This is a genomic window from Aquirufa echingensis (genome assembly GCF_042714525.1).
Classification (GTDB): Bacteria; Bacteroidota; Bacteroidia; order Cytophagales; family Spirosomataceae; genus Aquirufa; species Aquirufa echingensis.
This window is the reverse complement of record NZ_JBBKYA010000003.1, coordinates 1-57671: the sequence shown is the minus strand read 5'-3', so window position 1 is coordinate 57671 and position 57671 is coordinate 1. Positions and strand designations below refer to the sequence as shown.

Below are 57671 nucleotides of genomic sequence, written 5' to 3'. Positions count from 1 at the left end.
TTGCAGAATAGTTCACACAGCAGAGCCGCAAGTAATGGTTCTTGTGGTTTTGTTTCAATCGGAAAGCCGGCGACTTTTAGTTGCTGGCTTTTTTGTTTGATGGACGTTAGACATTGGACGCTGGACTGTAGAGACGCGATACTTCGCGTCTATGAGTTAAGAGTTAAGAATTAAGAGCGAAGAGAAAGTAATAACTTTATTTAAGAGACGGGAATATTATTTATGCAAACAACTTCAAAGACATGATGATCCTAGCCTAATAAACATGATGCCTATGTTGCTAACACAAAAATTAGGAATATAGTTAAAAAAAGTTCGAGAAAACTTACATAAACTCCGGACTTCGGACTAATAACTAGTGACTGATGACTGACGACTAGTGACTAACGACTAACGACTGACGACTAGCAACTGATGACTAGCGACTGACGACTGACGACTAGCGACTGACGACTAACATCACTTCCCCCTTCACTTCACCAGAATCAGTCAATGATTTATAACGAACAGGTTGAATCGTATTGATCAACAATGGATCATAAGGAACAGAAACACGCACATAATTCTCTGAGAAACCTTCCATTTGGCCATTTTCGGATGACTCCTCAAACAACACTAGTCCCATATTTCCCAATTGACTTTCATAAAAGGCATGACGCTTTTTATCTGATAAAATATGAAGCATTTTAGAGCGTTCAGATTTTTGCATGCCGTCAACTTTCGGTTTAATGTCGACAGCATATGTATTTGCCCGTTCTGAATAAGGAAAGACGTGCAAATATGAAATTTCAAGTTCATTCAAAAATTGGTATGTCTCCAAAAACAACTCAGGCGTTTCACCTGGATGCCCAACAATAATATCTACGCCAATACAGGCATTTGGCATAACGGAACGAATCAAAGCAACCCGATCTTGGTATAATTCTCGTTGATATCTACGCTTCATCAATCGCAATACGGCATTTGAACAAGATTGCAGTGGAATATGAAAATGTGGAACAAAGCGTTTTGAAGTAGCCAAAAATGAAATCATTTCTGGCGTCAATAAATTGGGCTCTATACTCGAGATACGAAAACGCTCAATCGAAGATTTTTCCTCAATCGCCTGAACCAACTCGAAAAATGTTTCTACTCGCTTACCTTGTTGGATTCCAAAATCACCAATATTAACACCTGTTAATACAATTTCTTTCACTCCATTCGCTGCAATTTCCTCAATCAACCCTAATACTTTCTCTATTGAATCCGAACGAGATTGTCCGCGAGCTAATGGAATGGTACAATAGGAGCAAGGGTAATCGCAACCGTCTTGCACTTTTAAGAATGTTCGCGTTCGATCATTCACACTATATGAAGCATGATAATCTAAATCATATCGAATTTCGGAAGCAATTAATTTGGGTAAATCTTGAACAGTACGGTCGAGATAGGGGAGGATTAATTCAGGCAACTGAAATTTTTCATTTGCACCAAGCACTAAATCTACCCCGGGAATTGCCGCAATTTCTTCGGGCTTCAATTGCGCATAACAACCAATAATCACTACTGCTGCCGCCGGATTGATTTTTTTTGCTTCGCGAACTACTTTTTTACATTTCTTGTCGGCCTGCTCCGTAACACTACAAGTATTGATTACAAATAAATCAGGATTATCCTGAAATTCCGCGCGCACAAAACCCACAGGTTCTAAAGACCTAGCAATGGAGCTTGATTCCGCAAAATTCAATTTACAACCGAGTGTATAAAAGGCAACCTTTTTCATCTAACCAATTCAGGACACAAAATAAAACAAAAATGGCGGGAAAACCCGCCATTTTCAATCATAAAGTATATAAATGCAAGATTAAAACAACTTAAATTTTCGCAGTTTTCACCGTTTTGATAATGCGAGCTGCTACTTTGTATGGATCGGCAGCTGAATTCGGACGACGATCTTCTAACCAACCTTTCCATCCTTTTTCTACTACCGCAATAGGAATACGGATTGATGCACCACGATCTGATACTCCATAAGAGAAATCATGAATCGAAGCAGTTTCATGCTTTCCAGTTAAACGCATGTGGTTGTCTGCTCCATAAACCTCAATGTGCTCTTTAACAAATGGAGCAAATGAATTACAAATAGCATCGTAAGTCTCTTTTTTACCCGCTGTACGCAAAGCTGTATTCGAGAAGTTTGCATGCATTCCTGAACCATTCCAATCCAACTCTCCTAAAGGCTTACAGTGCCAGTTGATTGCAACACCGTATTTCTCACCTAAACGCTCCAATAAATAACGACCCAACCAGATTTCATCACCTGCTTGTTTTGCTCCTTTAGCAAACATTTGGAATTCCCACTGACCTGCAGCTACTTCTGCATTAATACCTTCAATATTCAAACCTGCGTCAATACACAAGTCCATATGCTCTTCAATAATTTCACGACCATAAGCATTTTTTGCACCTACTGAACAGTAGTAAGGTCCTTGAGGCTCAGGATACCCATTTGCAGGGAAACCCAATGGCTTATTTGTTTCTGGATCCCAAAGGAAATATTCTTGCTCAAAACCGAACCAGAAATCATTATCATCATCTTCAATTGTTGCGCGACCGTTTGTAACGTGTGGCGTACCATCTGCGTTCAAAACTTCGCACATTACTAAATAACCATCACGGCGTGCTGGATCTGGACAAACGTAAACGGGCTTCAACAAACAATCAGAAGAACCACCTTCAGCTTGCAATGTAGATGAACCATCGAAAGACCACATATCTAAGTCTTCTAATTTTCCACTGAAATTGTTCTCGATTTTTGTCTTAGAACGTAAACTCTGTGTTGGCTTATTGCCATCCAACCAAATGTACTCCAATTTTGATTTAGCCATGATTTTATACTTAAAATGATAATAAAAATACTTTTATGCGAAAACTTGATACAAATTTAAACGAGATTTAATGAAAAACAACAGAAAATTTCACAAAACACAATAATTCAAACGACTATTTGCAAAATCTGCAAAAAATCAAATTTATACCACACCAAATACAATTTGCAAACAGCTCAAATTAGCTATGGAAAAGTCAGACATTTTGGTTAGTTTTAAACTTCAATACATCAAGATTAATTATGGCTATAACTCGATTTAAAGCACTTGAATTAGCTCAAATGCGCGCAGGAACTCCTGTTAAACTACCTACCGAAAAAGTTAGTGATTACTATGGAAGTATGACCTTCAGTGATGAAGTCATGCGTTCGTTATTATCCCCAGAGGCATACTTAAAGATTAATACTGCGATCCAAACGGGTTCAAAAATAGATCGAGACGCGGCAGATGAAGTAGCAGCTGCTATGAAATCATGGGCTATCTCAAAAGGTGCAACACACTATACGCACTGGTTTCAACCCTTAACTGGAACAACCGCAGAAAAACATGATTCATTTTTTGACATTGATTTAAGCAATGGAAAAGCTGTTGAGAAATTTAAAGGATCAGCATTAGTCCAACAAGAACCTGATGCATCATCATTCCCAAATGGTGGTATTCGCTCCACTTTCGAGGCACGTGGATATACCGGTTGGGACCCATCTTCTCCAGCATTTATTATGGAGAATGCTGCTGGTACAGCTACACTTTGTATTCCATCGGTATTTGTTTCATATACAGGAGAAGCACTTGATTACAAAACACCTTTATTGAAATCCATTGAATTAATTGACAAAGCTGCTACAGCTGTGGTCAAAGAATTCTTTAATCGTGACGTAAGTAAAGTTATCCCTACATTGGGAGCAGAGCAAGAATATTTCTTAGTTGACGAAGCATTATTCAACGCCCGCCCAGATTTAGTGATGTCGGGAAGAACAGTATTTGGTCATGCACCAGCTAAAGGCCAACAATTAGAAGATCATTATTTTGGGTCTATTCCAAATCGAGCGAATGCTTTCATGGTAGATTTTGAAATTGAAGCCTTGAAATTGGGTATGCCTGTTCGTACGCGACACAATGAGGTAGCACCTGCTCAATTTGAGGTGGCGCCAACATTTGAAGAGGCCAACTTAGCATGTGATCACAACGCGCTTTTGATGGACTTAATGAATAAGGTAGCATCGAAACATAAGCTTAAAGTATTATTCCACGAAAAACCTTTCGCTGGCATCAATGGATCAGGTAAGCACAATAACTGGGCTTTAGCGACGGATACAGGAGTTAATCTATTAGGACCCTCATCGAAACCGAAAGAAAATTTACGTTTCTTAACGTTCTTTGTAAATACATTGAAAGCTGTCCATGATCGTGCTGATTTATTACGTGCATCAATTGCATCTGCAGGCAATGAACACCGTTTAGGTGCTAATGAAGCTCCACCAGCGATTGTTTCAGCATTCTTAGGATCGACGATGAGCCAGGTGTTGGACGATTTAGAAAATATGAGTGATATCGATGATATCACATTAGAAAAAGGAGATAACGTATACCTTAAACTAGGTATCAATAAAATACCTTCTTTAATTTTAGATAACACAGACCGCAATAGAACGTCTCCATTTGCTTTTACGGGAAATAAATTCGAATTCCGTGCCGTAGGATCATCTGCGAATTCAGCTGCTCCGATGACCGTTTTGAATACGATTGTGGCAGATCAATTAATCAAATTCCGTAAGGAAGTTGAGGTAATCCTTGAAAAAGGAGTGAAGAAGGAATTAGCGATTATGGAGGTTCTGAAGCAATATGTGAAGGAATCGAAGAAAATACGCTTTGAGGGTAATGGATATTCAGATGAATGGGTCGTTGAGGCTGAAAAAAGAGGTTTGTCTAATTTAAAAACAACTCCAGAAGCTTTGGCAGTATATGCTCGACCAGAATCAATCGAATTATTTACAAAACACGGAATCTATTCAAAAGAAGAGATGCACGCGCGTCACGAAATTGAATTAGAAAACTATGTGAAGAAAATTCAAATCGAATCACGTGTCATTGGAGATATGGCGATCAATCACATTGTTTCTACATCATTGAAATACCAAACACAATTGGTTGAAAACGTAAAAGGTCAAAAAGAAATCGGTATTGATCCGCATTATTTTGCCCCTACGGTGGAAATGATTAAGAAAATCTCGGAATACACGTCAAGCATCGTTCGTTTACAAAGCGAAATGACTGAAGCACGTAAGGAAGCTAATAATGTAGAAGAATTAGAAGAAAGAGCGACACTTTATGGCACCAAGGTTAAGGGCTATTTCGAAGAGATTCGCTACGCTGTAGATAAACTTGAATTAATCGTAGACGACGATGAATGGCCTCTACCAAAATACCGCGAATTACTTTTAATCAAATAATCCTACATGACAACGAACGCAAACCCTGGCTTTTCAAAGGAGGAAATCCAACAACTAAAAGACCAGTGCAAACAGGCTAACAAGCCATTTATCGTTATTGAGGATGACGATTTACCAACAGGAAATGAGAAAGAAATGGTCCACATACAGTTTGTGGGCCAATTCAATAAGCAAGAAGTAATTTACGATGCAATCCTTTGCACCTTGCAGCTACATTACGCGAGTGCAATTTATGAGGCTGCTGAACAAGAAGCGATTCACCATTTCCCATTGTATGTCCCTATAGAAAATAGAGATGAAACATACGTTGAAAATGAATCATTAGACGAAGAGGTTGAAGTAATGATTCTTGAAATCATCGACGAGCTTGAAGAAAATGATGAAATCAAAGTAAATGAATACATTGAAATCGATGAGGATTTCGAATATGGTATCGGTTTAGAAGTAGCACTTTATGTTCCTTCCTTAGAAGATGATGTTATCGAAAAATTCATTTCAGATTTCAATAGCGGAACACTCTCATTAGATCCGTCTCGTTTTTCGTTTCGTTCTGAAGATCCTGAGTAATACATGAGTAAATATGTTTTTTTTGCGCCAAACCCGACTAGCATAGGTTTCTTAAATGAAGAAGAATCCTTTCATGCTTTTCGGGTTTTGCGTTTAAGAAATGGTGATGCTATTCGTATTTTAGATGGAGTAGGAGGACTCTATGAAGCAGTTATTGATTCAATCGATTCAAAAAAAACAAGCTTTGTAAAACTCCAATTAATCGAAAAACAAGATAAACCAGCCTATCAGATTCATTTGTATGTTGCTCCTACCAAGCAAATGGAACGCATGGAATGGATGGTTGAGAAATGTTGTGAATTTGGCATTCATACAATCGGTTTTTTCGTTTCCAAAAACTCTGAGCGAAAAGAAATGAAATTGAATCGCTTAGAGAAAATTGCCATCGCTGCATTAAAACAATCGAAAAACCTGTTTTTACCTAAAATTCAGACTTTAGCACCTTTAAAACAAGTCATGGATTCGATTCAAATAGGCTCTAAAGACCAAGCATTGTTTGCTCATATTAGTGATCCTCCTTTTCCTACTTTAGGCAAACAAATCGAGTTAAATAAGTCCTATCATTTATTTATCGGCCCTGAGGGAGATTTTTCGGGCGAAGAAACAAACATGTTCTTTGGCAAGAATTATATCCCATTTAGTCTAGGAAAGGCTATCCTCCGTACAGAAACGGCTTGTATTGCTACGACACACGCCATTCACCTAGCTCACGAGTAAATAGGAAAGTGACTAAAATCAGAAAAGTATTCGATTGAATTGTGCAATGTGGAGATTTTCATGTGTAAATTTGTGGCTTGAAACTTTAATTAAAATTTATGCAATTAGTACTTCCCGCATTTGTTATTCACTGGTACGTATCTTTATTTAGTCAGACATTCTTTTTACATCGATATTCAGCTCACAAAATGTTTTTGATGAGTAAGTTTTGGGAGAAATTCTTCTATTTCTTAACCTATTTATCTCAAGGTTCATCGTTCTTAAGTCCACGTGCTTATGCGATTTTACACCGCATGCACCATGCATTTTCAGATACTCCGAAAGATCCGCATTCACCCATGTTTTCAAGCAATGTTTTCACGATGATGTGGAAAACAAAGGACATTTATAATGCAGTTTTAAATCGTAAGCAAAAAGTAGAAGAGCGCTTTGAGCATGAATACCCCGTTTCTAAAACCATTGAACGCATCGGTGATTCTTGGATTTCGCGCATTGGTTGGGGTGTCGCTTATGCTTCATTATACATTGTTGCATTTATCTATTTTGATATGCATTGGGCATTTTTCTTTTTATTACCTGTTCATTTCTTAATGGGACCTGTACATGGAGCGATTGTCAATTGGTCAGGCCACAAATACGGTTATCAAAATTATGACAACCACGATCACTCAAGAAATTCATTAGTATTTGATGTGGTAATGATGGGTGAGTTGTTCCAAAACAACCACCATAAATTACCTAATCGCGTAAATTTTGCGACTAAATGGTTCGAATTTGACCCTACGTATCCACTAATCAAATTATTGACTTGGTTACGAATCATTCGTCCAAACGTAAAAGATCCCAATGCTAAATTCTAGCATCAAAAAAAAGGCTATCGAAATGATAGCCTTTTTTCATTTATAGAGCTAAGTCGATCTGAAAGCGTTCCAAATAATCAGACACACGCTTGATAAATCCTCCACCTAGAGATCCATCGACAACTCGGTGGTCATAGGAATGCGAGATAAACATCTTTTGACGAATCGCAATTTGATCCTCGCCATTTGGCCCAGTAATGACCGCAGGTTTCTTTTCAATTACGCCGAATGCCATAATTGCAACTTGTGGCTGAACGATAATCGGTGTACCCATCAAATTCCCAAAACCACCGATATTCGAGATCGTGTAGGTTCCACCTTCTAAATCGGCTGGTGTTAATTTATTTTTCCGTGCGCGATTTGATAAATCATTTACCTTTTTCGTCAATTCAACTAATGACAGCTCGTCGACATTATGAATGACAGGCACAATTAAATTACCATTGGGTAAAGCAACTGCCATACCTATATTAATTTGCTTATGCTGCACGATGTAATTCCCCTCCACAGAAATATTAATCCCAGGAAAATCCTTAATCGCCTGCGCAGTGGCCATAAATAAGAGCGGTGTATAAGTAATGGGCTCTTTATATTTCTCCAAAAACTTCGCCTTATTTTGCTCACGCCATTGTACCAAAGCGGTAATATCAGCTTCTAAAAAAGATGTAACATGGGGAGAAATACGTTTTGAATCCGACATACGTTCAGAAATCATCTTCCGCATGCGATCCATTTCAATTACCTCGTCACCAGGCAAACGCAATCCTGGACCCTGACTCAAGGTTCCCGAGGCAACCATACGTTTAGAATTACGTACAGCAATGTAATTCAAGACGTCTTTCTTGGTCACTCGACCATCCATACCTGAACCACGAATTTCACTTAATTCCCGTTGAGACACTTTCTCTTGTTGGCATATCTGCTTAATCAACGGCGAAACCCACGGATTAGACTTATCAGTGCTCGTATCAATGTTTTGACCTAAACTTAAGTCGGTCAATGCCGCCAACTCAGGTTCGGGGTGAAAAACATCGGATGCTTCAAATGACTTTTTCTCAACAGGCACATCATCGTTGGCATCAATGATGCAGATGGCTTTTCCAATAGTAGCCACTTGACCTACAGGAATGAGAATCTGTTTCAAATATCCTGCCACTGGCGATGGAACTTCTGTATCGATTTTATCAGTCGCAACCTCTAGAATAAATTCATCTGCTTCCACATAATCACCTGGTTGTTTTAACCAGTTTAAAACGGTCGCTTCCATGATACTTTCACCCATTTTGGGCATCGTGATTTCTGTGATTGCCATATTATTCTGCCAAATCGTTTAATAAATATCTTCGCAGCAAATTAATTGCTGTTAAAGAACTCAAATGTATGTTTTGAATACGTGTTCCACCTTGCGTTAATTTGCGAGCAATAACACCGTTCGGATGTGCTAATGCGATCCAAATAGTTCCAACAGGCTTTTCGTCCGTTCCGCCATCAGGTCCTGCAATCCCCGAAGTGGCTAGCGCATAGGTCGTACCTAAATTCTTCCGCGCGCCTGCAGCCATAGCCATCACACAAGTATCACTTACGGCTCCTTCGGTATCTAAAATATCTTGAGAAACACCTAATTGTTTCACCTTTACTTCATTCGCATAACTAATAATACCCCCTTGAAAATAAGCGGAACTTCCCGCATGCTGGGTAAATTGATGCGCTAAATACCCTCCGGTACAACTCTCGGCAACCGCCAATGTTGCTTGTTGGTCTACGAGCAACTGACCCACCACACTTGCCAATTCATCTTTTTCTCTTCCAAAAATATAGCCTTTGATCAATGGCATAACCTTTTCAAACTCGGCCTCAATATCGGCATGTAATTGAACTTTATCTTGCCCAAAGCCGGTTAGGCGAAGTTTTACTATACCCAAAGAGGGCAAATAAGCTAATTTCAAATGGGAGGGTAATTGTAATTCCCAGTCCTGAATTAAATCAGATAAATAGGATTCACCGATCCCAACTACTTTTCTGATTTGATGAACAATGACAGGGAGTTTAAAATGCGTGGTAATTCGTGGCAAAACCTCCGTTTCCATGATGGCTTTCATTTCGAAAGGAACTCCTGGCATAGAAACCCATATTGTATCTTGTTCGTTGAACCACATCGCTGGCGCAGTTCCTTGTTTATTTGGAATAAAGGTGCATTTCGTGGGTAAAAGCGCCTGATCACGATTTATATCACTTAATTCACGCCCTCTTTTGGCAAAGAAATCCGTCACATCTTGTAAGGCCTCAGGATGATAGGCGAGGGGGCAATTGAAAAAATCAGCTAAGATTTTTTTCGTTAAATCATCTTTGGTAGGCCCAAGCCCACCCGTTATGAATACGATATCAGCGCGCTTTTGCGCTTCATGTAGAATTTGAACAATCTCATCTCGCTGGTCACCTACGGAGGACTTCCGCACGGTTTTGATACCGATTTTATCGAGTTCTAAACTAATCCATTGGGTATTCGTATCCAGGATTTGACCGTAGAGAATCTCATCGCCAATGGTAATTATTTCTGCTCGAACCATTTAGTTTTCTTACTTTTGTACGAAAATACGATTTAATTCGTTTGGAAACACACGGATGAATCGAAAAACAAATAGCCCGAATGAAACATTCTGAAATCAATTTCAAAATACAATTAGACGATAACAGCATTCCTGAACAAATCTCTTGGACAGCGACGGATAACCCCAACGAAGGAATCGAAGAAACCAAAGCGATATTGGTTGCAACATGGGATCCCTACCACAAGGGAACTTTAACCTTGCCATTGTGGACAAAAGACATGGAAGTGTTGGATATGAAGCGATTCTTCATTGAAATCATGGGAACAGTAGGCGATGCCGCATTGCAAGCTACTGGAGATTCAGAGTTTGCACTCGAAGTGGAACAAGTGTGTAAAAAACTATCTCAAAACTTAAAGAAAGAAATTACAGCGGCCTCAAAAGGCCAATAATCCAAGCGCATGCGTTCATTCAAATTCATTGTTTTATTATCCTTCATTGCTTCAAGCGGATTCGCACAAAAAGGAATTAACTTCCTTAAAACCAGCAATTTAAATTCAGCAATCGCTGCAGCAAAGCAACAAAATAAATTGTTGTTTGTAGAAGTTTATGCGCCTGATTGCCACATTTGTAATTCGTTTAAAGGTACGTTTGCACAACCACAAGTGGGAGCCATTTACAACACGAATTTCATCAATTATCAAATGGATATTCGCAAACCAGAGAGCCAACGGATCCTCCAACAATTGAAGGTGATTATCAATGCGACACCTACATTCTTGTTTTTTGATCCTAAAACGATGAAACTCGTCCAGGCTAAAGCCTTTGGAGAGCGTGAAAATTCGATTTTAAATGTAAATAGTATTGCTCAGAAAGCTGCAAACCCAACAGAACAAGCTAGCAATTTCGCTACTAAATTTAAGTCGGGCGACCGAGGATTCGCATTCCTATTAAATTATGCACAATATGCTCGTTTGACAGCTGATACGGCAACTAATATCAAGGTTGTGAATGAGTTAGTCAAAGTAATGCCGACAAATCAATATGTCAGTCAGAGCGCTTTGAACATCATTCAAATGGTGATGATGAACAATAACAATGCTCTATTTGATTATTTCGTAGGGCATTTAGCGCAATATAATCGTATCGCTGATCCCGGTTTGGTTAAAATGATTTATGAAAATGTGTTTCAAATCGTGATGACAAGCTCACAGATTAATAAATTATCCAGTGCAGATATCAAGCGCATGAAAGACCAAATGGCTAAATGCGAGATCGATAAAGGATCCGTTATTAGAAGAACGTGGATGGCGGAGAGCACGCTCTTATTTAAGCAAAAGAAGGGGATGGCAGCGATTAAGGTAATTGAAAACCTAATCAATGAATTACCGAGTGCCCCTGGGCCCAAAGAATATCAATATCTCTGTGATTTTGTTAAATCAAAGACCAAGGACAAAGCGGCACTAAAATTCGCACAGACGAATTGGTGTAAATTCGGCTTGAAATAATTAGCGAAGGAAAGCGCGATACAGCATAACCAAAACACAAAACAAAAACATCACAATCGATATTTTGTTGATTGTGTGCATCGTACGAATGTTAAAGTTGGTAGGAGCACCCGGTTTTGGCTTTTGAAATACACGAACAAAGTATGTAAAAACTTCGCCAATTTTAAAAAGTTCTGTTAATCTGCTCATATTTATTCGTTTATAGACGGTTCACGCCAATCTCCATTTTCTTTAATCAAGGTAATTAACTCATCCACTGCAGAATCAGCCGGGACAGATTTTTTAACAACTTCTTGCCCTTTGTACAAGGCGATCTTATCTTTTCCTATCCCTACATAGCCATAATCCGCATCTGCCATTTCACCGGGGCCATTCACAATGCAACCCATGATACCAATTTTAATACCTTTTAAATGATCTGTCACTTGGCGAATTTTAGCTGTTGTTTCTTGTAGATCAAATAATGTCCGACCACAAGAAGGGCAGGAGATGTATTCTGTTTTGGAAATCCGAACCCGACTTGCCTGTAAGATACCGAAGGCTGTTGCGTTTAATATCGCATTTTTCCCGGTCATATAAGGCATCGACAACATGATGCCATCTCCGAATCCATCAATTAATAATCCACCAGCATCTGTAGGCGCAAATAATTGCAATTGATTCTCATCTACATTGGGATAAGCCATTTTAATGACAACGGGAATAGCTATGTTACGATGTACAAGTTCAAAAAATCCTCGGCGCATTGCTGCCATCTGATGCGCGTTACTGCTATGTAAGACCAACACAACATTAGTCAATCCATCAAATTGGACATTAGCTAATTCCTCTGCTTCAATTGAGACGAAATTCAATTCAGCGTGCTTTAAATTCGCTGAATTCCATTCATCCATCGTAAATAAGGGATAAACTTGAGGACTCCCATTCCAAGATTCTGAATTAACGATTTGCTTTAATCCATTCGGTAACATAAAATCCACCGAATGCTTACCCGTATAAATGTAATCAGCTCCTAAATCATTCATCGCCCATTTATCAGGCTCAGGAAGATAAAAGTGGCCTATGGCCTTCAAATCATCCATTTGAATACGTGTCATTTGAGAAAAATCAGCAATAACACGAGGAACTTGATGCCCACCAAAATTCAACAATTCGTTGGTTTGTCGGCGCTCATGCGCAAACGGGTTTATCGGCGAAACATAGGGTTTTTCGATCTCAAAAGGTACAATAGGCAAACTTTGAGAACTTCTGAATTCATACCTACGAACTAATTCTTGCGCGACTGGAATTTCAAATTCAGGATCTTCCGTTAAGGAAACTCGAATCGTATCACCTAAACCATCTTCCAGTAAGGTTCCAATACCCACAGCCGATTTAATACGACCATCTTCGCCTTCACCCGCTTCCGTCACACCTAAATGCATTGGATAGGCTTTAAAACCTCCGTCTGCTAATTTCTTACTTAGCAAACGATACGCTTCTACCATGACTTGCGTATTCGAAGATTTCATCGAAAGGACGATATTCGAATACTTTTCGTCCTCGCAGATACGCAAAAATTCCAAAGCCGATTCCACCATGCCCAAAGGAGTATCGCCATAACGGCTTAAAATGCGATCCGATAAAGAACCATGATTGGTTCCAATGCGCATTGCAGTTCCATATTCTTTACAAATCTTCACCAAAGGCAAAAATTTATCACGAATCCGATCTAATTCCGCTTGATAAGAAGCATCAGTATAATCAATGGTTTCAAAGCGTTTTTTGTCAGCGTAGTTTCCTGGATTAATCCTTACTTTTTCCACAATCCTAGCAGCTAATTCGGCTGCATTGGGTGTAAAATGTATATCTGCAACCAAGGGAGTGGTATAACCTCTTTCGCGTAGACCTTTACGAATATTCTCTAAATTTTGCGCCTCTTTAACGGATGGAGCCGTAATTCGAACTAACTCACAACCTGCATCGATCATACGAATGGCCTGATCGATGGAACCTTGGGTGTCCATTGTGTCAACCGTAGTCATGGATTGAATCCGAATGGGGAAATCTGATCCCATGTACAAATCACCAATTTGAACAGGAATTGTTTCCCGCCGTTGATAGGACCAAAGGGAGGGAGCATACTGATTGCCATCGGCAATTAAATGAGCATTCGGAGAATCAATGAGTCGAGTCATAAAACAAAATTACAAAGAAAAGCCCCATCTACCAATGGAAAGATGGGGCTGCTTCCAAACATATCTTTCTATTACCAAGAACTCTTTTTATGTCCAATTGTTGCATAAAAAAGGATAAATAAATAGCAAGGAATCATAATCACATAAGCCAACTGTGTATCACCTAAACGATCGGCTATCGAACCATAAACTAACGGAACTAAAGCTCCTCCAGAAATCATCATAATAATGAGCGCTGAACCTATTTTCGTGAATTTACCCAGGCCCTGAATGGCTAATGGCCATAATGCTGGCCACATCAATGCATTCGCAAGTCCCAACAAAGCGATCGATAAAACAGATAAATAACCGTCTAAGACAACGGCTCCGATAGAAAATAATATCCCCAAAATAGCCGAGTAATTCAAGGCTTTTTGTTGGCTTAAATACTTGGGAATAAACAAGATTCCTACGACATAACCCGCCAACATGCCATATAGCGTGTAGCTTGTAAATGATTTGGCTACATCCATACTAAAACCTTTGGAAACACCGTAATTGATAATCGTATCACCCGCCATTACTTCCACTCCCACATAAAGGAAAAAGGCGATAAGCCCCAGCACTAAATTCGGATAAGCCCAAACACTCGACTTTGAAGCTAAGGCTTCTTCTGCTGTTTCTTCAGCCTCTACTTCAGGCAAACTTGATAAACGAACCCATAAAGCTAAGGCAACCAGAATAACTGTCATGATTCCATAAGGCATAATTACCGTTGCTAGGTTGGCCGGTCCAGCGGCTGAGGACAATAATAAGCCACCAAAAATCACTTGGCTTAATATCCCAGCCACTTTATTGCAAATTCCCATCACGGAAATCCGTTGCGCGGCTGATTCTGATGGCCCCAAAATGGTTACATAAGGATTCGATGCTGTTTGTAGAAGTGCCAAACCCGTACCAATCACAAAAAGCCCTAATAAAAACAAAGGATAGTTTTCAGCCTTCGCTGCAGGAATGAATAATAAGGTACCCACGGCCATGGCCAAAAGACCGAATGACATTCCATTTTTAAAACCCGTTTTAGCTAAAACCCAAGAAGATGGGATTGCCATTACGAAATAGGAAATAAAGAATGCCGATGTAACAAGTAAGGATTGAAAGTTATTCAATTGAAATGCCTCCTTAAAAAAAGCAATCAAAACGGAATTGACCCAAGTCACAAATCCGAATACAAAAAAGAGTATTCCGATCATGATTAATGGGCCATTGGATTGTTTCGTGTTTGTCATAGGTTTAGTATTGATCGTTTAAAGCAAAAATTGGTTTGTTTGTTTTCCATTTTCCACGAGTGAAATCTGGAATTTGAATAGGAGCGGAGCCCTTCGCAATCGACTCTTCGGAGAGTGGAGATATCGCCGACCAGGCTGCGGCATCATACACATCGATCGGTGGTGCAACTTTTGCCTTCACTGACTCGATAAAAGCTCTTAACACAAAATAGTCAATTCCTCCATGTCCCGCATTTTCTGCGTCGGCAGCGTGCGCTTTCCATAATGGGTGGTCGTATTTTTCTTGGTAAGGTTTGAAATCCTCCCAGCGATGCGGTTTTGCGGAAACTCCTTCCAAGTAAATGGATTTATTATCATCCATCCAAATACCTTTGGTTCCTTGCACGCGGAAACCTAAGGAATAAGGACGAGGTAAATTCGTATCATGCGTAATTAATATGGTTTCTCCATTGTGACACTTGATCATGGTTTGGACCACATCTCCACATTTGAAGTTGACCTTCGCGTTCGGATGATCTTTTCCACCTTTATCCTCGATGTATTGATGTAAACCTATCGCAGGAGAAGCCATCGAAGTCAAATAGGCAAATTGATTTCCTCGGTTAATGTTTAGCATTTCTGCAACCGGACCTAAACCGTGCGTTGGATATAAATCTCCATTACGATCGATGGAATGTTGGGTACGCCATTTGGCCTCAGAAAAACCTTTCTCCCCAAATTCCACGCCACCACCATAGGCTTGTTTGCCATCATTAAATTTCACTTCGCGTAAATCGTGCTGATATCCACATTGTACATGAGAAAGCGATCCAAACATACCTTGACGAACCATATTGAGGGTTGCCATTACATCCCGACGGTAACATACGTTTTCCAGAATCATGCAATGCGACCCTGTTTTTTCGTACATATTGACTAAATCCCATGATTCTTGCAAGGTTACCGTTGCAGAAACCTCTACACCCGCATATTTACCTTGTTTCATAACTTCCAAAGCCATAGGCACATGCCATTCCCACGGCGTTGCAATCACAACACCATCAATGTCTGTACGCTTCGCCAAATTTTCAAAGTCGTGATCCCCTTTCTGATAAGCAACTGCAGGCTTGCGACCTTTGTCGGCAATCAACTTTTGCGCTATTTGAATCGCCTGAGGATCAATATCACAAATAGCAACCACTTCAACATCGTCACGATACAAGGCCATTTCCAAATGATTTCTTCCACGCAGCCCGACTCCGATGAAACCTAATCGTACTTTCGTTTGTTCTAAAGATTGTGCATGACCTAAATGGGGCAAGATAGCTGCTCCGGAGGAATAGATGAGTGATTTAGCGATAAAATTTCTTCGCTTCATAAGTCTGATTAAATAGGTTATTAGTTGTTGAAATTGAAATTTAATGAAATTACTCTTGTAAATTTACACGTTTAAGAAAAAAATGAGCGAGCAACCTAAAGTAAGTATATTCCGGAAAGAACATTTCAACGCTGCCCATCGGTTACATAATGCCGCTTGGAGTGATGAAAAAAACAAAGAAATATTCGGTTTATGCAACAATCCGAACTACCACGGACACAATTATGAATTAATTATACAAGTAACTGGAACAATTAATCCAGAAACGGGTTATGTCATTGATACGAAGGTTTTGTCAGATTTAGTACAACGTGAAGTTTGTAAGAAATTTGATCATCGAAATTTAAATTTAGATGTACCTGAGTTCGCTAATTTAAATCCAACTGCAGAAAACATTGCTATTGTGATTTATAACAAGTTAAGACCCAATATTGCCGCTGAATTAGATTTAAAAATCAAATTATATGAAACAGAAAGAAATTTCGTTGAATTCCCTGCTAATTGATACAGACCGTTTCTTGTTGACCGACGAAGAAATAGGAGACAATCACGTAGCCACCTCGATCGAAACACCGATGAGGGAGGATGCCTTTGTTCTTTCTGATGCAGAAAAGATTGCTAAAATTGAATCCCACTTCCGTGAGATCATGTTGACCTTAGGCTTAGACTTAACAGATGATTCACTTCGCGGTACGCCTAAGCGTGTTGCCAAAATGTACGTGGAAGAAATCTTTAGTGGATTAAATCCTGCCAATGAGCCTCAGATTGCCTTGTTTGAAAACAAATTTGGCTACAATGAAATGCTAATCGAGAAAAACATTAGTTTTTATTCGAATTGCGAACATCACTTCGTACCTATCGTGGGACGTACGCACATTGCATACATTTCTTCGGGTCAGGTGATTGGCTTATCTAAATTAAATCGGATCGTACAATATTTCGCTAAACGACCTCAAGTTCAAGAGCGTTTAACTATGCAAATTGCAAAATACTTGCAAAAGGTATTGAAGACAGAGCACGTTGCGGTTTTCATCGACGCAAAACACTTATGTGTTTCTTCGCGTGGTGTTAAAGATGATGCAACATCAACGATTACCTCATTTTATGGCGGTAAATTCCAAGAAGAAACGACTAAACGTGAGTTTTTAGATTCACTTCATAACTAAGAAACTGTGGGAACTTTTATCATCGTGGGCGCAAGCCATGGAATTGGAAGAGCAACAGCAGCCAAACTTATGTCGGAAGGACATCAAGTAGTTAATATTGCACGTACTGCAAATCCCTCTTGTGAAAATCATACATGGGATGCTAATTCCGATGAGGCATTACCCACCGTTGAAGGCCCCATTGCTGGCATCGTATATAGTCCAGGTAGTATTGTTTTAAAACCTTTTCACCGTTTGACTCAAGAGGATTTCAAAGCTGATTTCCAACTCAACGTTTTGGGCGCCATCAAAGCCATTCAAACCTATTTACCCAATCTAAAACAAAATGGAGGCGGTTCAATCGTCATGTACAGTACGGTTGCTGTTCAAACAGGTATGGGCTTTCATGCATCCATTGCAAGTTCAAAAGGAGCCATTGAAGGGTTAACGCGCTCGTTGGCTGCTGAATTAGCAAGCCAACAAATTCGTGTGAATGCAATCGCACCATCCTTAACGAATACACCCTTGGCGTCAGGCCTACTAAATAGCCCAGAAAAGATTGAAGCGGGTGGAAAGCGACATCCATTGGGTCGGGTAGGAGAGTCGAGCGACGTAGCCAATTTAACTGCCTTTTTATTAGACCCTGAGAATACATGGATTACCGGTCAAATTATCGGCGTTGATGGAGGAATGGGTAGCTTAAAACCAGCCTAAAGCTCGTTAAAGTGCTTTTGATTCATGGCCATGTTTTTGGCAGTCCATTCTATTTTCTTTGAAAATTCTTTTGTACGAATTGGGCAATCTGCTATTTCACAATGTGAACAACATGCATCTAAACATGGGTCTACATGTACAAAAATCTCAATTTCCGTAGGCAATACCCGCCCCATGGTCACTTCGAAGTCGTGTATTTCATCATGTACGCGACTCAAATCCCAATAACGTGGCAAAGTCAAATGACAATCAATGTGTAAATCACCACCATATTGTTGAATACGAAGGTTGTGTAGATCAATCCACGCGGCTTTTTGGTGTTGGGTAATCCAATCAATCACCTTATTAAAAACAGCGGGGTTTGTCTCATCCATTAAGGCCGCAACCGATTCTCGAATCAGTCGGATACCTTGCCAACACATCAACAGGGCAAAAACGATAGATGCCACTGCATCCACCCAAATCCATTGCGTGAAGAAAGTCAATCCCAAAGCAAATACGATTAATAGTCCATTGTATGCGTCTAAAGTCAAATGTTTTCCATCTGCAACCAATGCTGGCGAATGGGAGGATTTACCTATACGAACCAAATAAAAACCCATGAGTCCATTCAAAAAAGCAGACCCTAAGGAAACGTACATACCTAGATCTAAGCGCGTTAATGTAGGCGTGGAAATTAAATGTTGGGATGCATGTAGAAATATATAAGCAGATGCTAATAGAATAAGTACTCCTTCTAAACCCGAAGCAAAAAATTCAATTTTACCATGCCCATAAGGGTGGTTTAAATCACGTGGCAAGGAAGCTAAATACACGGAATAATAAGCAAAGGCCGCTGCTACTACGTTGATAATGGACTCTAAGGCATCTGTTAATATTGCAGTGGAGCCACTCAAGTAATAGGCATAAAACTTCGCTGCCATGATGAGCAAACTCAATACAAACGAAAAAATTATAAGCCTTTGTTTCATGCGCGTAAAATCTTAACAAAGATAGTATTTTTGTTGGATGGAACAGGAAGCAAACCCTTGGAAAACAATTCAAATCAGTACGCCATACGAAAACGATTGGATCCGTTTAGAGCATCATGATGTCATTAAACCCAATGGCGAACCCGGGATTTATGGTAAAGTACATTTCAAAAATCAGGCGATTGCTGTTTTACCTATTGACGCTGAAGGAAATACATACCTTGTAGGCCAATTTCGCTATACAATTAATGCCTATTCATGGGAGTTACCAGAGGGAGGATGCCAAGACGAATCACCTTTAGATGCAGCGAAACGAGAGCTGAAAGAAGAAACGGGGTTACTTGCATCACAATGGACTCTATTAGGCGAAAATTATTTGTCGAATTCGGTGACGGATGAAAAAGCGATCATGTTTTTGGCGACCAATTTACAATTCACTGAAGCAGAACCAGAAGACACGGAACAATTGCAGATTAAAAAAATCCCCGTTCAAGAAGCCATCCGAATGGCACTCAACGGGGAAATAAAAGATGTATTATCAATTACGACTTTATTAACCTATGCATTAAAGGTCCCAGGATTGCATCTCCTTTAATTCATCGTAGTCGGTAAGATCGTACTTGATCGGAACGATACTAACGTAATTTTCCTCCAAAGCATCTAAATCTGTATTATTTCCTTTATCAAAATGCTCAATATCACCGTCCATCCAATAGTAAGATTGGCCATAAGGGTCTTTGCGTTCAGCAAAACGCTCTCTATATACCGCATCGGCCTGTTTTACTACTTTAATTCCTTTAGGTGCGACATCTGATTTAGCAGGAAAGTTTACATTTAAGGTCAATCCTTTGGGTAAACCATGCACTAATACTTGTTGGCTTATCTTTATTATGTAATCATGGCAATGGCTAAAATCTGCATCTGATTTAAAGTCACACAAAGAAAAACCAATCGCCGGAATGCCTTCCATGGCTGCTTCAATGGCAGCCGACATCGTTCCAGAATACAAAACGGATATGGAGGCATTAGAACCATGGTTGATTCCTGAAACAACTAAATCAATGTTGCGATCCTTTAAAATCAAGTGTTTTCCTATTTTCACACAATCCGCCGGAGTACCTGAACACTTATATGACTTCACATTCGGTCCAAAATCATGCGTTTCAGTTACACGCAAAGGAACACCCATGGTAATGGCGTGGCCCATGCCCGACTGATGTGTATCGGGTGCAATTACGACAACTTCACCCATTTCTGACATAATTTCGGTTAAAACCCGAATTCCTTTGGAAGAAATAGAATCATCGTTGGCAATTAAAATAAGTGGCTTCATAGATTGTATATTTGTAAGCAATTTACAAATTTGAACGCACAAATTTAGCCTATGCAATTCCGAAAAGCCGACATTTCTGATATTCCTGTGATCCAACAAATCGCTGAAAAAGCTTGGCGCCCAACCTACGGTCATATACTATCTGAAGAGCAAACCATGTATATGCTGGACTTGATGTATTCAAGTGAGGTGCTACAGAAACAAATGGATTCTAATATCGAATTTTATTTGGCTGTTGGTGAACATCAGCCGCTAGGCTATTTTTCATTTGAAATAACAGAACCCGAACAAATGAAATTGCATAAGATCTATTTAGATCCAGATCATAAATCAAAAGGAACGGGAAGCCAAATCATTGAATTCGTTAAACAATATGCCTTGCAGGCAGGAGTGAAGAATCTTGAATTAAATGTCAATAAGTACAATTCAGCGGTTCAATTTTATGAAAAACTAGGTTTCACTCGGGCCAAAGAAATGGTCTTGGACATTGGGAACGGTTATGTAATGGATGATTTTGTTATGCAATTGAATCTAGCGCCAACTCAATAAGCGCTTGTATTTGACCTTCCGGATTACGGGAAAATTCATGTGTGATTCGGTTAGCTAAAATCGCATTCAATGAAATCATTTCATGACCCATGGATGAAGCGAATGCATAATATGCGGCCGTTTCCATTTCAATATTGGTCATTAGATTCCCCTGAAATGCCTGCGTGGAAACATCCTGTAAGAAATTGGGTAACAAAGATTTCATTCGAACAGTTCTGCCTTGTGGGGCGTAAAAACCTGGTGCTGTGAGCGTATAGCCATGAAATGGGATAGCAGTGAATTTATTCAGAAGTTTTGAACTCGCTTTGGCTCCATACAATGGAATAGGATATTGAATTGTTTGTGCCCAAAGAGTCAAGGCATCTGCTTCCAACATATTTTCACCCGTAAAACCATAAAACTGCGCTAAATTATCAAATCCAATCGCAGCTTCTGAAACCAAGAAAGAATCAACAGGTATACTTACTTGAATGCTTCCCGAAGTACCAATCCGAATAAATTCCAGTGATTTTTTTGTCGCTTTTTCAAGACGCGTTTCAAAATCGACGTTGACAAGTGCATCCAATTCATTCAATACAATTTCCACATTATCAGCACCAATCCCTGAAGAAATGACACCGATTCGATTTCCATTCAATTCCCCAAAATGACTGACAAACTCCCTCTTATGGATTTTGACATCAACGCGATCAAAATATTGAGATACTTTAGGTACCCGTTCTGGATCTCCCACTAATATAATCTGATCAGTCACTTGATCTGGCTGAATTGCCAAATGATAAGAACTCCCGTCTGGATTAATAATTAAGTCGGTGGGTGAGAAATAGGTCATTCGCGAAATTATCGATAATTTTCGAATTCATATCCTTCACATGAATTGTAACAAAAAAGAAATACATCAAAAGCTCATGGAGCAATTGGTAGTCCAGATTCAACAAGCAAAACACGATTGGAGCCTTGCCAAAGAATCACGGGACTCGGATACAAAAAGCAGTGCAGGAGATAAGTATGAAACGGGACGTGAAATGATGCAGCGCGAAATGGATAAATTGAGTGCCAGAGTGGACATCTCCCAACAACAATTACAGAAATTAAAAGCCTTGGATCCGCTTAAATCCACTGATTTTGTTACACACGGGTCCTTAATCGAGACAAATTTTGAAACGTATTACATGGCCATTGGGATGGGGCAGATGCAGATCGCGTCAGAAACTATTTATGTAATTTCACCGGAATCACCCCTAGGAACTTTATTAATGGGAAAACGGGTAGGTGATACCATCGAATTACGAGGTCGTCAAATCAACATAAAGCAACTATCATGAAAAATGCACATTACCTTTATTTAGTCCTTTCTATCGTAGGTGGATCAATCACGGCCTACTACGTATTTATCGGTATGCAAGCCAACCACGGTCAATTCGATGTCATGAATTTCATCCAAAGTACATGGACATCAAATCCATACGCCAAAAGTTTGACCTTCGATTTTTGGACTGGCGCCATTGCAGGGACTTTATTTATGTTGGTGGAAGGTATTCGAATCAAAATGAAATACCTTTACCTATATTTAGCAGCCACCGTTTTAATAGGGTTTGCTTTTGCTTTTCCCTTATTTCTATTCGTTAGACATCGTCAATTAGCCTAAAATTATGGAAGAATACATCAATACATTTCCTGAAGCCACACAGAAAATTTTGCGCGAAGTGCGTGATGCAATTCGTTCTGTCGTTCCGGAAGGAACCGAAGAAACGATGGCCTATGGGATGCCCACGTTTAAGTACAAGAAAAATTTGGTTCACTTTGCCGCGTGGAATAATCACTTGGGTTTTTATCCCACACCCAAACCCTTGGTCGTTTTTCAAGAACGATTAAATGCCTTTGAAGGATCCAAAGGGGCCGTTAAGTTCCCTTATCATTTACCCATGCCTATCGAATTAATTAAGGATATCACGCGTTTTCGCGTGGAAGAAGTCAGCAAATAAAAGATGAAATACATCGCAATTATTCTACTCTTTACTTCGAGCACCCTTTTGGCGCAAGATAATCTGGAGAAAATCAATCGTTTTTTGCCTACCGTCGACTCGCTTTTTAAGGTACAGGCAAAACAATCACATATGCCCGGTTTGGTCTATGGGATCATGTATCAAGGAAAAATAATCCATTCGAAGGCGTTGGGGAATGCGCAACTTGAATCGGCTATTTTAGCTGATACTTCAATCGATTTTCGAATTGCATCGATGTCCAAAAGCTTTGCCAGTATGGCCATTTTGCAATTACGGGATGCCGGGAAATTGCGACTAGATGATCCGGTCAAACAATATATCCCTGAATTAACACAAACAAAATCCCTAACGTCAGATGCGCCTGAAATTACCATTAGGAACTTATTGACCCACGGAGCAGGATTTCCGGAAGATAATCCTTGGGGCGACCGCCAACTAGGTATTACGGATGAGGCCTTTGAACAAATGTTGAGAAAGGGGATAAAATTCTCCACGAATCCAGGTGTAGGTTACGAATACAGCAATATGGGATTTGCTATGCTAGGCCTCATCATCAAAAAGGTCAGTGGTATGTCTTATCAAAAGTATATTACCGAGCGAATTTTCAAACCTTTGGGCATGTATAATACCTATTGGGAATATTCAGATATTCCGGCAAAGAAATTAGCTCATGGGTATCGATGGCTTTCTGGGAATTGGGTTAAACAACCCATGGAACATGATGGAGCCTATGGTGCCATGGGAGGATTGATTACGACCTTGGCAGATTTCAGTAAGTATGTGGCTTTACACCAAAGTGCATGGCCAGAACGTGATGGGATAGACAAAGAACCCTTGAAACGAAGTTCCTTACGTGAAATGCAATTTCCTTGGAATATGAATAGTTTTATTCCAAAATATAATTACCCTAATGGAAGAAAAGCTCCTGCATATCTTGCTTATGGTTATGGCTTAAGCTTTTTGAAAGATGATTTAGGACGCAGGTCGATCGGACATTCAGGCGGATTGCCGGGTTTTGGTAGCAATTGGCGAATATATCCAGATTATGAAATTGGAATAATTTCATTTGCGAATGTCACTTATGCGCCTACGAGTTTTATTAATTTGAAAGTAATGGACTCGCTCTTTGCCTCAACACACATTAAACCGCGTCCTTTAGCGGCATCAGCGATTTTAAAACAAAGACAGGCCGAGTTAATGCGTCTATTACCTGAATGGAGAAATGCATCTCAATCTGGCATCTTTGCAGAAAACTTCTTTCTTGATTACTTCCCTGATATGTTGAGAATGGAAGCTGAGCCTTTGTTTAAGGAAATTGGGGCAATTAAGAAAGTGCATGAAATCGTACCAGAAAACAATTTGAGAGGGACATTTGAGGTAGAAGGAACGCATGGTTCGCTCGAAATCTATTTCACGCTTAGCCCTGAAAATCCTCCTTTGATTCAAGAATATCATATTCAGAAAAAGAAAATGGCTCAAGATTGAGCCATTTTTTTCTTTTCGATTTTTTCATTTCTGCCAAAGGATTTAAAACCCAGTTCCGGCGAATAACCCACCGAGTTCTTAGAATAATATCCTTTTTCGTTGTAGGGACGTTTGCGTGGATGTTCTTTGCATTCCTTTGAACAAGCTCCTTCCATTTCCTTTAGGCAAGTTGGGCATATCGCTAAATGCTCATTGCATTCTGGATTAGCACAATTGACCATGTGATCTGAGCGTTCATTACACACATGACATGTAGAAATTACTTCAGGATTGACTGAATTCACCGGAGTTGCCACGCGATTATCAAAAACATAACACGATCCGTCGAAATCCTCACCGCCTTCTTCTAGACCATATTTGATGATTCCACCGTGCAATTGATATACATTTTCAAATCCTTGATCCAATAAATAGGCAGAAGCCTTTTCACATTTGATACCACCCGTACAATAGGTGATGACCTTTTTACCTTTCAGGTGTTCGATTTCTTGCACGTGGTTCGGCAAATCACGTAAGTTCTCCATATCAAAGGTATAAGCACCTTTGAACTTACCAAGTTCATGCTCATAGTTGGAACGCATATCTACCAAAACGACATCAGGATCGTTTTTCAACATCTCCTTGAATTCTTTTGGCTTCAGATGTTTACCTGTTTTCACACGGGGATCAACCGGCAGGTCGGAGTGCACAATTTCAGCTTTCACACGTACGTGAAGCTTATTAAATGTATGCACATCAGACGATTCGATTTTGAAATCAAAATCGGTACCCACAAAAATGGGATCCTGTTCTAACCAAGACATGTAAGCATCACAGTCGGCTTTCAGCCCAGAAACCGTTCCATTTAAACCCTCTGCGGCCACGATAATACGGCCGAGCAAATTGTTCTCAATACAAAAAAGGTGGTGTTTGACACGATACTCCTCGGGATTAGGAATAGGAGTATAGTTATAATAAAGTAATACACTGTAAGGCTTCATCTTCAACATGATTTACAGATTAAACAAAAAATTTCGTGACGATGGGGAGATTCGAACTCCCATACCTAAAACGGCACTACCACCTCAAAGTAGCGTGTCTACCAATTTCACCACATCGCCAAAAACGGTTAGTAAAATTACCAAATATTTACTTACTTGCCAACAATTCAATCATATCAAAATTATCAAGTAATGGCTTTAGAACTAAGCGGAAAACTTATTAAGAAAATGTCTGAGGTTACGGGAACAGGCAGAAACGGAACAAACTGGATTAAACAAGAGTTTGTTTTAGAGACACAAGATCAATATCCTAAAAAGGTTTGCATGTCGGTTTGGGGCGATAAAACCCAAGATTTAGCACCTATTCAAGAAGGTGAAATCGTGAAAGTGCAATTCAATGTGGAATCAAGAGAATATAATGAGCGTTGGTACACGGAAATCCGTGCTTATCGTTTAGATCGTTCTGGTGCATCTGCGCCAGCACCGGCACAAGACAATGCGGGTTGGGCTCCTTCAGCTCCAGCATCAGCACCAGCTACTGCAGCTCCTGCGAACAACTTTCCTCCATTAGCGGCGGAGAGTGGTGATGATTTACCTTTTTAAGAGGTTAGAGGTAAGAATTAAGAGGTAAGAGGTAAGAGTTTGGTTGATTGACAGCCAATCTTTTACCTCTTTTTTATGCTATTGAAATTATATTAAAACTTAAATTTCCTATTCACTCTTCACTCTTCACTCTTCACTCTTCACTCTTAACTCTTAACTCTTAACTCTTAATTCTTACCTCTTAGGTAAGTGTTCCAAATTTCCCTGCCTCAAAATCATGAAAAGCTTGCATGATTTCTTGTCGGGTATTCATCACAAATGGACCATGTGAAGCAATCGGTTCACGAATAGGTTCGCCGCTCAAGATTAAAATTTTAGAATGCTCAGTTGCTTCGATGTGAAAGGTTTCACCTTCATTTTCGAAGAGCACAAAATGATCTACAGGCACAAGTTCATCAGCATCATTGATTCGAATTTCTCCTTCTACAACGATTAAACAAGTTTTATAAGCTGCAGGGAACGAAAATTCTGCCTTAGCTCCTGATTGCAAATGTGCGTTAAATAGATGCACCGGAGTGAAAGTTGAAGCTTTGCCTTTAGTACCTTGAAATTCACCTGCAATGACTTCCACATAGCCATTTTCAACAGGCACTTTAGGAATGCTCGCATTTTCAATTGCCTGGTATTTGGGTGCCGACATTTTATCTTTGGCAGGTAAATTTACCCACAATTGAACCATCTGAAAATCACCGCCTGTTTTACTGAAGGACTCTTCGTGGTATTCTTTGTGTAATACACCAGATGCTGCTGTCATCCATTGGACATCACCTTCACCTATGATACCGCCACCTCCGGCACTATCATGATGCGCCACGCGGCCTTTATAGGCAATAGTAACCGTCTCAAAACCTCTGTGCGGGTGTACACCTACACCTTTCAATGAATCGGATGGAGGAAAATGAAATTTGGCACCATAATCCATCATGATAAAAGGAGTCATGCGATACATGTCTAAACCATGCCGACTCGGTATAAAATTATGTACTCGGAAACCATCCCCAACAAAATGTGCGGGGCCAGGAGGATATATTGCCTCAATCGCTTTAATAGCCATTTGATTTTAGTTTAATTGAAGTTCCATGGCTTGATGAACAATATCTGCTTCGATAAAAGTTCCGCCATAAGGCTCAAAACCTAAGGAACGATACAAAGGCATTACGTCCACCTGCGCATGTAAATAGAAATATGTTTGCTCCGGATAGCGTTGCTGAGCTTCTTGAATTAAATGTCGGATCATTTCACTCGCAAAACCTTTCCCTCGATATTGCTGTAATGTAGCTATGCGTTCAATTTTAATTCCTTTATTCGTTTTACGTATACGTCCGGTGGAAACAGGACGCTCATTGTCAAACAATAAAAAATGAATTGCTTGCGCATCCAATTCATCAAATTCTTCGGAAGGCAAGCATTTTTGTTCATGAACAAATACTTCTGTTCGTATATCAAATACCGCTGCGATGAGCGCATCTGAATCAGCCTGAATGATTTTACTTGTCTTGCTTTCCATAAGCTTCAATGATTTTGCGAACCAAACGGTGACGAACGACATCTGAACCGTCCAACTCAACAAAAGCGATACCATTAATACCTCCTAAAATACGTTCCGCTTCACCCAAACCAGACGTTTGATTTTTGGGTAAATCCACTTGCGATTTATCGCCTGTAATAATCGTTTTCGATTGAATGCCCATCCGCGTTAAAAACATCTTCATTTGCATAGAAGTTGTATTTTGCGCCTCATCCAATAGAATAAATGCCTTATTTAACGTCCTTCCGCGCATATAAGCCAATGGAGCAATTTCAATCGTCCGATTTTCTAAATAGAACTTCAATTTTTCAGCCGGAATCATATCATCCAAAGCATCATAAATTGGCCTTAAATAGGGGTCAATTTTTTCTTTTAAATCCCCTGGCAAAAAACCTAAATTTTCTCCGGCCTCTACTGCAGGTCTGGTTATAATAATTTTCTTTACTTCCTTGTTTTTCAAGGCCTTAACTGCTAGCGCAACTGCCGTGTATGTTTTACCCGTTCCCGCAGGTCCAATCGCAAAAACGATATCATTGCTAGCAGCAGCATCAACCAGCTTACGTTGGTTTGGCGTTTTAGCCTTAATCACAATCCCTTTATTTCCGAACAAAAGCACATCTTTGTCTTCTACCCATGGAGTCTCTATTTCTTCCCCCGTAGGATTCAAAATAGACTCAATGTAGGCCTTCATGTGAACGGCCGTAAAAGCATTGTGCTTATTCAAATGTTGAATACATTGATTAACAATCGCCTCGACCAAGGCCATTTGATCATCAGAACCACGAATGATTAATTGATCGCCACGTGCTATGATTTTAGTTTGTGGAAAAGCTTCTGTCAAAAGCTGAAAATTGGAATTTGAAACCCCTAAAAATTCGATTAGGGAGATGTCCGACAAGGAAATAATTTTCTCTAACAAGTAGGCAAGATTTTAATGTGGAAATAAAGTACTAAAATAGAGAAAGATTGAAATTTTATCTCACCAACAAGGTGATATTTTTGATAAAAAATTGTAAAATTGTACTTATGGATTCGAATAACACATCGCAAACTTTCAACAAGGGCAAACAAGGGATTAATAGCTCAAATCGGTCAAATATGCCACAACGGCTAAGTGATTTAGGTTTAGGCAAATTACCTCCGCAAGCGGTTGATTTAGAGGAAGCTTTGTTAGGTGCATTGATGCTTGAAAAAGAGCCTTTGGCGAATGTGATCGAATTGCTTAAACCGGATAGTTTTTACAAAGAAGCACATACCAAAATTTTCGGTGCCATTCAGGCGCTTTTCCAGCAATCCCAACCGGTTGACTTATTAACGGTTAACAACCATTTAAAATCTACAGGAGATTTAGAAAAAGCAGGAGGAACTGCTTACTTAGCTCAATTAACATCGCGAGTTAGTTCAACTTCAAACGTTGAATTTCATGCGCGTATCATTATTGAGCAATACATTAAACGCCAATTGATTCATGTTTCCTCGGAAATCCAACGTTTATCGTATGAAGATACGACGGACGTGTTCCAAATTTTGGACCGTATGGAACAGGAGTTATTTACCATTGCTGAATCCAATATTCGTAAGAACTATGAGAGCATGTCGGACATCCTCTTAAAAGCCGTTGCGGAATTAGAGGAGAAGCAACAACAAAAAAGTGGTATGACAGGTATTCCATCCGGCTTTACAGATTTGGATCGCTTGACATCCGGTTGGCAAAAACAAGAATTAATCATCATTGCGGCTCGACCAGGTATGGGTAAAACGGCCTTTGTCGTTTCGGCTTGTCGGAACGCAGCCGTAGAGTGGGGCCATGCAGTTGCTTTATTCTCGCTAGAGATGAGTGCTGTGCAATTGGTCAATCGTATCATTTCAGCTGAAGCAGAAATTGAAGCAGAAAAAATTCGTAAAGGAAAATTAGAACCACATGAGTGGCAACAATTACATACGAAAATCAAGCGATTATATGAGGCTCCGATCTTCGTTGATGATACACCAGCCTTATCAATTCTTGAACTTCGTGCGAAATGCCGACGTTTAAAAGCCCAAAAAGACATTAAATTAATTGTCATTGATTACTTGCAGTTGATGACCGGAGATAACGGTGGCAAGGGTGCTAGTGGTAATCGTGAACAAGAAATTGCGCAAATCTCACGTGCCTTAAAACAATTAGCGAAAGAACTTGATGTACCGGTAATTGCACTTTCGCAATTGAACCGTTCGACGGAAACACGTGGAGGTAACAAGAAACCTCAGTTATCTGACCTTCGTGAATCGGGAGCCATTGAGCAAGATGCCGATCAGGTTATGTTCATTTACCGACCAGAGTACTACCAAATTACAGCTGACGAAAATGGAAATTCCTTAGCGGGAATGGGAGAGATTATTATGGCCAAAAACCGTTCCGGTTCTTTGGACAGCGTTTGGTTGAAGTTCATCGGTAAATTCACGAAATATTGCGATTTGGATTTCCAACCGTTTGGAGGTGCTGAGGGAGGCGAAAGCTTTAACTTAAGCAATCTAGGTGATCAAACATCCAATTTTGAACAGGGGGGAGGAGATGCTGTATTTAAAGGAAGTAAGATGAATTTACCTCCAGAGCAGGATTTTGATCCGTTGAATAGCCCTTTTTAGAGGTAAGAGGTAAGAGTGAAGAGGTAAGAGTAGGCTAAATATATTTATCAAAACTTACACTTAGTTCTCAACTCTTAGTTCTCAACTCTTAGTTCTTAACTCTTAGTTCTTAGTTCTTAACTCTCAATCTTACAATATTCTCCACATGATGTGTCTGTGGGAACATATCCACCGGGTGAACAACATCCACCTCATAGGCTACATCCAATAAAGCTAAATCACGCGCTTGCGTAGCTGGGTTACAACTTACATAAACGATTTTCTTTGGTTTTACGGCAAGGATTTGATTGACTACATCCAAATCCATTCCCGCACGTGGTGGGTCTGTAATGATAACATCTGGTGCACCATGAATCGCGATAAACTCTTCTGTTAACACCTTTTTCATATCGCCAGCAAAGAAGGTCGCATTTGTAATCCCATTTAATTCGGCATTAATTTTTGCATCTTCTACGGCCATCTCCACATATTCTAAACCAACGACTTTTGTCGCATGTTTGGCAAGAAATAGACCAATTGTTCCCGTTCCTGTGTATAAGTCATATACAACCTCATTGCCTTGGAGGTCGGCGTATTCGCGCACCAACTGGTATAATTTCAATGCTTGTTTGGCATTCGTTTGGAAAAAGGATTTAGGTCCGATTTGAAATTTCAAATCTTCCATCGTTTCGACCATGAATGGTTTGCCATAGTAGCAGACAACTTCTAAATCATGGAATGTATCATTCCCTTTTTGGTTAACAACATAGTTTAGGGATGTAATCATTGGAAATGAAGATTTCAAATATTCCATGACCAATTTAATTTCTTCTTCCGTTGCATAGGCGAATTGAACAGTCACCATCCATTCGTCGGTAACCGTATTCCGAATAATCAAATTACGCAAAGCGCCCTCTTGTTGGTTTTTCAATTCATAATATGAGATCCCATTCGCAATGGCAAAATCACGCACACCATTACGTATCACATTTGAAGGATCTGGTTGTAGGTAACAATGATCTACGGGCAAAATCTTATCAAAACGACCCGGAACATGGAATCCCAACGCATTCATGTTGCCTAAATCTTCTTTACCAATTTCATCTTCTGTCAGCCAACGCGCGCAGGAAAATGTAAATTCTAGTTTATTTCGGTAATAATATGTCTCTTCGGATCCTAGAATGGGTTGAAATTCTGGCAATTTCACCTTCGCGATACGTGTCAAATTATCTTTAACTTGTTGGGCCTTAAATGCCGTTTGCGATTCATAAGAAACATGCTGCCATTTACAGCCTCCACAAATCCCAAAATGACTACAAGCAACCTCGGTACGATGTTTAGAAAGTGGTTGTATATTAATTGCTTGCGCTTGTTTAAAGCTTTTCTTTGACTTTATAATACGCAAGTCGGCGATATCACCCGGAGCCACCGCACCTTGCACAAAAATTACCTCATCGTTCACTTTGGCAATACATTTCGCCTCCGCGGCAAAATCCAAAATGGCGATTTGTTCCAACACCACTGGGGCTTTCTTTTCTTTCTTCTTACTCATGCTGCTAAAAATGTGAACAAAAATACGGCTTTATGTGTGCAAGCCAACCAATTCAAGATAAAACCTTAACTTCGTAAGCAAATTAATTTACATGAAGAATCAAGTTGTTATCATCACTGGAGCTAGTTCGGGTATCGGCAAAGCATTGGCATTTGAATTTGGGAGACAAGGTGCGATAATTGTTATTACTGGCCGCAATCAATCGAAGCTGAACGAAGCTGCGTCAGAATTACAAGCGGCTAACATCCTTCAGCATGCCATTGTTTGTGATAGTAGCTCAGAGGAACAAACTCGAAAGATGATACAAGAAGTTGTTGATCGATTTGGCAGAATCGACTTATTAATCAATAACGCGGGTATATCGATGCGATCAATGTTTGAGACCGTCGACCTTCAAGTTCTTAAACAGGTCATGGACATTAATTTTTGGGGAACTGTCTATGCGACACATGCTGCCCTACCATATTTAAAACAAAGTAAAGGAGGTATCATTGGAATCTCATCGATTGCTGGTTATCGAGGATTACCCGTTCGCACGGGTTATTCCGCATCAAAATTTGCGATGAATGGATTCTTGGAGGCATTACGCACTGAGTTAATTGGAACGGGCGTTCATGTGTTAACGGCTTGTCCAGGATTTACGGCATCTAATATTCGAAATGCATCCTTAACAGGTGATGGAAGTATTGCTGGAGAAACGATGCGCGAGGAAGACAAAATGATGTCGGCGGAGGAAGTAGCTTTCGAAATCAGAAAAGCCTATGAAGCTAAAAAGAAAACACTTGTATTAACCTTCCAAGGTAAATTGACCGTATTTTTAAACAAATGGTTAAATAGTTTGATGGACAATTTGGTTTATAATACACTGAAAAAGGAAAAAGATAGCCCCTTAACATAAAAAGCCCTGCCAGACAAAATCCAGCAGGTGCTTAAACCCATTTAACTTACCACTCTATATTTATACTTTGACGGTCTGCAAATCAAGTTGGCTTGTAAACTCCAACATCATCGATTCGAAATAATCTTTTGCATGGTCAAATTCAGTAATCAATTGATTAAAATAGGCTCGATCAAAAACGAGAAACTCGGACTTTTCTGTAGTCATTGCCGTACACGCATATTTCCCAGCATGTAATACTTCCTGGATACCAATGAAAATAGGCTTATTAGCGATTAACAAGCTCTTATTTTCATTGGGCCATTCAAGTAAAATAGAACCACAGTGTAAGTAAAATACAAATTCAGCCTTCTGACCTTGGCGGAACAAAAATTCATCGGCGAGATATTTAATCTCGATCCCACTCGCTAATACCTTTTTTCCTGTTTCCAAAAACTGTTCCATGCCTCGTCATTTTGACAGTTCAAAAGTAGGAGCATAATCTGATAAGAATTATGACAATCATCAGGTTAATTGGTGTGATTTATCACATAAATCCACTACTTTTTCAATCATCTTTGTCTTCATAAGGTATTGCTATATGCTAATTGAACTTGACAGTCCAGTAATTGAAAAGAAAACAGCATGTTTTCATTGTGGTGAAACTTGTGATGAGGAAATCATTCAATACGACCAAAAGTCATTTTGTTGCCATGGATGCGAGCAGGTTTACAAGTTACTTTCCGAAAATGCATTAGGCGATTATTATACTTGCGACATTAATCCTGGCAAAGCTCCATCAGCCCAAAATTTCGATTTCCTAAATCATCCCCATTTCCGAGATCAATTAATTAGTTTTTCGAATAAAGGGATTTCAAAAGTACATTTTCATTTACCTGCAATCCATTGCCGTTCTTGCCTGTATTTATTAGAGAATTTAGCGAGAATAGAGCCCGCTGTGGTGAAATCAAATCTAAATTTTGGTAAGAAGGAATTAACTGTTTGGTTTACGGAGGGCCAAATTGACCTTGGCAGTTTAGCAAGCTTATTGGCCCGTTTGGGATATGAGCCTTTGATAGATTCAGGAGAGGAGCAGGCCCAACAAAGGAAGCTCTCAAGCCAACAAAATCAATTGTTTTTAAAATTGGGCATTGCTGGATTTTGTGCTGGCAATGCGATGCTTTTTAGTTTTCCAGAGTATTTAGGAATTGAGTCAGGAAGCTTAAAAAGCTTGTTTGGGTATATCAATATCGCATTAGGTAGCATCGCTGTATTTTATTCGGGTTCAGATTATTTCAAAAATGTCTGGTCGCATTTGAAATTAAAAAAGTTGACAATCGAGCTACCGATCTTATTAGGTATATTAGTTGGTTATTTAAGGAGTGTTTACGAGGTTTTCTCTCATACAGGCGCGGGCTATATCGATTCAGTTTCGGGTCTTTTATTTTTTCTTTTAATTGGAAAATGGTTCCAACAAAAATCCTTCGATTTTCTTTCTTTCGAGCGGAATTACAAATCCTATTTTCCTTTAGTTATCAGTAAGCTAATTCAAGGGAAAGAGCAAACATGTCCTTTGGAGGAAATCGAAGTTGGCGATCACCTTATTATTCGAAATCAGGAAATCATACCAGCCGATGCCATATTAGTAAAAGGTAAAAGCCAAATGGATTATAGTTTTGTCACAGGTGAAAGTGAATATATTACCTTAGAACCTGGCAATTCGATGTATGCCGGCGGAAGACATCAAGGGGAATTGATTGAGATTGAAATCAAAAAAGCGTTAAACCAAAGTCATCTCACCCAATTATGGGAACAACAGGCTTTTAAAGACCCCAATCACAAAACGGAAAATTGGGAGAACTTTGCTAATCAAGTAGGGGCGTATTTTACCCTTGTACTATTGAGTTTAGCCGCAGTGGTGGGTGTTTATTGGTTCCAACATGATCCTAGCAAATGGCAAAACGCAGTTGTCAGTGTATTGGTCATTGCTTGCCCATGTGCTTTGGCTATTTCATATCCTTTTGCACTAGGACATGGCATTCGTTGGATGGCAAAATTCAATTTCTTTATCAAGGATATTCAAGCTTTCGAACGGATGTCACAAGTAGACACTCTTGTATTTGATAAAACAGGTACCTTAACATTACATCAAGACGATCAACCTACATTTCATTTAATTCGGGAATTAAGTCCATTGGAAAAACGCGTCATCTTTTCGATGGTCAACCAATCAACACATCCTTTATCTAGGCAATTAACGAAGCATTTCCAGGCAGAAAAATTGAACAGCACCGAGCCTTTGGAATCCATCATGGAAATTCCGGGAAAAGGGATAGAAGCGCAACAGGGTGGAATAAAATACCAAGTTGGCCACGCGCGCTTCACGGGACATGCACTTGAAAAGCATCAAGATTTTATCCGATCGGAAAGTCAATTATTTATTCGAATCGGGGAGGAGCCTATCGGTTACATTGAATTTCCTTGGCAAAATCGAGAGGGAGTCGAATATATGATTCATGCCTTGCAAGCAAATTATGAGGTTTATATGCTTTCTGGAGATAAGCAAAGTCATGCCGAGTCTTTGTTGGATTGGTTTCCTAATGAATCATACTATCAATTTGAATGTAGTCCATTGGATAAAATGCAATTCATTCAATCGCTACAGGCGCAAGGTAAAAAAGTAGCGATGATTGGGGATGGCTTGAATGATGCAGGTGCATTAAAGCAAGCACAAGTAGGGATAGCGATATCTGAAGATCATTTACATTTCACACCTTCTAGTGATGCAATCTTACAAGGAAAACAACTCATTCATTTACCGGTATTCCTCAAATTTGCCCGATTTGGCCTACAGTTAATTAAGGCTAGCTTTTTATTGTCATTGGTCTATAATCTTTTTGGCTTAAGCTATGCGATACAAGGCACCCTATCACCGCTCATTGCAGCCATTCTGATGCCCGTAAACTCACTCAGCATGCTCTTCATTGCCAATATCGGCATGAACCTGAAGGGCAGAAGCTTAAAATCATATATAGAAAAATGAAAAGTTGACAAAGGTCATAATTTTATTAAAGTAAAAAGCGGAATTTTGATTAGCTAAATAAGAAGATTATGGAAATTATGTACGTCATGATTGGATTGAGTTTACTGATGGCCATTGGATTTTTGGCTGCATTTATTTGGTCGATACGTACGGGTCAGCAAGATGATTTAGTTACACCGAGTATGCGTATTTTATTGGAGGAAAAAGAGCAAAAAAATTAACAAATAAACGCTTATGAGCACAAATACTACCACGTTAGAACAGTTTTCTTATGACAATAAGATCGTTCGAAACTTTGCCATTGCTACGATCATTTGGGGTATCGTAGGTATGTTGGTCGGTGTAATCATCGCCACCCAACTCTTTGAACCAGCGGCAAACATCACCCAATATGGCTCATTCGGCCGTATTCGTCCATTACATACCAATGCGGTTATTTTTGCTTTTGTGGGGAATGCCATCTTTGCGGGTGTTTATTATTCCTTGCAACGACTATTGAAAGCGCGTATGTTCAGTGATTTCTTATCAAATCTCCATTTCTGGGGTTGGCAATTAATCATTGTATCAGCGGCGATAACATTGCCTTTAGGTATTACGACATCGCATGAGTATGCAGAATTAGAATGGCCGATAGATATTGCGATTACGTTGATTTGGGTGACTTTTGGTGTAAATATGTTTGGTACCATCTTCAAAAGAAGAGAGCGTCATTTATATGTAGCCATTTGGTTCTATATCGCAACTTTTATTACAGTTGCAGTTTTGCACCTGACGAATTCTATGCAATTGCCTATTTCGGCATTTAAGTCTTATTATGTTTATGCTGGTGTACAGGATGCTTTGATTCAGTGGTGGTATGGCCACAATGCAGTTGCCTTTTTCTTAACAACACCATTCTTGGGCTTGATGTATTATTTCTTACCTAAAATGGCGAACCGTCCCGTGTATTCATATCGCTTATCGATTCTACACTTCTGGGCCTTGATCTTTATCTACATCTGGGCAGGACCTCACCATTTATTGTATTCGAGCTTACCTGATTGGGCACAATCATTAGGCGTTGTGTTCTCGATCATGTTGATCGCTCCATCTTGGGGAGGTATGATTAATGGCTTGTTGACATTGCGTGGCGCATGGGATCAAGTACGTGAAAATACAATCTTGAAATTCATGGTTGTGGGAATTACCTGCTATGGTATGGCGACTTTCGAAGGTCCGATGTTGAGCTTAAAAAACATTAATGCGATTGCCCACTTCACCGACTGGATTGTAGCACACGTTCACGTGGGAGCTTTGGGTTGGAATGGTTTCTTAACCTTTGCGATGTTATACTGGTTGGTTCCTCGCATTTTCCAAACAACGCTCTTCTCTGAAAAATTAGTTAAGACGCACTTCTGGATTGGTACCATTGGTATCGCCTTGTATGCCATTCCGATGTATATTTCAGGATTTACACAAGGGATGATGTGGAAGCAATTTACTGCCGAGGGCACATTGCAATATGGAAACTTCTTGGATACAACCTTACAAGTTTTACCAATGCACATGATGCGAGCTGTGGGAGGAACTTTATATTTAGTTGGGGCAATCATCATGGCCTACAACTTATTCAAAACCATGGCACAGGGATCATTATTAGCGGATGAAGCGGCTGAAGCAGCACCATTAGCTATTGATGAACAACCAGAAGCAGGCGCACACTGGCACCGTTGGATTGAGCGCAAGCCGATTCAATTATTGGTTGCGTCTTTGATTATGATTTTAATTGGATCCTTGGTCGAATTAATCCCAACATTCATGGTAAAATCAAATGTCCCTACGATTGAGGCAGTTCAACCTTATACATCTTTGGAATTAGAGGGACGTGATATTTACATCCGCGAGGGTTGTGTCGGTTGTCACTCGCAATTGGTTAGACCTTTCCGTTCCGAAACAGAGCGTTACGGGGAATTCTCAAAATCTGGTGAATTCGTATACGATCATCCGTTCTTGTGGGGATCGAAGCGTACGGGCCCCGATTTGCATCGTGAAGGTGGAAAATACCCAGATTCGTGGCATTATCACCACATGCGTGAACCGCAGTCGATGTCACCAGGTTCTATCATGCCTGCTTATGGAGTTTTATATGAGCAAAGCTTAAATACTTCTCAGACACAGGACAAATTGAATGCCATGAAAAAATTGGGTGTTCCTTATTCAGATGCACAAATTCAACATGCTGTGGTAGATTTAAATAAGCAGGCGAAGGAAATTCAAGTACGTTTGGCGGGAGAAAAGATTAAAGTGGGGGCCGACAAAGAAATCATCGCTTTGATCGCTTATCTACAACGATTAGGTACTGACATCGCTAAAAAATAAAGATATGTTTAAGCAATTTATATCCAATATCCCAGGGGCAGACTCCTATATGATATTCTCCTTATTAACCTTTATGGTATTTTTCACGGCAGTGGGTATCTACATGTTTTGGATGGACCGGAAGCATGTGGAACGGATGAAGAACCTTCCATTTGAAAAATAAAGAAATCGAACTATAGAATTAAAATCGAATATTATGGCTTTAACATTTATGGAAATATGGCTGATTAGTTTGATCTTTTTGACGGGGATCATCATTTTGGTTGTGACATTGCAACTGAATGCAGCATTGAAAAAACTATCCAAAGATCCTCAGGCGGTAGCAGAGGATGAATTGTCATGGTGGGAAAAGTTCAAAGGATTAAAGCCACTGGAACAGGAGCGTGAGTTAATCATGGAGCATACCTATGATGGGATTGCAGAATTGGATAACCCGACGCCCCCATGGTTTATGTATTTGTTTTATTCTACGATTATTTTCGGATTTATCTATGGGGCATATTACCATGTATACCAAGATGGCAATATCCAAGAAGCAGAATACAAAACGGAAGTTGCAGCTGCCGAAAAAGCACGCGAAGCTTACATGAAGCAATTTGCAAATTCTGTTAATGAGGACAATGTTGTCGTAGTTAAGGAAGCAAAAGATTTAACAGAAGGGTCACAGATTTATTCGACAAATTGCGTAGCTTGTCATGGTGATAAGGGTCAAGGAGGCGTAGGTCCAAACTTGACTGATAAATTTTGGATTCACGGTGGTGGGATCAAGGATTTATTTAAAACAATCACGCACGGTATTCCGGAGAAGGGGATGATTGCTTGGGAAAAGACATTAAATCCTTTGCAAATTCAAAAAGTAGCTTCGTATATTTTAACATTACAAGGTACTAATCCTCCAGGAGCCAAGGAACCACAAGGAGAAGAAGTAAAATAAACCTTAACAAATATACGTATGAGAAAGAATGTCGGTAAAATGGATCGAGTAGTTAGAATAGCAATCGCAGTTGTATTGTCAATTTTGGCCTATTCAAAAATAATCCCAAGTGATTTCGCTTTGGGTGTTTACTTAGTTGCTGTAATCATCGCATTAACGGGATTTATTCGATTTTGCCCACTCTACAAAATCTTACATAAAAGTACCTGCCGAGAGGAACCTCCACATATTAGTTAATTAAAAAAGGTCCGGTGAAATTCGGACCTTCTTTTTTATGTCAAATTTCAATATTGATAATGATGATTTTCGAAATCATCTCTATAATCAAACCAAAGACGGTAAACGTCTCTGGATCTATCCGGGACGCATAATAGGTCAATTCTATAAATTAAGAAGCTATTTTTCCTATTTATTATTAACACTATTATTTGGATTACCTTGGATTGAATATAAGAATCAACCCATCTTTTTGTTTAACGTACTCGAGCGCAAATTCATCTTTTGGGGTGTGCCTTTCTTTCCGCAGGACTTTCATTTAGTTGCATTAGGTTTGGTTTGTTTTCTGATCTTCATCAGTCTGTTTACCGTTTTATTCGGTCGAATATGGTGTGGATGGGCATGCCCACAAACCATTTTCATGGAAATGCTCTTCCGTAAAATTGAATATTGGATCGAAGGGGATGATAAGGCCCAAAGACGCTTGAACGAGTCGCCGTGGACAAATGAGAAAATTCTCAAAAAAGGCAGCAAGCATAGCTTGTTTCTCATTTTAGCTTTTGCGATATCCAACACCTTTTTAATGTACATTATTGGGAAACAGGCATGGTTACAAATCGTACTAGGCAATCCCATTGAACATATCAAAGGATTGATCGCGATGCTCATCTTTACAGCTGTTTTCTATTTTGTGTTTGCGCGCTTCAGGGAAATGGTATGCATGGTCGTATGTCCTTACGGTCGTTTGCAAGGCGTATTGTTAGATAATAATTCCATTTTGGTTCAATATGACCATGTCCGAGGGGAGCCACGAGGCAAAGTTTCCAAAACAGAAAGCAAAGGGGATTGCATCGATTGTCACTGGTGTGTGCGGGTTTGTCCTACGGGGATTGATATACGAAATGGCAGTAACCAACTAGAATGCATCGGGTGTACAGCTTGCATTGACGCTTGCGATGCGGTCATGGAAAAGATCGATAAACCGCAAGGTCTCATCCGATACGATTCATTGAATGGAGTGAATTCCGGCACAAAATTAAAATTCACAACAAGAATTGGAGCCTATACGGGCGTATTAGTACTGATCATAGGGATTTTGGTGTTTATGTTGGCCACCCGAAGAAACTGGGAATCCACCTTATTGCGCACACCGGGAATGACATTCCAAGTGGACGAAAAATTGCATACCGTGAGCAATATTTATAATTTAGAAATTCTGAATAAATCGATGGAAGATCAGGCGTTTGAGGTGCATGTCGACAAGCCACTTGAACTTATTTGGATAGGCAAGGGGATAGGTAACATTGAAAAAGGGAAACAGGTTAAAACGGAGTTTTTCATTAAGGCCAAAATTGGCGCTTGGAAGCAAGGCGAAAAAATCCCTATTCATATCCGAAATGATCAAGGACAAGAAGAAACATTAAAAACTAGCTTTATTCAACCAGATGAGTAATAATCAACAAAAGAAAGGGTTTCATTGGGGACATGGAATCATTATCACATTCGTCCTATTCGGTGCATTCATGGCCTATTTTTACATCAATATGTCGCACGAAAAAATCGAATTAGTAGGGGAAAACTATTATGCGGATGGACAAGCATACCAAGAAAAAATTAACCTACAGAATCAAGCGATACCTGCTACCCAACAAATTCAGGTAAAATCCATTGCGAATGATCAATTTATCTTGATCCAATTACCTGCAGGATGTGATTCGGCGAATGTACAGTTTTTCAGACCCTCCAATGCAGCTCAGGACAAAACGATAAAATGGAATTCAAAAGACGGTTTAAACTGGACTTTCCCAACGGATTTTTTAGTTGCAGGACCTTGGAAACGTAGTGTCAGTTGGTCCGTTGCTGGAAAATCCTACTTACAAGAAGATCGTATATTCATTTCTAAATAGTCATGGACTCCTGGTATTACGCATTTTTTATTGGATTAGCGGGCAGTTGGCATTGCGCCATCATGTGTGGTCCGCTTATGCAACAAATTGAGCAAAGGAGTAATCAAAGAGGGCGCATGCTGATCTATACGCTCGGCCGCTTATTCATGTACGGAATATTGGGTTTTTCCGTCGCTAAACTCGGTTCCATTTGGCTTTTTCCTTCATGGTGGCATATTTATTATGTATTTGCGGGACTGGTGCTCGTCTTATTACTGAGTAAAAAATTAAGTGACAATCTATTTAAACTACTGCATAAGTCGGTGGGTCAAAAACTTATTCAGCTTGGCAAAAAACTAGGGGCTTTGGGCTACTTTTTCTTAGGGATGAGCAATGGATTATTACCCTGTGGGCTTGTTATTGGAGGACTAAGTATTGCATTGTTACAATCAAATGCGTGGTTTGGAGCCTTAAGTATGCTATCCTTTGGAATTGCAACCTTACCCGCCTTAAAATTGAGTCTTTGGGGTATTCAAAAAATCACCCGTTTTAGCGCTTTATTTCAATATTTAGGTTGGGGCATCGCCTTTCTATTGCTCTTTCGGGGAGCATGGGGAATAGCCATGACGCAATCGGCTTATTTACAGCATTCGCCAATAAGCCCAATCATTTGCCATCCTTTTTCTTAGAATTTCAAATTCGCGAGAAGCTCAGGTTTGAGAATGGTCATTTCGGCACCTTTGACGTCGATTAGACCTTCCTTTTTGAAATCACTTAATGTACGAATAACCGATTCAGTAGCCGTACCCACGCGTGAGGCTAGGTCTTCGCGGGAAAGGCGCATGGTAACGGGACCATCCGCTGAATCGCCATAGGTTTTGACTAATTCCACCAAAGCTTGAGCAACGCGTTTGCGAAGTGACTGATAGGCCATGGAGAATAAGATGGATTCATTTTTCAACAAATATCCGGTCAATGCTTTCCGGAAATGAATCTCGATATGAATATTATCGTGTAATTTTTCATTGAATTCGCGCACTGGAATACTTAAAATTTGGACTTCTTCTAAGGCTTCTGCCGACTCGCGGTACAATTGATTTTCAAGAATATCAACAAAGCCAAAAAATTCACCTGGCTTGACAAAGGAGGTGATAAAGTATTTGCCTTCCCGATTCGTATGATAGGTTTTTACTTTCCCCTTTACTAAGTAATACAAACGATTAGGGGAATCACCCTCAGAGTAGATGATGGATTTTTTGGATAGGTTCTGTTGTTTTTTCTCCGCGTTGAAGTGTTCAAAATCCAAAAAAGCCAGTGCTTCTTCAGCAAAAGCTAAATCTGCCTGATTCAACTGGGGATCTGGGCTAACTGAGGGACGCTGTTTCTTCAGTCGAGATTCAATGGCTTTGAGTAGTTCAACTTCTTGAAAAGGTTTAGTCAAATAGTCGTCGGCACCCATTTCCATGCCTTTTCGCATGTCTGCCCGTTCTGTTTTGGCAGTTAGGAAAATGAATGGAATGCGAGCTAATTCCGGTTGATTGGAAAAGACTTGCAAAACACCGAAACCATCTAAATTGGGCATCATGATATCACAAATCACGACATCGGGTAAAATGCTTTTAGCTAGACGAACCCCTTCGATGCCGTCGGAAGCTGTTTCGACCTGATAACCTGATAATTCCAATAATTCGGCAGTATTCTCGCGAATATCGACATTATCTTCAATGATGAGTATTATAGTTGGCATAGCTTAATCGGGGTAATGAGATGGTCAATGTAGTTCCTAATCCAAGTTCACTTCGTAATTTCAGTTCTCCTCCGAGCAGTCGCATGTAGCGATCCATTAGGTGAAGCCCAAGTCCAGTTCCGGGGATAACATTTGCGTTTCCACCACGGAAGAAGCGTTCAAATAAGTGTTTTTGATCGGCTTCGCTGATGCCAATTCCTTGGTCGATGATTTCCATGTAAAGTGATTGATCATGCATCGAAGCTTTCAGAAAAACGTCTTTTTGCGAGAATTTAAGCGCGTTTGATAATCCGTTCAACAGTACTTTACGCAACATCGAAGTATCCGAAACAAAATCGTTTAAATCGTCTTGAAGGCTCAGGGAAATTTGTTGGCCCGGCCTACGCATCCCATCCACTTCGGTTACTAAATCACTTAAGAATTCGCTTACCACAAATGTATCAGGTCGAACTTCTACTTTACCGGCTTCTAATTTGCCAACGGACAAAAATTCTTCGAGTATCTCAGTCAAATGGGCGACGGATGATTTAATCCGTTGGATGTGTTGGCTTCGTTTGGGTTGGTCTTCCGACAACATATATTTCTCAATCAGAGAAGCCGACGAAAGGATGGAGGTTAGTGGAGTTCTAAATTCATGCGAAGCCATGGAGACAAAACGCGTTTTGAGGTCACCTAACTCAATTTCCTTTTGAAGAGACAATTCCAATTCTTTGGTTTGAATCTCTAATTTTTCGAGGGTATTTTGTAGTGCTTGGGTACGGGATTCTACTTCAGCTTCGAGCGATTCGTTCAATTGGTTAATTTCTTGATTTCGCAGAATTAATTCCATTTCCACTTTGCGCTTGAGTGTTACGTCGCTGACAAAGGCGATGTAATATATTTGGTCGCCGGATTTAAAGTGGCTTAATGAAATTTCAATGGGAAAGAGGGATTCGTCTTTGCGTTTGGCTTTCAGGTCAAGACCTACACCCATAGGACGAGAGACAGGACTGTGATTAATTTTACTTAAATGGCCTTCGTGTTTGTGCTTCAGGTGATTAGGAATTAAAATAGAAATATTTTGGCCTAATAATTCCGCTTCAGAATACCCGAAGAGTCGGTGCGCAAACTCATTCGAAAGAATCATTTCAAAAGAGGCATTGGTGACGATAATACCGATGGACGCCTCGTGAAAAATGGCTTCAAAATGCGCAGGAAGAGGGAATAAAGCAGATGACATATAACGCGATTAGCCTTCAATTTACAAAATTTAAAAGCATGGGGCAAAAAAAAAGCTAACTCTCAAAGAGAATTAGCTTTCGGGGATTCCTAGTTCTAAAAATAGCTTAAAATATTATAATTCTTTAATTAAAATCATGGTTGTCGGTTTCCCTTTTTGAGTAATGTGTAAAATATATTGTCCGGATCTCAGCATTCCTAAATTCGTAACATCAATCAGTTTCGTGAGGTTTGGAAATGATTTTTCATAGATAGGGTTCCCGACGAGATCAAAAATGGAAATTTGCGTGGGGTAATCTACTTCCTCAGATAACGATATGGTCACATGGTCAAGGAACGGATTAGGATAGGCGGTAAAAGTGATCATTGCGTCTGGATCTTTATTTGTGTTCGTAACCGAAGCAATGGGTTGTGTTTTATAACTTACACCAAATCCAGGTTGTTTAAAACCCTGTCTAATGGCTAATTTCCCATTCGAATAGGTCCCAGCAACGCTGGTTTGCCCAACCACATGCGAAAAATACTGGCCATTTAACATTTTGGTGGCGCCCCCGCCGCTAATAGTTGAGTTCATCAACTTTTGAGCGTGAGCGCTTACACCAATTATTAAACAGAGAGCACAGAGTATTAAGAGCTTTTTCATGGTGTTATTAATAAATGGAGGTTTTTTCACTATCCAATGTTATATCTGTAACGCGTATATAAACTAAACGAGAAGTACCCGCAGGAACAATCATACTAGATGGAACCTTGGTTACTGTAGAATCTTCCACATCGATGGACAATGATTGGTTTCCACCATTTACGATTAATACTGTTACAATATCACCTACTGTTGCATTAGGCAATGCCTTAACTAATCCGGATGATCCATTTGCTTTAGGAATCTTGATTGTTTTTGTGCCAGAAGTAGAAGTTCCCACAAAAATTCCTGCCTCTAATACTTGTGTAATAGATAAAGTTGTACTACTCGAACTTGTACTAGGTGCTGTGGGCTTATTAATGGTAAATCTCGCGTTGCCAATTCTTACCCCATTTCCATTGGAAGTACCAGCCTTTCCAACAGTTACTTCGGTCGATTCTAGAGTAGAGTTAACAAATTCAGTCGTAGCAACTTGAGTCGTATTCGTTCCTACAGAAGCTGTAGGAGCGAGAGGTGTGCCTGTAAATGTTGGCGAAGCCAAGTTTGCTTTCAATGCATCCGCACGATCCACATAGGCTGTTGTCGCTATTTGCGTCGAATTAGCACTAGCAGAAGCCGTTGGTGCAGTAGGTGTACCCGTCAATGATGGCGATACCAAATCAGCTTTCAATGCATCAGCGTTGTCCACATATGCAGTTGTAGCTAAATTAATAGAATTGTCGTTTGCAGCTTGGGTAATACCTGTTGCTGAAGCAATTGCAGCATCTACTGTAGATTTAACAAACGCTGTCGTAGCCACTTGTGTCGTATTTGTTCCTAAAGCAGCCGTTGGAGCAGCAGGTAACCCTGTAAATGTTGGAGATACCAAAGGTGCTCTTGTAATGATTGAATTATCAACATAAGCTTTGTTCACCTTTGCCGCCAAACCTCGTGTGACAAACAAAGTACTTGCGACACTTGAAGTTGAGTCCCCTGAATTTTGAGTCACCGCAATAGTCCCAGTAGGCAAGGAAGGTATTCCTGTAAATACCGGTGAAGCTAACGTAGCTCTCAAGGCAACCGAGTTGTCAACATACGCTTTACTTACTTTTGAGGCTAATCCATCTTTCACAAATTTCGTTGTTGCGATTGTAGCTGAACTATCATTTGAAGCTGCTGTTGGCGCAGATGGTACACCGATGAAAGTAGGTGATGTCAAGTTTGCTTTCAAAGCGTTTACTCCATCCACATAAGCTTTATTCGTTTTTGACGCGATCAAAGATTTGACGAATGCTGTCGAAGCAATAACATTCGAACTATCTGTAGCTAAAGCCGTTGGAGCTAAAGGAGATCCTGTAAAAGTAGGGGAGACCAAATTCGCTTTTGCAAGGAGTGCGTTATCCACATAATTCTTGCTAGTCTTAGCCACCAAACCTTTGGCAACAAATTCTGTCGTCGCAATTTTTGTAGATGAATCTCCCAAAGCTTGCGTTGAAGCTGCGATTGCTGTGGCAGCAGAACCTGTTGTATTTTGATTCAAAATAGGAAAGTCGGCGGCTTCTGCAATCGTTGGAATACCTGTCCCCGTCGTATTTTTCAAGATCCCTGTACCTAATCCGGCCAATGAAACACCATTAATTTTCGTAACAATCGTTGCATTTTGTGTTCCTGAAACATCTCCCGCTAAATTTCCTGTGAATCCAGCTGAGTTACCTAAACTGTAATTAGGAATATTCAATGTAGAACCTGTCAGCGTTGCGGCTCCACTTGAACCCGTTGAGCTCAGCGTAATCGCATTTTGTTTGGCATTAAATGTATTCCAATCGGTAGATGCCAACAAACCATTTGTGTTTGTGTTCGCAATCGAAACACGTGCAGTCAAGTCGGCAGGTAAATTTGCCAAAGGAAGAATTCCAGTTACTTTAGACGTAAGGTCGATTCCGCCGGCCAACATACCATTGGTAACTTTTCCTGTACCGATTGTTGCCACGCCACTTACGTGATCGGAACCATCAAATGCAGAACTTGTCCAGGTTACATCACCGGTCATGCCGATTGTTTTGGCATTAGCCAATTTCGTTGCTGTGCTAGCATTACCCGTTAAGGCACCTGTGAAATTTGTTGCTGAAACGGAAGTTAAACCAGTCAAGGTTGTTGTCGAAGCACCTAAATCCAAAGTCGTCGAACCGATTGATACAGATTTATTGACAAGGTCTTCATTCGTTACCGTACCATTGATAATTTCCGTCGAGCCAATGGCATTGGATCCAATCGTCGTGATTCCAGCTTCGTTGATCGTCACATCACCCGACATTGCGACCGCAGCGGCTACATTCGATGCGTCACCGACGATAATATTTCCACTCGTTAACGTAGAACCAATAGTAGAAACACCAGCAGAAAGGGTCGTTTGAAGCGTAGAAAGGCTAGCGTCAACTTTCTTAGAAAGTGCTAAACGAGCGGCTGACTCTTTTGCAATTTCTGTTTCTCTTATATTTACTTCTGCCAAAATTGCGTTCGCATTCGCATTTATCGAAGCTGAATTTGTAGCTAATTTTGCTTCGTGCGCTGCAATCGCGGCGTTGTTATCTGCAATAGAAGCAGCGTGTGAAGATAAACTTGCATCAATCGCAAGATTCTTAGCATCTTGGGAACTTTTGTTTGAATTAATTGCGGAAGTATTTGCGGCAATTGTTGAACCCTGTGTTAATATGTCGGCAGCATGACTTGTCAAACGACCCTCGATCTCTGTGTTCTTAGCATCCTGAGTTGATTTATTGTTGGCAATCACAGAACCCTGAGCACTCAATTGATTCTCTATTGTCGTATTCTTAGCATCTTGAGCACTTTTATTTGCGCTAATTTCAGCCGTATTCGAAGCAATAGCAGATCCTTGTGATGCGATTTCAGACGCATGACTAGCCAAACGACCTTCAAAAACAGTATTTTTACTTTCTTGTGCCGATTTATTGTTGGCAATTGTATTTCCTTGAGTAACCAATAATGCATCCAATGCTGCATTTTTAGTATCCTGGCTATTTTTATTGGCCAAAATAGCAGCGGAATTAGACGCAATCGTTGTTGCGTGTGAGGCGATATCCGAAGCTTGGCTGGTCAATCGGCCTTCTATTTCAGTATTCTTACTATCCTGCGTATTTTTATTTGATAGGATAGAAGCCGCATTCGTTGCAATTGCAGCACTGTGAGTTGAGATATCAGCAGCTTGATTTGCCAAACGACCATCTATTTCAGCATTTTTCGAATCCTGTGTATTTTTGGCGGCCAACATAGCTGCTTCACGAGCTGATTTTTCAGCTGCAATTCCGGCAAGACGTGCAGCACTTTCGGTTGAAATTGCAGACTCGCGAGCCGTACGCTCAGCAGAAATTGCCGCTTCGCGATCTGATTTCTCAGATGCTAATCCAGCAACACGTGCAGCACTTTCTGTAGAAATGGCTGTTTCACGAGCTAATTTTTCAGCATTTACAGCAGCCTCACGATCCGATTTTTCAGTTGCTAGGACAGAAGCTTGGCTTGTAAATTTGCCATCGATTTCAGTGTTCTTAGCATCCTGAGCTAATTTATTCGAACTGATTGTTGATTCATGTCTAGCAATTTTTGAATCCAAATCAGCATTCTTCGTGTCTTGTGCATTTTTAGCAGCCAACATAGCAGCTTCTCGATCCGACCTCTCTGTCGCAATTCCAGCAACTCGAGCAGCACTTTCGGTTGAAATTGCAGACTCGCGAGCCGTACGCTCAGCAGAAATTGCCGCTTCGCGATCTGATTTCTCAGATGCTAAAGCAGAAGCCTGGTTTGTAAACTTGCCATCAAATTCTGTGTTTTTAGCGTCCTGAGCTAATTTATTCGAACTGATTGTTGATTCATGTGTAGCAATTTTTGAATCCAAATCAGCATTCTTCGTGTCTTGTGCATTTTTAGCAGCCAACATAGCAGCTTCTCGATCCGACTTCTCTGTCGCAATTCCAGCAACTCGAGCAGCACTTTCCGTTGAAATAGCTGTTTCGCGAGCCGTACGCTCCGCAGAAATTGCCGTTTCGCGATCGGATTTCTCTGTTGCTAAAGCAGAAGCCTGGTTTGTAAACTTGCCATCAAATTCAGTGTTTTTAGCGTCCTGAGCTAATTTATTCGAACTGATTGTTGATTCATGTGTAGCAATTTTAGAATCCAAATCAGCATTCTTCGTGTCTTGTGCATTTTTAGCAGCCAACATAGCAGATTCACGATCCGACTTCTCTGTTGCAATTCCAGCAACTCGTGCAGCACTTTCCGTTGAAATAGCAGACTCACGAGCCGTACGCTCCGCAGAAATTGCAATTTCGCGATCGGATTTCTCTGATGCTATTGCAGATGCCTGGCTTGAAAACTTGCCATCGATTTCTGTGTTTTTAGCATCCTGAGCTAATTTATTCGAACTGATTGTTGATTCATGTGTAGCAATTTTTGAATCCAAATCAGCATTCTTCGTGTCTTGTGCATTTTTAGCAGCAAACAATGCCGCTTCACGATCAGACTTCTCTGTTGCAATTCCAGCAACTCGTGCAGCACTTTCTGTTGAAATAGCTGACTCGCGAGCCGTACGCTCCGCAGAAATTGCCGTTTCACGCGCTATTTTTTCAGCATCAAGTGCCGATTTTACATCACCATTTGCAACCGTTAAATTAGCAATAGCGGCATCACGATCTGATTTTTCTTTTGCTAAACCAGCTACTCGAGCTTCACTTTCAATTGAAATAGATTTTTCACGAGCTAATTTCTCAGCATTTACCGCATCCTCGCGATCAGACTTCTCAGTTGCTAGCGCAGAAGCTTGGCTAGTAAACTTGCCATCGATTTCGATGTTTTTAGCATCCTGAGCTAATTTATTCGAATTGATTGTTGATTCGTGTAATGCAATTTTTGAATCCAAATCAGCATTCTTCGTGTCTTGTGCATTTTTAGCAGCTAACAATGCCGCTTCACGATCAGACTTCTCTGTTGCAATTCCAACAACTCGTGCAGCACTTTCCGTTGAGATAGCAGACTCACGAGCCGTACGCTCCGCAGAAATTGCCGTTTCACGCGCTATTTTTTCAGCATCAAGTGCCGATTTTACATCACCATTTGCGACCGTTAAATTAGCAATGGCAGCATCACGATCAGACTTTTCTTTTGCTAAACCAGCAATACGTGCTTCACTTTCCGTTGTAATAGCTGTTTCACGAGCTAATTTCTCAGCTGCTAGCGCAGAAGCTTGGCTAGTAAACTTGCCATCGATTTCTGTGTTTTTAGCATCCTGAGCTAATTTATTCGAACTGATAGTTGATTCGTGCAAAGCAATTTTAGAATCTAAATCTGAGTTCTTTGCGTCTTGTGCAGTTTTAGCAGCTAACAATGCCGCTTCACGATCAGACTTCTCCGTTGCAATTCCAGCAACTCGTGCAGCACTTTCTGTTGAAATAGCTGACTCGCGAGCCGTACGCTCCGCAGAAATTGCCGTTTCACGATTGGATTTCTCTGATGCAATTGCAGAAGCCTGGCTTGTAAACTTGCCATCGATTTCTGTGTTTTTAGCATCCTGAGCCAATTTATTCGAACTGATTGTTGATTCATTTGTAGCAATTTTTGAATCCAAATCAGCATTCTTCGTGTCTTGTGCATTTTTAGCAGCCAACATAGCAGCTTCTCGATCCGACTTCTCTGTTGCAATACCAGCAACTCGAGCAGCACTCTCTGATGAAATCGCCGTTTCACGAGCCAACTTCTCAGCATTAATTGCCGACTCTCGATCAGATTTTTCCGTTGCTAGGGCAGAAGCATGGTTTGATAATTTCCCTTCTAATTCTGTATTCTTAGCATCTTGGGATGTTTTGTTCGAATTGACCAAAATAGAAGTAGCCGCTATCGCAGACTCGTGTTCCGTATCTTTGTCGGAAGAACGTTTTTTCTCTTCTGAAATCTCATCTCCCAAGCCATTTTCACGACCTATCGCCCGTTGCTTTTCCTTTTCTATTTCATCTTTTGTATCATCATCACCACTTTTTACTAACGAAGTTGCATAATCCACTAAAGACTTAACGGTTGGGTATTTGATATCAGAATCCTTGTCTTCCAAAACGTTTTTCGACTTATTCACAAGATCTTCTTTCAAAGCCTCTTTCGCCAAAGCACGCGTTTCCTCCGCTTTTACTAAGCTTTCTGTGTTCGAAGTTTGAGCATCTACATAAGTCTTCACCGACTTCACCGTAGGATATTTATCGTCCGAATCTTTATCAGTTGTAACATCTTTCGACTTATTCGCTAGATCTTCTTTCAAAGCCTCTTTAGCCAAAGCACGCGTTTCCTCCGCTTTTACTAAGCTTTCTGTGTTCGAAGTTTGAGCATCTACATAAGTCTTCACCGACTTCACCGTAGGATATTTATCGTCCGAATCTTTATCGGTTGTAACGTCCTTCGACTTATTCGCTAGATCTTCTTTCAAAGCCTCTTTAGCCAAAGCACGCGTTTCCTCCGCTTTTACCAAACTTTCTGTATTAGAAGTTTGGGCATCAACATAAGTCTTCACCGACTTCACTGTAGGATATTTATCGTCCGAATCTTTATCGGTTGTAACGTTTTTCGACTTATTCGCCAAATCTTCTTTGGAATCTTCAGCAAGCATCGCACGAACTTTTTCAGCTTCTACTAATCCTTCGTTAGAAGTAGATTTCGTATCGATGTAACTTTTTACGGATTTGATGGTTGGGTATTTTTCATCTGAATCTGCATACTTGACAAAATCATTTGTTTTGTTCGACAATGACTCTTTTTTATCAAATTCCGATTGTGCCGCGATTGAAATAGGTTTATTCGCATCAGAGGTATTATCAACAAGATTGATTTCTAAGTTTTCACGAGCTCCCGCTTTTGAAGAGGCACCCGTTCCTCCGTTTACTAAACTTAATTCACCTGTTAATTTAGAAGCTGAAACTGACTTGATTTTCGCATCCGTGACATTTTCATTCAAAATTTTGGCAGTCGTGATTGCGTCAGTTTTTACTTCAGGCGCATCGTAAGTCCCACTCAAATCACCTTTTAATTGGATCAAACCAGCATCTGTACTTGTCGCGTTCGGTAATGTTATTGAGCTTGATTTCTCTCCGCCAGCAAGGGTAATGACGTTTTTGGCATCATTTAAACTGATGGACTGTTTCTCCACAGTCAATGAATTAATCGTTGCATCATTCACGAATTTACGCACCGCCAAAACAGTAGGAAACAAATTAACATTTGTCTCATCCACTTTAATTTCATCCGTTTTATTCGCTGAATTTTCTTTGTTGGCCAAACCTGGAACCGTCGGATTATCCGATGTTCCTCCCAAATCACCCTTCAACTGCACCAAACCCGCTAATGTACTTGATGCATTTGGCAAAGTGATAGAACTTGGCGTTTCACCTCCGGTTAAGGAAATCACATTTTTTGCATCGTTCAATGCAATTGCTTGTTTCTCAACGGTCAACGAGTTGATCGTCGCATCATTCACAAATTTCTTAACCGCTAAGACTGAAGGAAATAAATTGGCATTCGTTTCATCCTGCTTAATTACATCCGTTTTGTTAGATTTCTCCTCTTTGGCACTGATATCAGCCGCAAGACTTTTTCCCAAAGTCGTTTCATCGACATAGTCTTTAATTGCTTTTACTGTAGGATATTTGTCATTTGATGTTCCGTCAGTGACCACATTGGTCGACTTATTGGCTACATCTTCTTTGCCATCAATGATGAGTTGTACATCAGAACTTAACGCAGCTTCAGTCACAAATTGCTTGACCGCAGCCACTGTCGGATAATTTACATTCGGATTTTTATCCGTTTTGATATTGACAGATTTGTTTTGTTTATCCTCTTTACCATCAACAGTTGTTTGTAAAGCAATTCCTAACGTCGCTTGATCCACATATTCTTTAACCGCTTTTACAGAAGGATATTTATCATTACTGTTTCTATCCGATTGCACGCTGGTTGATTTATTTCCCAAATTTTCATAGCTATTCACAACAGCTTCTACTTTCGCTTGGGTGATGACCATTTGATTGGACACATTCGTGATTTGATTTCCTTGATTGGTGATTTGATTACCCTGATTAGTAACCGTTACGGAAATATCACCAAGCTTTTGATTCGTTTGCGCAATAACTTTTTCATTATCTGAAATAGCTTGATTAACAATCAAAAACTTAGAAATCGCATCCTTTTGATTTTGATCAATTTCATTTTTGATTGGATCCAAATCCTTGTTGACAATATAACCTACGTCATTATTGAAGTAGGAGAGGGTAGTGGGTGTATCACGCACATTCTTGTATTCAACGGATTCAGCATACAAAGCATAAGCCGTGTAATTAAAAGGCTGAACACTGGCAGTGGAAAAGTTCTTCCCAGCATCAAAACTCAAATCGACACGTAATTGCTTAACATTCGCATCCCACTTGATCGCATCAAAAGTTCGATAGGTTGCTGTAGTCGCCTGCGTGGACAAACCAGAAGCGGAACCAATTAAACCATTACCAATCGTCAAATTGATTAAACCATATTCATCCGTGGTTGCTTGATGAAATTCTTCATAATCGACAGAACCCGATTTGGACAAAAGGGTAAAGCGAACATTGACCTTGCCGTTCTTCAATGGCTGGCCTGTAATCGATGTACCTGGAATCTCAATAGGCTTGGGATCCATGATAACCGCTTGATAATTCAGGCTTTTCGTTTGCCCATAGGACAAAATGGGAAAAGCCAAGAGACAGATTAAACGTAGATAATTTTTCATGTTTTTAGAACGTTTGGGTAATTACTTAGAAATCTTAATACCAAAACTGATGGTATCATTGAGGAAATTTAAAGTTGGCTTCCCAACTTGATTAGGGTGAAAAGTTTGCATTCGATTGTATTCCAAAAATGCGCTAATGCGATCATTTAGTTTTTTATGTACTTGAGTAGACAAACCTGCAAATAGCTGAATATCAGCGAATTGGCTATCTTTAGTTAAATCAATATATCGGCTAGCTAATGCTTGGTTTCCCTGAATTAATTTAAAGCCAGCAAGTCTACTGTGAAGACTAACAGACCATTTTTTAAAGGAAGGCGAGTAGATCCCCAAGCCTCCAGACAATCCGACATAATTTGTTTGATAGGAAAAGGCGATGTTTTGATCATCACCTACCGCATTGATTTGATTGGCTTCTACCTGTACATCTAAATGCACTAAGGATAAGAATTTTGCTAATCCCTGTCGCTGTGAAAAATAAATGGCCTTTTTACTCGAAGAACTGTAATTATTCGTCGTATCCAACAATAGAAATTCTGATCCGATTTGAAATCTAGATCCAGAACCTCTTTTTAGGAAATCCACGTCAACACCATCTGAATTTTTAAACAGATAGGTTGAAACATTAGTCCCTACAGACAAATTGTAGCTCTGGGCTTTTATGTCACCAATAATCCCGCACACAATCGCGAAGGCTATTAGCATCAAAACCAAAGCTTTGATGTAAAAGAGTGAAATTTTCATTGCGTAATTTTTTTAAGTTTTTAGAACAGTTAAGTCGTCGGACGAGAGCCAAAGAATTATGAACTCTTTTATCTCATTCGTTGAGACAAACCTACAGTAATAAAAAAGGCCCTAAAAGCGCTAAAAATGTGTGTTTTGGACTAAAACTAAAATCTAGTACATGAGATTAAGTACATGAGATTTAAAGAGGGGCGCTGTACTGTATTTTATTGAAAGCAAGTCCAAAAAAATATATAGGTAAACGTGATATCACATTGTTTCGTTAAAAAAAATGAGATGTGTCAGGTATTGGAAAGGGAATTAATTCCAATTATTTGATAAAATAGGCTTGTATTGAAACAAAAACTGATCGAAAATCCGCTAAAACGAAGCAATTTGCTTTAAAATCTGCCCATTTAAGCGCTATTATTTGCTTAAAATTCCGCAAATCGCTGTAAGCTGGGAGTTATTAATTACTTATTATTGACTAAAAAACCATAAACAATCGTTTTTCAGATTCCTACTTCAAAATTTTGTTCGTTAAAACACCCAATAAAGCAGCCCAGCTGTAAGCAAAATGACAGGTATAAGCCCTTGAGAATCGAATATTTGCAGACTAAGAAAGAATTTATCTGAAATTGGGGAAGCAAATTGAACATTAGACATTGAACATTAGACATTGGTCATTTGACTTTGGATCTTGGATTTAAAACCATTAATGTAGAGACGCGATACCTCGCGTCTGTTTATAATGAAGAGTGAAGAGTGAAGGAAAGCTCCAGACTTAGGACTGCAGACTTCGGACTATGGACTCCGGGAATTCGGATTACAGACTTCGGACTACAGACTTCGGACTACAGACTTCTGACTCCGGACTATGGACATCGGACTTCGGACTATTATATACATGAAAAAATCCCTTTCAATAGCACATCGAAAGGGATTCGCGAATAAAATCTAATAATTACACTAACTAAAGCCTAGTGTTATAACCATCGAGTCCTGGTGAACACTTTTTAAATATTCTGAAGGGGTTAAGCCTGTCTTTTTTCTAAACGAATTGACAAAATTCGACCTAGAGAGAAATCCACACGTATAGGCTATGGATTCTAAGGTTAGATTTTTAGCCTTTCCATCTTTTATTAATTCCATAGCATATTCGATCCGCGCATTATTTTTCCAATCATTAAAATTAATCCCAAGGTAATTATTGTAGTAAGCGGTTAATTGATGATAGGGAATATTAGTATCCTGGGTAATAATAGATAATGTAAAACCCGGTTGGAGGTAAGGCTTTTGCTGAAAATACTCAGCTAATTTGCGCGAGATCATTACATTGGTACTATCTGAATCAGAAGATTCAGCGACCAAATTACGGATAGGCGCTTGTGCATAGTCATTAAATACCAGTTTCTCCGGCGCGTATTCCTTTTTGATAATCTTTCTACGAATCCCTCCATACACCACACGTGGGAAAAAGAAAATGGAAGAATTCAAAAACAACAAAAACAAAGTCGGCACAAGCATAAACAACTTTACCTCATTCACATCCTGAACTTTGTATGCGCCATGCTGCGCAAAAAGGCCAATTAAAAAGGATGTCAAAAAATTCATGCCGGCACAAATAATCAAAAGCAAGTACCAATTCAAATTGGATTGGGAATTTGATTTTTCATTTGCGATGAAATGATCCTTATGATTGAGGTAAATTTTTAAAGCGGCAAAGCAATAGATAAAACCAATAAAAGGTCTAAACAACAAATTATATTGAATTGGAAATAATAGGGTCTTAAGCTGAACTAATTTAAATGGATTCAAAATAAGTGCCCGGATAAATTCAATCTTGACATCAGCACTTAATAATAAATGAGGCGTAATATTAATGAAGGAAATAAGAAATGGTAATAAATGAATCAATTCATCTCGCTTAAAATGCTCGGGCTCATCAGGCACCATCGATTTCTTTATGTATAGGAACAGGATCGGAGCAGAAAGATTGAACAAAGGGATAGCTCCAGGCATGAAGTAATACAATATAAAAGGGTGATTTACATAAAAGATAAAATTTCGGGTAAGGGAAAAAATACTTACCGTTAGAAAAAATAGACTTAAATAAATGTTCAATTTATTTTCTATACTGGTGTTGATTATCAATAATGCAGACACCATTAAACCGAAAAACGAAACAATTTCGAACATGTAATCGTATTTATATTAGAACACAGAGTAAGCAGTGACCTGTTACCAAAAAACTGTACGATTTTAAACTAGAGGATTTCGGGTATCAAAACGAAAAAAAAAGTTAATTTGATGCCATGAAAAAGTCAAAATTCACAGAGCCGCAGATCATATTTGCTATAAAGCAATATGAATCAGGAACCCGCGTAGAGGAAGTTTGCCGCCAGTTGGGAATATCCCAAGCCACCTTTTTTAATTGGAAGAAAAAGTATGGTAATTTAGGAATTAGTGAGCTTCGCAAGCTTCGCCAATTGGAGGATGAAAACAATCAATTGAAGAAGTTGGTTGCGGATTTAAGTTTGGACAAACAGATGTTGCAGGATGTGATAAAAAAAAAGCTCTGACGACAACTTATCGAAGAGAATTGTCAGAATGGCTCATTGAAAATTATCGAATTTCTGTAAGCAGAGCTTGTATGTGTATGTTATTGGCTCGGTCGATATATTATTATACATCCAAACCTAGGGAAGATCGTTTGCTGAGAATGCGGATACATGAAATTGCCAATACACGTATTCGATTTGGTTTTAGAAGAATCTGCACAGTGCTTCGTCGCGAAGGATTTGCTGATAATCATAAGCGAATTTACCGCATCTATAAGGAGGAAGGCTTGAATTTAAGAAGAAAGCGTCCTCGCAGGAATAGATCAGGTGCTCATCGATTAGAACGAGTAGAAAACACAAGTATTAACAAGGTTTGGAGTATGGATTTTTTGCAAGATGCATTGTATAATGGAACGCGATTTAGAATTTTAAGTGTAGTGGACAACTACAGTAAAAAATGCTTGCAATTATTCGTAGGCAAATCGCTTAAGGGACAGGATGTGGCTGACCAATTGGAGCAAATAAAACAGGATGAAAATTGTATTCCAGATCGGATTCAATGTGACAACGGTAGTGAATTTATTTCCAAGGAGGTGGATAGATGGGCATATGAAAATAAGGTGACTATTGATTTTTCTAGACCAGGAAAACCCACAGACAATCCGTATATTGAGTCGTTTAATGGAAAATTTAGAGATGAGTGTCTTTCCATCAATTGGTTCTTAAATTTAGAGGATGCGAAAGAGAAAATTGAAGCATGGAAATGGGATTACAACCTTTTTCGACCACATAGTTCATTAAATAATTTAAGTCCGCAAGAATTTATTATATTACATGAAAATAACCCCGAAACTCCAGTTTAGGTTGTACATACCACGGGGAGCAGGTCA

At 39.8% G+C, this 57671-nt stretch carries 52 protein-coding genes and 1 tRNA gene (1 of these 53 running past the window's edge); 29 read left to right on the top strand and 24 right to left on the bottom strand.

From position 1 onward, the window contains the following. On the top strand, nucleotides 1-11 hold the 3' portion of the coding sequence (locus SKC38_RS05545; protein WP_377975840.1) for an ammonium transporter. The gene continues 1336 nt to the left of window position 1, outside the view; only the last 11 of its 1347 coding nucleotides appear in the window; its start codon lies beyond the left edge, outside the window; its stop codon occupies nucleotides 9-11. A gap of 428 nt (nucleotides 12-439) precedes the next feature. Here the strand turns inward: SKC38_RS05545 and mtaB are convergent, their stop codons facing one another. Together mtaB and SKC38_RS05535 are read right to left on the bottom strand one after the other, a co-directional pair. Continuing rightward, nucleotides 440-1762, bottom strand: coding sequence for a tRNA (N(6)-L-threonylcarbamoyladenosine(37)-C(2))-methylthiotransferase MtaB (gene mtaB, locus SKC38_RS05540; RefSeq protein WP_377975838.1), 1323 nt, complete (start codon nucleotides 1760-1762; stop codon nucleotides 440-442). A gap of 91 nt (nucleotides 1763-1853) precedes the next feature. Continuing rightward, on the bottom strand, nucleotides 1854-2867 hold the full coding sequence (locus SKC38_RS05535) for a glutamine synthetase beta-grasp domain-containing protein (protein ID WP_377975836.1): 1014 nt from the start codon (nucleotides 2865-2867) through the stop codon (nucleotides 1854-1856). Nucleotides 2868-3109: 242 nt separating this feature from the next. On the opposite strand from SKC38_RS05535, the gene SKC38_RS05530 reads away from it, so the two are divergent. The 4 genes from SKC38_RS05530 (at nucleotide 3110) to SKC38_RS05515 (ending at nucleotide 7461) form a co-directional block, all read left to right on the top strand. Next, on the top strand, nucleotides 3110-5317 hold the full coding sequence (locus SKC38_RS05530; RefSeq protein WP_377975834.1) for a glutamine synthetase III family protein: 2208 nt from the start codon (nucleotides 3110-3112) through the stop codon (nucleotides 5315-5317). A 6-nt stretch (nucleotides 5318-5323) separates the two neighbouring features. Further along, the gene (locus SKC38_RS05525; RefSeq protein WP_377975833.1) at nucleotides 5324-5884 is read left to right on the top strand and encodes a hypothetical protein; all 561 of its coding nucleotides are present in this window, start codon (nucleotides 5324-5326) and stop codon (nucleotides 5882-5884) included. A gap of 3 nt (nucleotides 5885-5887) precedes the next feature. Continuing rightward, the gene (locus SKC38_RS05520) at nucleotides 5888-6601 is read left to right on the top strand and encodes an RsmE family RNA methyltransferase (protein WP_377975831.1); all 714 of its coding nucleotides are present in this window, start codon (nucleotides 5888-5890) and stop codon (nucleotides 6599-6601) included. 98 nt (nucleotides 6602-6699) lie between these two features. Next, nucleotides 6700-7461, top strand: coding sequence for an acyl-CoA desaturase (locus SKC38_RS05515; RefSeq protein WP_377975829.1), 762 nt, complete (start codon nucleotides 6700-6702; stop codon nucleotides 7459-7461). A 40-nt stretch (nucleotides 7462-7501) separates the two neighbouring features. On the opposite strand, the gene SKC38_RS05510 is transcribed toward SKC38_RS05515, so the two are convergent. Together SKC38_RS05510 and SKC38_RS05505 are read right to left on the bottom strand one after the other, a co-directional pair. Next, the gene (locus tag SKC38_RS05510; RefSeq protein ID WP_377975827.1) at nucleotides 7502-8773 is read right to left on the bottom strand and encodes a dihydrolipoamide acetyltransferase family protein; all 1272 of its coding nucleotides are present in this window, start codon (nucleotides 8771-8773) and stop codon (nucleotides 7502-7504) included. Between the two features lies 1 nt (nucleotide 8774). Then, nucleotides 8775-10028, bottom strand: coding sequence for a competence/damage-inducible protein A (locus tag SKC38_RS05505; protein ID WP_377975825.1), 1254 nt, complete (start codon nucleotides 10026-10028; stop codon nucleotides 8775-8777). 80 nt (nucleotides 10029-10108) lie between these two features. Here SKC38_RS05505 and gldC point away from each other — a divergent pair, with 80 nt between their 5' ends. Together gldC and SKC38_RS05495 are read left to right on the top strand one after the other, a co-directional pair. Further along, nucleotides 10109-10459 carry a gliding motility protein GldC gene (gene gldC / locus SKC38_RS05500; RefSeq protein ID WP_377975823.1) on the top strand — a complete coding sequence of 117 codons (351 nt, stop codon included), beginning with the start codon at nucleotides 10109-10111 and terminating at the stop codon, nucleotides 10457-10459. Nucleotides 10460-10468: 9 nt separating this feature from the next. Further along, nucleotides 10469-11515 carry a thioredoxin family protein gene (locus tag SKC38_RS05495; RefSeq protein WP_377975822.1) on the top strand — a complete coding sequence of 349 codons (1047 nt, stop codon included), beginning with the start codon at nucleotides 10469-10471 and terminating at the stop codon, nucleotides 11513-11515. Here the strand turns inward: SKC38_RS05495 and SKC38_RS05490 are convergent, their stop codons facing one another. The 4 genes from SKC38_RS05490 to SKC38_RS05475 form a co-directional block, all read right to left on the bottom strand. Continuing rightward, nucleotides 11516-11704 carry a DUF6728 family protein gene (locus tag SKC38_RS05490; RefSeq protein WP_377975820.1) on the bottom strand — a complete coding sequence of 63 codons (189 nt, stop codon included), beginning with the start codon at nucleotides 11702-11704 and terminating at the stop codon, nucleotides 11516-11518. 2 nt (nucleotides 11705-11706) lie between these two features. Further along, complete coding sequence (gene ispG, locus SKC38_RS05485) at nucleotides 11707-13692, bottom strand: (E)-4-hydroxy-3-methylbut-2-enyl-diphosphate synthase (RefSeq protein ID WP_377975818.1); 1986 nt, start codon at nucleotides 13690-13692, stop codon at nucleotides 11707-11709. Between the two features lie 71 nt (nucleotides 13693-13763). After that, the gene (locus SKC38_RS05480) at nucleotides 13764-14960 is read right to left on the bottom strand and encodes a sugar MFS transporter (protein ID WP_377975816.1); all 1197 of its coding nucleotides are present in this window, start codon (nucleotides 14958-14960) and stop codon (nucleotides 13764-13766) included. Between the two features lie 4 nt (nucleotides 14961-14964). Further along, nucleotides 14965-16317, bottom strand: coding sequence for a Gfo/Idh/MocA family protein (locus SKC38_RS05475; protein ID WP_377975814.1), 1353 nt, complete (start codon nucleotides 16315-16317; stop codon nucleotides 14965-14967). Nucleotides 16318-16399: 82 nt separating this feature from the next. Between SKC38_RS05475 and SKC38_RS05470 the strand changes: the two genes are divergently transcribed. Genes SKC38_RS05470 through SKC38_RS05460 form a run of 3 tightly spaced genes read left to right on the top strand, consistent with a single transcriptional unit; the run spans nucleotide 16400 to nucleotide 18176 of the window. After that, nucleotides 16400-16822 carry a 6-pyruvoyl trahydropterin synthase family protein gene (locus SKC38_RS05470; protein WP_377975812.1) on the top strand — a complete coding sequence of 141 codons (423 nt, stop codon included), beginning with the start codon at nucleotides 16400-16402 and terminating at the stop codon, nucleotides 16820-16822. Continuing rightward, nucleotides 16782-17483, top strand: a complete 702-nt coding sequence (gene folE, locus SKC38_RS05465; RefSeq protein WP_377975810.1) for a GTP cyclohydrolase I FolE — start codon at nucleotides 16782-16784, stop codon at nucleotides 17481-17483. The genes SKC38_RS05470 and folE overlap by 41 nt, the downstream gene beginning before the upstream one ends. Nucleotides 17484-17489: 6 nt before the next feature. Then, nucleotides 17490-18176: an SDR family NAD(P)-dependent oxidoreductase gene (locus SKC38_RS05460; protein WP_377975808.1), complete on the top strand. Its 687-nt coding sequence runs from the start codon at nucleotides 17490-17492 to the stop codon at nucleotides 18174-18176. On the opposite strand, the gene SKC38_RS05455 is transcribed toward SKC38_RS05460, so the two are convergent. Further along, the gene (locus tag SKC38_RS05455; RefSeq protein ID WP_377975806.1) at nucleotides 18173-19147 is read right to left on the bottom strand and encodes a cation diffusion facilitator family transporter; all 975 of its coding nucleotides are present in this window, start codon (nucleotides 19145-19147) and stop codon (nucleotides 18173-18175) included. The two genes, SKC38_RS05460 and SKC38_RS05455, sit on opposite strands and share 4 nt — an antisense overlap. A gap of 37 nt (nucleotides 19148-19184) precedes the next feature. On the opposite strand from SKC38_RS05455, the gene SKC38_RS05450 reads away from it, so the two are divergent. Continuing rightward, nucleotides 19185-19742 (top strand): NUDIX domain-containing protein, encoded by a 558-nt coding sequence (locus SKC38_RS05450; RefSeq protein WP_377975804.1) that lies wholly within the window; start codon nucleotides 19185-19187, stop codon nucleotides 19740-19742. Here the strand turns inward: SKC38_RS05450 and surE are convergent. Then, nucleotides 19713-20480 (bottom strand): 5'/3'-nucleotidase SurE, encoded by a 768-nt coding sequence (gene surE / locus SKC38_RS05445; protein WP_377975803.1) that lies wholly within the window; start codon nucleotides 20478-20480, stop codon nucleotides 19713-19715. The two genes, SKC38_RS05450 and surE, sit on opposite strands and share 30 nt — an antisense overlap. A 51-nt stretch (nucleotides 20481-20531) precedes the next feature. On the opposite strand from surE, the gene SKC38_RS05440 reads away from it, so the two are divergent. Further along, nucleotides 20532-21029 (top strand): GNAT family N-acetyltransferase, encoded by a 498-nt coding sequence (locus tag SKC38_RS05440; protein WP_377975801.1) that lies wholly within the window; start codon nucleotides 20532-20534, stop codon nucleotides 21027-21029. Here the strand turns inward: SKC38_RS05440 and SKC38_RS05435 are convergent. After that, complete coding sequence (locus SKC38_RS05435; protein ID WP_377975799.1) at nucleotides 20998-21861, bottom strand: nucleoside phosphorylase; 864 nt, start codon at nucleotides 21859-21861, stop codon at nucleotides 20998-21000. The genes SKC38_RS05440 and SKC38_RS05435 overlap by 32 nt on opposite strands. A gap of 40 nt (nucleotides 21862-21901) precedes the next feature. Between SKC38_RS05435 and SKC38_RS05430 the strand changes: the two genes are divergently transcribed. From SKC38_RS05430 to SKC38_RS05415, 4 genes are read left to right on the top strand one after another with little or no spacing between them, the layout of a single operon-like run. After that, a complete protein-coding gene (locus SKC38_RS05430; protein WP_377975797.1) occupies nucleotides 21902-22354 on the top strand; it encodes a GreA/GreB family elongation factor in 453 nt (150 codons plus the stop codon). Continuing rightward, nucleotides 22351-22677: a DUF2834 domain-containing protein gene (locus SKC38_RS05425; protein WP_377975795.1), complete on the top strand. Its 327-nt coding sequence runs from the start codon at nucleotides 22351-22353 to the stop codon at nucleotides 22675-22677. Before SKC38_RS05430 ends, SKC38_RS05425 begins: the two co-directional genes overlap by 4 nt. A gap of 4 nt (nucleotides 22678-22681) precedes the next feature. Continuing rightward, nucleotides 22682-23014 (top strand): iron chaperone, encoded by a 333-nt coding sequence (locus SKC38_RS05420; protein ID WP_377975793.1) that lies wholly within the window; start codon nucleotides 22682-22684, stop codon nucleotides 23012-23014. Nucleotides 23015-23017: 3 nt separating this feature from the next. Continuing rightward, nucleotides 23018-24520, top strand: a complete 1503-nt coding sequence (locus SKC38_RS05415) for a serine hydrolase domain-containing protein (RefSeq protein ID WP_377975792.1) — start codon at nucleotides 23018-23020, stop codon at nucleotides 24518-24520. Here the strand turns inward: SKC38_RS05415 and trhO are convergent. Next, entirely contained in the window at nucleotides 24511-25500 is a 990-nt protein-coding gene (gene trhO / locus SKC38_RS05410; RefSeq protein WP_377976597.1) for an oxygen-dependent tRNA uridine(34) hydroxylase TrhO, read from the bottom strand. The genes SKC38_RS05415 and trhO overlap by 10 nt on opposite strands. Nucleotides 25501-25536: 36 nt before the next feature. After that, nucleotides 25537-25620, bottom strand: a tRNA-Leu gene (locus tag SKC38_RS05405). 72 nt (nucleotides 25621-25692) lie between these two features. On the opposite strand from SKC38_RS05405, the gene SKC38_RS05400 reads away from it, so the two are divergent. Further along, nucleotides 25693-26103, top strand: coding sequence for a DUF3127 domain-containing protein (locus tag SKC38_RS05400; protein ID WP_377975790.1), 411 nt, complete (start codon nucleotides 25693-25695; stop codon nucleotides 26101-26103). A 181-nt stretch (nucleotides 26104-26284) separates the two neighbouring features. Here SKC38_RS05400 and SKC38_RS05395 read toward each other — a convergent pair whose 3' ends face one another. Genes SKC38_RS05395 through SKC38_RS05385 form a run of 3 tightly spaced genes read right to left on the bottom strand, consistent with a single transcriptional unit; the run spans nucleotide 26285 to nucleotide 28550 of the window. Continuing rightward, entirely contained in the window at nucleotides 26285-27157 is an 873-nt protein-coding gene (locus SKC38_RS05395; RefSeq protein ID WP_377975788.1) for a pirin family protein, read from the bottom strand. A 6-nt stretch (nucleotides 27158-27163) separates the two neighbouring features. Continuing rightward, a complete protein-coding gene (locus SKC38_RS05390; RefSeq protein WP_377975786.1) occupies nucleotides 27164-27610 on the bottom strand; it encodes a GNAT family N-acetyltransferase in 447 nt (148 codons plus the stop codon). Continuing rightward, nucleotides 27591-28550 (bottom strand): PhoH family protein, encoded by a 960-nt coding sequence (locus SKC38_RS05385; protein WP_377975785.1) that lies wholly within the window; start codon nucleotides 28548-28550, stop codon nucleotides 27591-27593. The genes SKC38_RS05390 and SKC38_RS05385 overlap by 20 nt, the downstream gene beginning before the upstream one ends. A 179-nt stretch (nucleotides 28551-28729) precedes the next feature. Between SKC38_RS05385 and dnaB the strand changes: the two genes are divergently transcribed. Beyond that, nucleotides 28730-30259, top strand: a complete 1530-nt coding sequence (gene dnaB, locus SKC38_RS05380) for a replicative DNA helicase (RefSeq protein ID WP_377975783.1) — start codon at nucleotides 28730-28732, stop codon at nucleotides 30257-30259. A 109-nt stretch (nucleotides 30260-30368) separates the two neighbouring features. Here the strand turns inward: dnaB and rlmD are convergent, their stop codons facing one another. Continuing rightward, nucleotides 30369-31790, bottom strand: coding sequence for a 23S rRNA (uracil(1939)-C(5))-methyltransferase RlmD (gene rlmD, locus SKC38_RS05375; RefSeq protein WP_377975781.1), 1422 nt, complete (start codon nucleotides 31788-31790; stop codon nucleotides 30369-30371). A gap of 91 nt (nucleotides 31791-31881) precedes the next feature. Between rlmD and SKC38_RS05370 the strand changes: the two genes are divergently transcribed. Next, nucleotides 31882-32688 (top strand): SDR family oxidoreductase, encoded by an 807-nt coding sequence (locus SKC38_RS05370; protein WP_377975779.1) that lies wholly within the window; start codon nucleotides 31882-31884, stop codon nucleotides 32686-32688. Nucleotides 32689-32748: 60 nt separating this feature from the next. Here SKC38_RS05370 and SKC38_RS05365 read toward each other — a convergent pair whose 3' ends face one another. Further along, nucleotides 32749-33132 carry a cyclic nucleotide-binding domain-containing protein gene (locus SKC38_RS05365; protein ID WP_377975777.1) on the bottom strand — a complete coding sequence of 128 codons (384 nt, stop codon included), beginning with the start codon at nucleotides 33130-33132 and terminating at the stop codon, nucleotides 32749-32751. A 136-nt stretch (nucleotides 33133-33268) separates the two neighbouring features. Here SKC38_RS05365 and SKC38_RS05360 point away from each other — a divergent pair, with 136 nt between their 5' ends. The 9 genes from SKC38_RS05360 (at nucleotide 33269) to SKC38_RS05320 (ending at nucleotide 41793) form a co-directional block, all read left to right on the top strand. Then, the gene (locus SKC38_RS05360; RefSeq protein ID WP_377975775.1) at nucleotides 33269-35710 is read left to right on the top strand and encodes a heavy metal translocating P-type ATPase; all 2442 of its coding nucleotides are present in this window, start codon (nucleotides 33269-33271) and stop codon (nucleotides 35708-35710) included. 68 nt (nucleotides 35711-35778) lie between these two features. Further along, complete coding sequence (ccoS, locus tag SKC38_RS05355; RefSeq protein ID WP_377975774.1) at nucleotides 35779-35931, top strand: cbb3-type cytochrome oxidase assembly protein CcoS; 153 nt, start codon at nucleotides 35779-35781, stop codon at nucleotides 35929-35931. Nucleotides 35932-35944: 13 nt separating this feature from the next. Then, a complete protein-coding gene (gene ccoN / locus SKC38_RS05350; RefSeq protein ID WP_377975772.1) occupies nucleotides 35945-38068 on the top strand; it encodes a cytochrome-c oxidase, cbb3-type subunit I in 2124 nt (707 codons plus the stop codon). Nucleotides 38069-38072: 4 nt separating this feature from the next. Further along, nucleotides 38073-38231: a hypothetical protein gene (locus SKC38_RS05345; protein WP_377975770.1), complete on the top strand. Its 159-nt coding sequence runs from the start codon at nucleotides 38073-38075 to the stop codon at nucleotides 38229-38231. A gap of 33 nt (nucleotides 38232-38264) precedes the next feature. Beyond that, nucleotides 38265-39002 (top strand): cbb3-type cytochrome c oxidase N-terminal domain-containing protein, encoded by a 738-nt coding sequence (locus tag SKC38_RS05340; RefSeq protein WP_377975768.1) that lies wholly within the window; start codon nucleotides 38265-38267, stop codon nucleotides 39000-39002. Nucleotides 39003-39020: 18 nt separating this feature from the next. Next, nucleotides 39021-39239, top strand: a complete 219-nt coding sequence (locus tag SKC38_RS05335) for a YgaP family membrane protein (RefSeq protein ID WP_377975766.1) — start codon at nucleotides 39021-39023, stop codon at nucleotides 39237-39239. A gap of 37 nt (nucleotides 39240-39276) precedes the next feature. Further along, nucleotides 39277-40671 carry a cytochrome c oxidase accessory protein CcoG gene (ccoG, locus tag SKC38_RS05330; protein ID WP_377975764.1) on the top strand — a complete coding sequence of 465 codons (1395 nt, stop codon included), beginning with the start codon at nucleotides 39277-39279 and terminating at the stop codon, nucleotides 40669-40671. Then, nucleotides 40664-41125 (top strand): FixH family protein, encoded by a 462-nt coding sequence (locus SKC38_RS05325; RefSeq protein ID WP_377975762.1) that lies wholly within the window; start codon nucleotides 40664-40666, stop codon nucleotides 41123-41125. The genes ccoG and SKC38_RS05325 overlap by 8 nt, the downstream gene beginning before the upstream one ends. A 2-nt stretch (nucleotides 41126-41127) precedes the next feature. Beyond that, nucleotides 41128-41793, top strand: a complete 666-nt coding sequence (locus tag SKC38_RS05320; protein ID WP_377975760.1) for a sulfite exporter TauE/SafE family protein — start codon at nucleotides 41128-41130, stop codon at nucleotides 41791-41793. Here SKC38_RS05320 and SKC38_RS05315 read toward each other — a convergent pair. The 6 genes from SKC38_RS05315 to SKC38_RS05290 form a co-directional block, all read right to left on the bottom strand. Next, nucleotides 41790-42851, bottom strand: coding sequence for a response regulator (locus SKC38_RS05315; RefSeq protein WP_377975758.1), 1062 nt, complete (start codon nucleotides 42849-42851; stop codon nucleotides 41790-41792). The genes SKC38_RS05320 and SKC38_RS05315 overlap by 4 nt on opposite strands. Next, a complete protein-coding gene (locus tag SKC38_RS05310) occupies nucleotides 42826-44070 on the bottom strand; it encodes an ATP-binding protein (protein WP_377975756.1) in 1245 nt (414 codons plus the stop codon). Before SKC38_RS05310 ends, SKC38_RS05315 begins: the two co-directional genes overlap by 26 nt. A gap of 114 nt (nucleotides 44071-44184) precedes the next feature. Beyond that, a complete protein-coding gene (locus SKC38_RS05305) occupies nucleotides 44185-44712 on the bottom strand; it encodes a T9SS type A sorting domain-containing protein (protein WP_377975754.1) in 528 nt (175 codons plus the stop codon). A 7-nt stretch (nucleotides 44713-44719) separates the two neighbouring features. Further along, nucleotides 44720-53500 (bottom strand): hypothetical protein, encoded by an 8781-nt coding sequence (locus tag SKC38_RS05300; RefSeq protein ID WP_377975752.1) that lies wholly within the window; start codon nucleotides 53498-53500, stop codon nucleotides 44720-44722. A gap of 21 nt (nucleotides 53501-53521) precedes the next feature. Next, entirely contained in the window at nucleotides 53522-54241 is a 720-nt protein-coding gene (locus tag SKC38_RS05295) for a hypothetical protein (protein WP_377975750.1), read from the bottom strand. Nucleotides 54242-55189: 948 nt separating this feature from the next. Then, nucleotides 55190-56242 carry a helix-turn-helix domain-containing protein gene (locus tag SKC38_RS05290; protein ID WP_377975749.1) on the bottom strand — a complete coding sequence of 351 codons (1053 nt, stop codon included), beginning with the start codon at nucleotides 56240-56242 and terminating at the stop codon, nucleotides 55190-55192. 293 nt (nucleotides 56243-56535) lie between these two features. On the opposite strand from SKC38_RS05290, the gene SKC38_RS05285 reads away from it, so the two are divergent. Then, nucleotides 56536-57644 (top strand): IS3 family transposase gene (locus SKC38_RS05285; protein WP_377975747.1). Its coding sequence is split into 2 segments (ribosomal slippage): nucleotides 56536-56785 and nucleotides 56785-57644, totalling 1110 coding nucleotides; the frame shifts between segments, so codons are not numbered across the junction. Nucleotides 57645-57671: the final 27 nt, after the last annotated feature.

What these genes read in the sequence shown, in the direction of transcription:
- mtaB (WP_377975838.1), bottom strand. Translation starts at nt 1,762, where the DNA reads ATGAAAAAGGTTGCCTTTTATACACTCGGTTGTAAATTGAATTTTGCG.
- SKC38_RS05535 (WP_377975836.1), bottom strand. Translation starts at nt 2,867, where the DNA reads ATGGCTAAATCAAAATTGGAGTACATTTGGTTGGATGGCAATAAGCCA.
- SKC38_RS05530 (WP_377975834.1), top strand. Translation starts at nt 3,110, where the DNA reads ATGGCTATAACTCGATTTAAAGCACTTGAATTAGCTCAAATGCGCGCA.
- SKC38_RS05525 (WP_377975833.1), top strand. Translation starts at nt 5,324, where the DNA reads ATGACAACGAACGCAAACCCTGGCTTTTCAAAGGAGGAAATCCAACAA.
- SKC38_RS05520 (WP_377975831.1), top strand. Translation starts at nt 5,888, where the DNA reads ATGAGTAAATATGTTTTTTTTGCGCCAAACCCGACTAGCATAGGTTTC.
- SKC38_RS05515 (WP_377975829.1), top strand. Translation starts at nt 6,700, where the DNA reads ATGCAATTAGTACTTCCCGCATTTGTTATTCACTGGTACGTATCTTTA.
- SKC38_RS05510 (WP_377975827.1), bottom strand. Translation starts at nt 8,773, where the DNA reads ATGGCAATCACAGAAATCACGATGCCCAAAATGGGTGAAAGTATCATG.
- SKC38_RS05505 (WP_377975825.1), bottom strand. Translation starts at nt 10,028, where the DNA reads ATGGTTCGAGCAGAAATAATTACCATTGGCGATGAGATTCTCTACGGT.
- gldC (WP_377975823.1), top strand. Translation starts at nt 10,109, where the DNA reads ATGAAACATTCTGAAATCAATTTCAAAATACAATTAGACGATAACAGC.
- SKC38_RS05495 (WP_377975822.1), top strand. Translation starts at nt 10,469, where the DNA reads ATGCGTTCATTCAAATTCATTGTTTTATTATCCTTCATTGCTTCAAGC.
- SKC38_RS05490 (WP_377975820.1), bottom strand. Translation starts at nt 11,704, where the DNA reads ATGAGCAGATTAACAGAACTTTTTAAAATTGGCGAAGTTTTTACATAC.
- ispG (WP_377975818.1), bottom strand. Translation starts at nt 13,692, where the DNA reads ATGACTCGACTCATTGATTCTCCGAATGCTCATTTAATTGCCGATGGC.
- SKC38_RS05480 (WP_377975816.1), bottom strand. Translation starts at nt 14,960, where the DNA reads ATGACAAACACGAAACAATCCAATGGCCCATTAATCATGATCGGAATA.
- SKC38_RS05475 (WP_377975814.1), bottom strand. Translation starts at nt 16,317, where the DNA reads ATGAAGCGAAGAAATTTTATCGCTAAATCACTCATCTATTCCTCCGGA.
- SKC38_RS05470 (WP_377975812.1), top strand. Translation starts at nt 16,400, where the DNA reads ATGAGCGAGCAACCTAAAGTAAGTATATTCCGGAAAGAACATTTCAAC.
- folE (WP_377975810.1), top strand. Translation starts at nt 16,782, where the DNA reads ATGAAACAGAAAGAAATTTCGTTGAATTCCCTGCTAATTGATACAGAC.
- SKC38_RS05455 (WP_377975806.1), bottom strand. Translation starts at nt 19,147, where the DNA reads ATGAAACAAAGGCTTATAATTTTTTCGTTTGTATTGAGTTTGCTCATC.
- SKC38_RS05450 (WP_377975804.1), top strand. Translation starts at nt 19,185, where the DNA reads ATGGAACAGGAAGCAAACCCTTGGAAAACAATTCAAATCAGTACGCCA.
- surE (WP_377975803.1), bottom strand. Translation starts at nt 20,480, where the DNA reads ATGAAGCCACTTATTTTAATTGCCAACGATGATTCTATTTCTTCCAAA.
- SKC38_RS05440 (WP_377975801.1), top strand. Translation starts at nt 20,532, where the DNA reads ATGCAATTCCGAAAAGCCGACATTTCTGATATTCCTGTGATCCAACAA.
- SKC38_RS05435 (WP_377975799.1), bottom strand. Translation starts at nt 21,861, where the DNA reads ATGACCTATTTCTCACCCACCGACTTAATTATTAATCCAGACGGGAGT.
- SKC38_RS05430 (WP_377975797.1), top strand. Translation starts at nt 21,902, where the DNA reads ATGAATTGTAACAAAAAAGAAATACATCAAAAGCTCATGGAGCAATTG.
- SKC38_RS05425 (WP_377975795.1), top strand. Translation starts at nt 22,351, where the DNA reads ATGAAAAATGCACATTACCTTTATTTAGTCCTTTCTATCGTAGGTGGA.
- SKC38_RS05420 (WP_377975793.1), top strand. Translation starts at nt 22,682, where the DNA reads ATGGAAGAATACATCAATACATTTCCTGAAGCCACACAGAAAATTTTG.
- SKC38_RS05415 (WP_377975792.1), top strand. Translation starts at nt 23,018, where the DNA reads ATGAAATACATCGCAATTATTCTACTCTTTACTTCGAGCACCCTTTTG.
- trhO (WP_377976597.1), bottom strand. Translation starts at nt 25,500, where the DNA reads ATGAAGCCTTACAGTGTATTACTTTATTATAACTATACTCCTATTCCT.
- SKC38_RS05400 (WP_377975790.1), top strand. Translation starts at nt 25,693, where the DNA reads ATGGCTTTAGAACTAAGCGGAAAACTTATTAAGAAAATGTCTGAGGTT.
- SKC38_RS05395 (WP_377975788.1), bottom strand. Translation starts at nt 27,157, where the DNA reads ATGGCTATTAAAGCGATTGAGGCAATATATCCTCCTGGCCCCGCACAT.
- SKC38_RS05390 (WP_377975786.1), bottom strand. Translation starts at nt 27,610, where the DNA reads ATGGAAAGCAAGACAAGTAAAATCATTCAGGCTGATTCAGATGCGCTC.
- dnaB (WP_377975783.1), top strand. Translation starts at nt 28,730, where the DNA reads ATGCCACAACGGCTAAGTGATTTAGGTTTAGGCAAATTACCTCCGCAA.
- rlmD (WP_377975781.1), bottom strand. Translation starts at nt 31,790, where the DNA reads ATGAGTAAGAAGAAAGAAAAGAAAGCCCCAGTGGTGTTGGAACAAATC.
- SKC38_RS05370 (WP_377975779.1), top strand. Translation starts at nt 31,882, where the DNA reads ATGAAGAATCAAGTTGTTATCATCACTGGAGCTAGTTCGGGTATCGGC.
- SKC38_RS05365 (WP_377975777.1), bottom strand. Translation starts at nt 33,132, where the DNA reads ATGGAACAGTTTTTGGAAACAGGAAAAAAGGTATTAGCGAGTGGGATC.
- SKC38_RS05360 (WP_377975775.1), top strand. Translation starts at nt 33,269, where the DNA reads ATGCTAATTGAACTTGACAGTCCAGTAATTGAAAAGAAAACAGCATGT.
- ccoS (WP_377975774.1), top strand. Translation starts at nt 35,779, where the DNA reads ATGGAAATTATGTACGTCATGATTGGATTGAGTTTACTGATGGCCATT.
- ccoN (WP_377975772.1), top strand. Translation starts at nt 35,945, where the DNA reads ATGAGCACAAATACTACCACGTTAGAACAGTTTTCTTATGACAATAAG.
- SKC38_RS05345 (WP_377975770.1), top strand. Translation starts at nt 38,073, where the DNA reads ATGTTTAAGCAATTTATATCCAATATCCCAGGGGCAGACTCCTATATG.
- SKC38_RS05340 (WP_377975768.1), top strand. Translation starts at nt 38,265, where the DNA reads ATGGCTTTAACATTTATGGAAATATGGCTGATTAGTTTGATCTTTTTG.
- SKC38_RS05335 (WP_377975766.1), top strand. Translation starts at nt 39,021, where the DNA reads ATGAGAAAGAATGTCGGTAAAATGGATCGAGTAGTTAGAATAGCAATC.
- ccoG (WP_377975764.1), top strand. Translation starts at nt 39,277, where the DNA reads ATGTCAAATTTCAATATTGATAATGATGATTTTCGAAATCATCTCTAT.
- SKC38_RS05325 (WP_377975762.1), top strand. Translation starts at nt 40,664, where the DNA reads ATGAGTAATAATCAACAAAAGAAAGGGTTTCATTGGGGACATGGAATC.
- SKC38_RS05320 (WP_377975760.1), top strand. Translation starts at nt 41,128, where the DNA reads ATGGACTCCTGGTATTACGCATTTTTTATTGGATTAGCGGGCAGTTGG.
- SKC38_RS05315 (WP_377975758.1), bottom strand. Translation starts at nt 42,851, where the DNA reads ATGCCAACTATAATACTCATCATTGAAGATAATGTCGATATTCGCGAG.
- SKC38_RS05310 (WP_377975756.1), bottom strand. Translation starts at nt 44,070, where the DNA reads ATGTCATCTGCTTTATTCCCTCTTCCTGCGCATTTTGAAGCCATTTTT.
- SKC38_RS05305 (WP_377975754.1), bottom strand. Translation starts at nt 44,712, where the DNA reads ATGAAAAAGCTCTTAATACTCTGTGCTCTCTGTTTAATAATTGGTGTA.
- SKC38_RS05300 (WP_377975752.1), bottom strand. Translation starts at nt 53,500, where the DNA reads ATGAAAAATTATCTACGTTTAATCTGTCTCTTGGCTTTTCCCATTTTG.
- SKC38_RS05295 (WP_377975750.1), bottom strand. Translation starts at nt 54,241, where the DNA reads ATGAAAATTTCACTCTTTTACATCAAAGCTTTGGTTTTGATGCTAATA.
- SKC38_RS05290 (WP_377975749.1), bottom strand. Translation starts at nt 56,242, where the DNA reads ATGCCTGGAGCTATCCCTTTGTTCAATCTTTCTGCTCCGATCCTGTTC.